Source organism: Edaphovirga cremea (assembly GCF_003332275.1).
GTDB lineage: Bacteria > Pseudomonadota > Gammaproteobacteria > Enterobacterales > Enterobacteriaceae > Edaphovirga > Edaphovirga cremea.
Map to the genome: position 1 here is coordinate 230,687 of NZ_QOVA01000001.1, position 57,671 is coordinate 288,357.

The 57,671-nt window shown below is 50.6% G+C and carries 50 protein-coding genes and 1 pseudogene (2 of these 51 running past the window's edge); 42 read left to right on the top strand and 9 right to left on the bottom strand.

Translation table 11 applies throughout. The features are described from left to right. From DRI82_RS01050 to DRI82_RS01130, 16 genes and pseudogenes are all read left to right on the top strand, one after another. On the top strand, positions 1–329 hold the end of the coding sequence (locus DRI82_RS01050; RefSeq protein ID WP_114191650.1) for a hypothetical protein. 601 nt of this gene lie to the left of the window's left edge; 329 of the gene's 930 nt are visible here — the last part of the coding sequence; the start codon falls outside the window, past its left edge; it ends in the stop codon at positions 327–329. A gap of 57 nt (positions 330–386) precedes the next feature. Further along, positions 387–650: a PAAR domain-containing protein gene (locus DRI82_RS01055; protein ID WP_114191651.1), complete on the top strand. Its 264-nt coding sequence runs from the start codon at positions 387–389 to the stop codon at positions 648–650. Positions 651–652: 2 nt separating this feature from the next. Further along, a complete protein-coding gene (locus DRI82_RS01060; RefSeq protein WP_114191652.1) occupies positions 653–1,843 on the top strand; it encodes a hypothetical protein in 1,191 nt (396 codons plus the stop codon). Positions 1,844–1,850: 7 nt separating this feature from the next. Continuing rightward, positions 1,851–5,198: an ImcF-related family protein gene (locus DRI82_RS01065; protein WP_114191653.1), complete on the top strand. Its 3,348-nt coding sequence runs from the start codon at positions 1,851–1,853 to the stop codon at positions 5,196–5,198. Next, positions 5,195–6,802 (top strand): type VI secretion system protein TssA, encoded by a 1,608-nt coding sequence (gene tssA, locus DRI82_RS01070; protein WP_114191654.1) that lies wholly within the window; start codon positions 5,195–5,197, stop codon positions 6,800–6,802. The genes DRI82_RS01065 and tssA overlap by 4 nt, the downstream gene beginning before the upstream one ends. Before the next feature lie 156 nt (positions 6,803–6,958). Beyond that, positions 6,959–8,728 carry a type VI secretion system baseplate subunit TssF gene (gene tssF, locus DRI82_RS01075; protein ID WP_114191655.1) on the top strand — a complete coding sequence of 590 codons (1,770 nt, stop codon included), beginning with the start codon at positions 6,959–6,961 and terminating at the stop codon, positions 8,726–8,728. Next, positions 8,692–9,774: a type VI secretion system baseplate subunit TssG gene (tssG, locus tag DRI82_RS01080; protein ID WP_114191656.1), complete on the top strand. Its 1,083-nt coding sequence runs from the start codon at positions 8,692–8,694 to the stop codon at positions 9,772–9,774. Before tssF ends, tssG begins: the two co-directional genes overlap by 37 nt. A 170-nt stretch (positions 9,775–9,944) precedes the next feature. Beyond that, on the top strand, positions 9,945–10,469 hold the full coding sequence (gene tssJ, locus DRI82_RS01085) for a type VI secretion system lipoprotein TssJ (protein WP_114191657.1): 525 nt from the start codon (positions 9,945–9,947) through the stop codon (positions 10,467–10,469). Between the two features lie 4 nt (positions 10,470–10,473). Beyond that, a complete protein-coding gene (locus DRI82_RS01090; RefSeq protein ID WP_114191658.1) occupies positions 10,474–12,936 on the top strand; it encodes a type VI secretion system Vgr family protein in 2,463 nt (820 codons plus the stop codon). Positions 12,937–12,940: 4 nt separating this feature from the next. Beyond that, positions 12,941–13,930, top strand: coding sequence for a DUF6402 family protein (locus DRI82_RS01095; protein ID WP_114191659.1), 990 nt, complete (start codon positions 12,941–12,943; stop codon positions 13,928–13,930). Then, positions 13,923–14,321 (top strand): hypothetical protein, encoded by a 399-nt coding sequence (locus DRI82_RS23720; RefSeq protein WP_157967987.1) that lies wholly within the window; start codon positions 13,923–13,925, stop codon positions 14,319–14,321. The genes DRI82_RS01095 and DRI82_RS23720 overlap by 8 nt, the downstream gene beginning before the upstream one ends. Positions 14,322–14,425: 104 nt before the next feature. After that, positions 14,426–14,548: pseudogene (locus tag DRI82_RS24640) on the top strand (DUF2345 domain-containing protein); the annotation flags it as partial. A 963-nt stretch (positions 14,549–15,511) separates the two neighbouring features. After that, complete coding sequence (gene tssE / locus DRI82_RS01115; RefSeq protein WP_114191662.1) at positions 15,512–15,961, top strand: type VI secretion system baseplate subunit TssE; 450 nt, start codon at positions 15,512–15,514, stop codon at positions 15,959–15,961. A gap of 34 nt (positions 15,962–15,995) precedes the next feature. Beyond that, on the top strand, positions 15,996–17,357 hold the full coding sequence (locus tag DRI82_RS01120; RefSeq protein ID WP_114191663.1) for a VasL domain-containing protein: 1,362 nt from the start codon (positions 15,996–15,998) through the stop codon (positions 17,355–17,357). A 203-nt stretch (positions 17,358–17,560) separates the two neighbouring features. Beyond that, on the top strand, positions 17,561–18,268 hold the full coding sequence (locus DRI82_RS01125) for an RraA family protein (protein ID WP_114191664.1): 708 nt from the start codon (positions 17,561–17,563) through the stop codon (positions 18,266–18,268). A 350-nt stretch (positions 18,269–18,618) separates the two neighbouring features. Beyond that, a complete protein-coding gene (locus tag DRI82_RS01130; RefSeq protein WP_114191665.1) occupies positions 18,619–19,740 on the top strand; it encodes a ribosomal protein uL16 3-hydroxylase in 1,122 nt (373 codons plus the stop codon). Between the two features lie 124 nt (positions 19,741–19,864). On the opposite strand, the gene DRI82_RS01135 is transcribed toward DRI82_RS01130, so the two are convergent. Genes DRI82_RS01135 through DRI82_RS01165 form a run of 7 tightly spaced genes read right to left on the bottom strand, consistent with a single transcriptional unit; the run spans position 19,865 to position 25,412 of the window. Next, positions 19,865–20,860: an amidohydrolase family protein gene (locus DRI82_RS01135; RefSeq protein ID WP_114191666.1), complete on the bottom strand. Its 996-nt coding sequence runs from the start codon at positions 20,858–20,860 to the stop codon at positions 19,865–19,867. Further along, on the bottom strand, positions 20,860–21,429 hold the full coding sequence (locus DRI82_RS01140; protein WP_114191667.1) for a 3-hydroxyanthranilate 3,4-dioxygenase: 570 nt from the start codon (positions 21,427–21,429) through the stop codon (positions 20,860–20,862). Before DRI82_RS01140 ends, DRI82_RS01135 begins: the two co-directional genes overlap by 1 nt. 39 nt (positions 21,430–21,468) lie before the next feature. Next, positions 21,469–21,888 carry a RidA family protein gene (locus DRI82_RS01145; protein ID WP_114191668.1) on the bottom strand — a complete coding sequence of 140 codons (420 nt, stop codon included), beginning with the start codon at positions 21,886–21,888 and terminating at the stop codon, positions 21,469–21,471. Then, a complete protein-coding gene (locus tag DRI82_RS01150) occupies positions 21,885–22,667 on the bottom strand; it encodes a 2-keto-4-pentenoate hydratase (RefSeq protein ID WP_114191669.1) in 783 nt (260 codons plus the stop codon). The genes DRI82_RS01145 and DRI82_RS01150 overlap by 4 nt, the downstream gene beginning before the upstream one ends. Next, a complete protein-coding gene (dmpG, locus tag DRI82_RS01155; RefSeq protein WP_211317625.1) occupies positions 22,664–23,701 on the bottom strand; it encodes a 4-hydroxy-2-oxovalerate aldolase in 1,038 nt (345 codons plus the stop codon). The genes DRI82_RS01150 and dmpG overlap by 4 nt, the downstream gene beginning before the upstream one ends. Beyond that, positions 23,698–24,645 (bottom strand): acetaldehyde dehydrogenase (acetylating), encoded by a 948-nt coding sequence (locus DRI82_RS01160; RefSeq protein WP_114191671.1) that lies wholly within the window; start codon positions 24,643–24,645, stop codon positions 23,698–23,700. The genes dmpG and DRI82_RS01160 overlap by 4 nt, the downstream gene beginning before the upstream one ends. Beyond that, the gene (locus tag DRI82_RS01165) at positions 24,642–25,412 is read right to left on the bottom strand and encodes a 2-keto-4-pentenoate hydratase (RefSeq protein WP_114191997.1); all 771 of its coding nucleotides are present in this window, start codon (positions 25,410–25,412) and stop codon (positions 24,642–24,644) included. The genes DRI82_RS01160 and DRI82_RS01165 overlap by 4 nt, the downstream gene beginning before the upstream one ends. Before the next feature lie 331 nt (positions 25,413–25,743). On the opposite strand from DRI82_RS01165, the gene DRI82_RS01170 reads away from it, so the two are divergent. From DRI82_RS01170 to DRI82_RS01180, 3 genes are all read left to right on the top strand, one after another. Then, positions 25,744–26,733: a LysR substrate-binding domain-containing protein gene (locus DRI82_RS01170; protein WP_114191672.1), complete on the top strand. Its 990-nt coding sequence runs from the start codon at positions 25,744–25,746 to the stop codon at positions 26,731–26,733. A gap of 150 nt (positions 26,734–26,883) precedes the next feature. Next, positions 26,884–28,356, top strand: coding sequence for a 2-hydroxymuconic semialdehyde dehydrogenase (locus DRI82_RS01175; RefSeq protein ID WP_114191673.1), 1,473 nt, complete (start codon positions 26,884–26,886; stop codon positions 28,354–28,356). A gap of 80 nt (positions 28,357–28,436) precedes the next feature. After that, a complete protein-coding gene (locus DRI82_RS01180) occupies positions 28,437–29,798 on the top strand; it encodes an MFS transporter (RefSeq protein ID WP_114191674.1) in 1,362 nt (453 codons plus the stop codon). Positions 29,799–29,903: 105 nt separating this feature from the next. Here the strand turns inward: DRI82_RS01180 and uspF are convergent, their stop codons facing one another. Then, a complete protein-coding gene (uspF, locus tag DRI82_RS01185; RefSeq protein WP_114191675.1) occupies positions 29,904–30,335 on the bottom strand; it encodes a universal stress protein UspF in 432 nt (143 codons plus the stop codon). A gap of 1,925 nt (positions 30,336–32,260) precedes the next feature. On the opposite strand from uspF, the gene DRI82_RS01195 reads away from it, so the two are divergent. The 23 genes from DRI82_RS01195 (at position 32,261) to DRI82_RS01305 (ending at position 55,855) form a co-directional block, all read left to right on the top strand. Then, positions 32,261–32,779, top strand: a complete 519-nt coding sequence (locus DRI82_RS01195) for a fimbrial protein (RefSeq protein WP_114191677.1) — start codon at positions 32,261–32,263, stop codon at positions 32,777–32,779. Between the two features lie 110 nt (positions 32,780–32,889). Beyond that, a complete protein-coding gene (locus DRI82_RS01200; RefSeq protein ID WP_114191678.1) occupies positions 32,890–33,588 on the top strand; it encodes a fimbrial biogenesis chaperone in 699 nt (232 codons plus the stop codon). Between the two features lie 45 nt (positions 33,589–33,633). Beyond that, positions 33,634–36,183 (top strand): fimbria/pilus outer membrane usher protein, encoded by a 2,550-nt coding sequence (locus DRI82_RS01205; RefSeq protein WP_114191679.1) that lies wholly within the window; start codon positions 33,634–33,636, stop codon positions 36,181–36,183. A 10-nt stretch (positions 36,184–36,193) separates the two neighbouring features. Beyond that, a complete protein-coding gene (locus DRI82_RS01210) occupies positions 36,194–37,231 on the top strand; it encodes a fimbrial protein (protein WP_157967989.1) in 1,038 nt (345 codons plus the stop codon). Positions 37,232–37,280: 49 nt separating this feature from the next. Then, the gene (locus tag DRI82_RS01215; protein WP_157967990.1) at positions 37,281–37,802 is read left to right on the top strand and encodes a fimbrial protein; all 522 of its coding nucleotides are present in this window, start codon (positions 37,281–37,283) and stop codon (positions 37,800–37,802) included. Between the two features lie 198 nt (positions 37,803–38,000). After that, positions 38,001–38,612: a helix-turn-helix transcriptional regulator gene (locus DRI82_RS01220; RefSeq protein WP_114191682.1), complete on the top strand. Its 612-nt coding sequence runs from the start codon at positions 38,001–38,003 to the stop codon at positions 38,610–38,612. A gap of 76 nt (positions 38,613–38,688) precedes the next feature. Then, positions 38,689–39,060 carry a holo-ACP synthase gene (gene acpS, locus DRI82_RS01225; RefSeq protein WP_114191683.1) on the top strand — a complete coding sequence of 124 codons (372 nt, stop codon included), beginning with the start codon at positions 38,689–38,691 and terminating at the stop codon, positions 39,058–39,060. 113 nt (positions 39,061–39,173) lie between these two features. Beyond that, positions 39,174–39,929: an SDR family oxidoreductase gene (locus DRI82_RS01230; protein WP_114191684.1), complete on the top strand. Its 756-nt coding sequence runs from the start codon at positions 39,174–39,176 to the stop codon at positions 39,927–39,929. An 18-nt stretch (positions 39,930–39,947) separates the two neighbouring features. Further along, on the top strand, positions 39,948–40,541 hold the full coding sequence (locus DRI82_RS01235; RefSeq protein WP_114191685.1) for an ApeI family dehydratase: 594 nt from the start codon (positions 39,948–39,950) through the stop codon (positions 40,539–40,541). 12 nt (positions 40,542–40,553) lie between these two features. Further along, complete coding sequence (locus DRI82_RS01240; RefSeq protein ID WP_114191686.1) at positions 40,554–40,877, top strand: acyl carrier protein; 324 nt, start codon at positions 40,554–40,556, stop codon at positions 40,875–40,877. 23 nt (positions 40,878–40,900) lie between these two features. Continuing rightward, entirely contained in the window at positions 40,901–42,148 is a 1,248-nt protein-coding gene (locus tag DRI82_RS01245) for an aminomethyltransferase family protein (protein ID WP_114191687.1), read from the top strand. Between the two features lie 129 nt (positions 42,149–42,277). Next, complete coding sequence (locus tag DRI82_RS01250; RefSeq protein ID WP_114191688.1) at positions 42,278–44,836, top strand: beta-ketoacyl-[acyl-carrier-protein] synthase family protein; 2,559 nt, start codon at positions 42,278–42,280, stop codon at positions 44,834–44,836. 149 nt (positions 44,837–44,985) lie between these two features. Then, complete coding sequence (locus DRI82_RS01255) at positions 44,986–46,134, top strand: beta-ketoacyl synthase N-terminal-like domain-containing protein (protein ID WP_170138655.1); 1,149 nt, start codon at positions 44,986–44,988, stop codon at positions 46,132–46,134. After that, positions 46,121–47,203, top strand: a complete 1,083-nt coding sequence (locus DRI82_RS01260) for a hypothetical protein (protein ID WP_114191690.1) — start codon at positions 46,121–46,123, stop codon at positions 47,201–47,203. The genes DRI82_RS01255 and DRI82_RS01260 overlap by 14 nt, the downstream gene beginning before the upstream one ends. A gap of 11 nt (positions 47,204–47,214) precedes the next feature. Beyond that, a complete protein-coding gene (locus DRI82_RS01265) occupies positions 47,215–47,997 on the top strand; it encodes a hypothetical protein (RefSeq protein WP_114191691.1) in 783 nt (260 codons plus the stop codon). Then, on the top strand, positions 47,994–48,704 hold the full coding sequence (locus DRI82_RS01270; RefSeq protein WP_114191692.1) for an ABC transporter ATP-binding protein: 711 nt from the start codon (positions 47,994–47,996) through the stop codon (positions 48,702–48,704). The genes DRI82_RS01265 and DRI82_RS01270 overlap by 4 nt, the downstream gene beginning before the upstream one ends. After that, positions 48,685–49,416: a hypothetical protein gene (locus DRI82_RS01275; RefSeq protein WP_114191693.1), complete on the top strand. Its 732-nt coding sequence runs from the start codon at positions 48,685–48,687 to the stop codon at positions 49,414–49,416. The genes DRI82_RS01270 and DRI82_RS01275 overlap by 20 nt, the downstream gene beginning before the upstream one ends. Beyond that, positions 49,413–50,738, top strand: a complete 1,326-nt coding sequence (locus DRI82_RS01280) for an ABC transporter permease (protein WP_114191694.1) — start codon at positions 49,413–49,415, stop codon at positions 50,736–50,738. The genes DRI82_RS01275 and DRI82_RS01280 overlap by 4 nt, the downstream gene beginning before the upstream one ends. A gap of 24 nt (positions 50,739–50,762) precedes the next feature. Continuing rightward, the gene (locus tag DRI82_RS01285; RefSeq protein WP_114191695.1) at positions 50,763–51,521 is read left to right on the top strand and encodes an SDR family oxidoreductase; all 759 of its coding nucleotides are present in this window, start codon (positions 50,763–50,765) and stop codon (positions 51,519–51,521) included. 72 nt (positions 51,522–51,593) lie between these two features. Next, positions 51,594–52,430, top strand: coding sequence for an outer membrane lipoprotein-sorting protein (locus tag DRI82_RS01290; RefSeq protein WP_245956745.1), 837 nt, complete (start codon positions 51,594–51,596; stop codon positions 52,428–52,430). Between the two features lie 8 nt (positions 52,431–52,438). Then, positions 52,439–53,863, top strand: a complete 1,425-nt coding sequence (locus DRI82_RS01295) for a death domain-containing protein (protein ID WP_157967991.1) — start codon at positions 52,439–52,441, stop codon at positions 53,861–53,863. Then, positions 53,838–54,812, top strand: a complete 975-nt coding sequence (locus tag DRI82_RS01300; protein ID WP_157967992.1) for an ACP S-malonyltransferase — start codon at positions 53,838–53,840, stop codon at positions 54,810–54,812. The genes DRI82_RS01295 and DRI82_RS01300 overlap by 26 nt, the downstream gene beginning before the upstream one ends. A gap of 92 nt (positions 54,813–54,904) precedes the next feature. Next, on the top strand, positions 54,905–55,855 hold the full coding sequence (locus DRI82_RS01305; RefSeq protein ID WP_157967993.1) for a hypothetical protein: 951 nt from the start codon (positions 54,905–54,907) through the stop codon (positions 55,853–55,855). 47 nt (positions 55,856–55,902) lie between these two features. Here DRI82_RS01305 and DRI82_RS01310 read toward each other — a convergent pair whose 3' ends face one another. Continuing rightward, on the bottom strand, positions 55,903–57,671 hold the final stretch of the coding sequence (locus DRI82_RS01310; protein WP_170138656.1) for an FKBP-type peptidyl-prolyl cis-trans isomerase N-terminal domain-containing protein. 1,918 nt of this gene lie beyond the right edge of the window; only the last 1,769 of its 3,687 coding nucleotides appear in the window; its start codon lies off the right edge, out of view; the stop codon is at positions 55,903–55,905.

The following is a 57,671-nucleotide window of genomic DNA, read 5'->3' on the forward strand; positions in this document are numbered from 1 at the left end:
ATCCATGGGTTATATATAACGCTCAAGACCCTCAGCAGGCTGAAATAATGTCTGAAAAAAATGCCAATGGGAAAATTGAACTAAATAAAGCAACCCCCCAAACTTCAGAGGTCAATGAGTGCTTATTATACCCTGCGATAAGCATTAAGCAGCCTAAAGCTTTTTTTTATGACTCATCCTTTAATGTAACAAAATCATATCTTATTAAAAATGACAAGATTAATTTATTATCCGTGAGTGCTGATGGGAAATGGTGCAAAGCAAGATATATTAACAATAAAAACATACCTATTGATAACAACATGCTGTGTTCTGATTTAACTATTTAGTCTCTGGTTCTGAAGTTGATAATTTAACAAAACAGCGCGCTTTACCCAGGAGAATATATGTTAGCAATAATTCGTATTGGCGACAAAACCACACATGGTGGCACCGTTCAATCGGGCTCATCCAAGATGATTTTTGGCGGCATTGGTGTGGCTCGTAAAGGGGATAAGGTTTCATGTCCTGTTCAGGGGCACGGGCCAACCACCATTGTGGAGGGTAATCCGGATTATCTGGACAACGGTATTCCTGTTGCTTTTCACGGTCATAAATGTGGTTGTGGCTGCACTCTTATTACCTCTTTACCGGACGCACTGGTCGGTTAATCATGCCTGTTAATCTCGATGCAATCCCGGATAAAGCACCCGATATTCAACGTCCCTTCACCTTTCGTTGGGTCATGGCGGGGGTAATTATTTTTCTTATCGGAGTTGGTATTACCCTCTGGTTCTGGCAAGGGGAGCGAACGGGTTTTAAATTCTGGTTTGCAGCAATTTGCCTTCCAGTGCTGAGTTGGGGAAGTCTTTTCGCCTTGCGCCGTGTTGGATACAAACTGGAACGCGTCGGTACCCATTCATGGAATAAAGAACGGGAAGCATTAATTGCATCAGAAACAGCAAGGGGACAACGTTTTGCCTGGCTGGTGGATGAGTACCTGATTAATGCACTTGAAACAGGTGAACCTGGTGACAAGGAAACTCAGCAGGCCACACTGGATAAATCTTCAATGATTAATCATTGCCTGGCGAGAGATGGTGTCAGCACGATAAGGCATACAGCCTTACCGGACTTGGGAACCTCAAAAGGGATATTTGAAAGTTATGTGGGGGATATCAGCGGTCATGCCATAAGCATGCTTGCCCAACTGCCTGTCACTATGCCGTGTTATATAGCATTTGACCTCAGCGATAACCTTTCTGAATTAGCGGATGCTTTATTTTCAAAGATTGACTTGCCCCTGCGAAGAATACGTAATCTGGCTGGGATCAGTATTCTCGATTACTGGCTGGATCAGCATCATGATATTCCAACGGCAATACTTATTATCAGTGCTCAGATTTATGACGTTCCGCCACAGGACAGTGGTGAAGCCATCACCATGATGCTGATGAGTAACCGCCGCCTCCCTGCTGTTACTCCTTCACCGGGTATTCGTATTCATCGCCCACAAATTAACAAGCTGGATACGCTTAGTCATGCACTGAGCAGAGCAATGCTCTGGGGAAAACTCGACATGACAGCGCCATTAAGGGGATGGATAACAGGTGGGAAGCTATCAAGTGAGGAGATATGGAGCAATGCCTGTACTGCTTTAGCACCGAAATTGACAGCACAAAGAAACGTCAACCTAGACACCGTGATCGGTTATGCCGGTGCAGCGGCCCCTTGGCAATCATTGATTCTGGCAGCAAGGCAATCTCAGACCGATGCTGAGCCACAGATGATCGTCGTGGAAACCTCCTCTTCCTGTCACCAGTTATGCGCCGTGACCTCAGAAAAAACATCAGGGATTGTGTAAATCAGTCATGAAAATCTCATACATTATTGGTTCTGTCGCGCTGTTCCTTATTTGCGTGGTTCTTATTTTATCGGGTCTTTTCTGGTTCTGGCCGGAGGCAACCGCCAGGGTTACAGGTTTTGGCCCTTATGACGGTAAGGGGATCGCGCTGTACTGTGCATTACTTATTATCGTAGCGGGGGGAATTGCCTGGGCCATCGAACGCGTGTTTGAGCGTGCAGGTAAAACAGGGGTGCATGTCAAATGGCGCTCTAATCAACTGGCGGAAAATGAAGTGTTATCAATCACGAGTCATACAGATGAAGAAACATCGCAATTTGTCCCTGAATTAATCGCTGAACATCTCAATCTTCGCTATGGCCGTCATTGGAAACGCAAAATCCGTATTTTGCTTGTACAGGGCAACGATGACGATATTGAAAAGGCAGTGCCGGGCCTTACTCGTGACTTATGGCAGGAGAGTGAGGGTTGCGTCCTCATCCACGGCGGAGATGCTCAGTCACAACCGGAAAAAGCATTCTTCACTACGTTAAAACAGATAAGACCACGTTGCCCGCTGGACGGCATTGTTCAAGTCATGAATACCTCAGCGTTACCGACTGATATCGAGCGCGACGCCTTTTTACGCTGCCGCCAGAAAGCCGATCAACTACTGGGTTGGCAGGTTCCTGTCTGGCTGTGGTTGACCGACAAAGAGTCCGGCGCTCAGGAAGGGGCTGAGGAAGTTGCGATCGGCACCATGTTCGGCCCGGGCGCGACGCCAGATGACGCCAACGCAACGCTGAATGCGCTGGTACCACGTTTACGTCAGGTCGGCATGTCTCAAGTACTGCGCAACCCTCAGCATGACTGGCTACTGCAACTCTCTTCCCGTTTGCAGGGCGAACTGAAAGCGAACCTGAACGTTTTGTTTAATGGGCTGATGCAGGGTTCTGCCGCCTATCGCCTGCGGGGGGCAATGTTCAGCCCTGAGCTGTCTGTCGCGGGGTCGGTACCCAATACCCGTCTCGATACCCCAACATGGAAAGCGCTCATCGACGACTGTGATGCGGTACGGCCTAAAAAACTCACTGTCGACGGGCTGAAAGTGCTCCGTTTATCGCTGCTGGCTCTCGTTACCCTCTGGGGGGCTGGCACAGCGTTATCACTCGGCGTCAACCGGGCGCAGATTTATCAGGCGCAGGATACCGCCCGTCTTGCCGCTGATACCCAACAGCCACTGGCTGAGCGTCTGCGTAATCAACTGGTGCTCCAGCAGGCCATTGCTCGTCTGCAAAACCGTGAAGCGACCGGAGCCCCGTGGTACACCCGCTTTGGCCTCAATCAGGACCACGATACCCTGGCCGCGCTTTGGCCGTTGTATGCCCGTAACAATGCCCTGCTGATGCGTGATGCCACCGCAGATCACCTGAAACAACAGCTGAATGCCTTTGTGCAACTGCCACCGGCCAGTGACGCCCGTGCGCAGGACACGCAACGCACCTACGATGTGCTGAAAAGCTACCTGATGATGGCCCGACCGGATAAAGCGGAGGCCGGGTGGTTGGCGAAAAATGTGCTGACCTCCTGGCCGAAACGCCAGGGCGTTCCAGATGGCGCCTGGCAGGAGCTGGCCCCCAAATTATTGGGGTTCTATGCGCAGAACCTCCCGGCACATCCGGAGTGGAAAATAAAGCCCGACGCCGGACTTATCAGCAATGTGCGTCAAATCCTGCTCAAGCAGATTGGACAGCGTAACGCTGAGTCCGGGCTGTATCAGGACATGCTTAAGCGCGTTGCCAGCAACTGGCCCGATCTGACGCTCGCAGACATGACCGGCGACACCGATGCCTCCACAGTCTTCAGTACAGAAGAGGTAGTACCTGGGATGTTCACCCGACAGGCCTGGGAAGAGCAGGTTCAGGACGCCATTGACGAGGTGGTCAAAACCCGTCGCGATGAAATCGACTGGGTGCTGACGGACAAAACTCATCAACCGGGGAGCGATATCGCCCCCGAAGCCCGTCTGACCGAACGCTATTTCACCGATTTTGGCAATGCCTGGCTGAATATGGTCAACAGTATTCAATGGCAGGAAGCCAGCTCACTTTCGGAGGCGATTGCCCAGCTCAACCTGGTGGCTGACGTGCGTCAGTCACCGCTGGTTGCGTTGATGAACACGCTGGCCTGGCAGGGGAAAACCGGTCAGAAGGGTGAAGCGCTGGCAGATTCGATTGTGGATTCGGCGAAGAAACTGATGGGTCAGAAGAAGAACGCAAAACAGTTCATTGAACAGGCTCAGGGACCCAAAGGCCCGCTTGAGGGCGTATTTGGTCCGCTGCTGGGACTGATGGAAGGAAAGGAGGGGACGGGCAGTAATGGCAACCTGAGCTTCCAGTCCTGGCTTGCCCGCGTCACGCAGGTACGTCTCAAGCTTCAGCAGGTCACCAGTGCGCCAGACCCGCAGGCGATGTCTCAGATGCTGGCTCAGACCGTTTTCCAGGGCAAAGCCATCGATCTGACGGATACCCGTGATTACGGCAGTCTGATGGCCGCAAGCCTCGGGCAGGAATGGAGCGGTTTTGGCCAGTCGTTGTTTGTGCAGCCGCTCGATCTGGCCTGGCGACAGGTACTTGCCCCGGCCGCGGGAAGCCTGAATGTTCGCTGGCAGACAACGATAGTGGATCAGTGGAACAAAGCCTTCGCCGGTCGCTATCCGTTTAACGCCACCGGCAGCGATGCGTCCCTGCCATTGCTGACCCAGTTTCTGCGTAGCGACTCAGGGCGAATCACCACCTTCCTGAAAACCAACCTCGGCGGCATCCTCCATCAGGAAGGCAATCTCTGGGTGGTGGATCCTGCGGCCAGCCAGGGAATGGAGGTCAATCCGGCATTCCTGAGTGCGATTAACCAACTCGCGGAAATCTCGGACATTATCTTTGCCCAGGGCGATGCCGGTGTGCATTTCGAACTGATGGCAAGACCCTCCCGTGATGTCGCCCGCATGCAACTGTCCCTTGACGAGCAGAGCCTTGACTACTTCAACCAAATGGAGAGCTGGCAGAGCTTCGTCTGGCCAGGGAACACGTATTATCCAGGCGTTCAGCTCAGCTGGCGCAGCGTGAATTCAGGCATGCGGCTGTATGCAAATAATCAGGGTAACTGGGGGTTCATCCGTTTGCTGGATAAGGCACAGATCACCCCGCTTGATGGAAGCCGTACCCAGTTGGTGTGGAAAACACCGGATGGTAATCCGCTGAAATTCGTCATGCGAAGTGAGCTGGGAGATGGCCCGCTTGCGCTACTGAAACTCCAGGGGTTTCGCCTGCCGGAGTCAATTTTCAGCGTTGATGCTGAAATGGAGGACATGCAATGAGTTCACCGCAAGCCCTGTTAACAGCATGCACCACGGATAAGGAAGAACAGCAGCGCCTTCTCTCCCAGGCAGCCAGAGCCCTGTCGCTCTGGGATAACTGGTTACACCCATGCAGTCAGGAACTGCATACTGGGGAAGACCCGGCCTATGACGATGATTTCCAACTGATGCGCGAAGAGATCAATAAGATCTCGGGCACCGATGCGGAAATATTGTGCGCGCTGGCGGAAAAGTTACTTTGCCGTACCGCCAAAGATATCCGCGTGGTGACCTGGTACATCCAGGCCCGTCTGCATCGTGACGGTGAGAAGGGGCTGGCGGAAGGCTTAACGTTGCTGGTGGCGATGCTCACCCGTTACGGTCAGCAAAACCACCCCCAACGCCCCAATGCGCGTAAAGGGGCACTGGAATGGCTGAACAGCGGTAAAATGCTCGATACCCTCACGCTCTGGCCCGAGGTGGACCGGGACGATACGGGTTTGACTGTGGGTGCTGTCAACCTGCTGGCGACTGCCGTCAGTGAATGGCCTGACAGCGAAAGGCCGTCATTTGCCGGTCTCTGTTCCGCATTGGAAAATCGCCTGGCGCGTTCCGGTGGCATGGGGTCACTCATCCCCCAGAACAGCAGTACCCAGGAGCCGGGGCGCGGATCCGAAACAGCGAACTTGCCACAGTTGTCTGCCGTAAAGTCCGGGCGCGATTTGCTTGACCAGACAAAGTTCCTTTCCCGCTGGCTGGGTGAACAACCGCAGGGCTGGCTGGCTTCTCACCGACTGATGAAAACGGTGCGCTGGGATACGGTTGATCAGATCCCACCGCTGGACAGCAGCGGGCGAACCCGTCTGGTGCCACCAAAACCGGAGTACCGGGCTCAGTTAAAGCGCCTGTACCTACAGAAAAACTGGGCTGAACTGGTTGAGCAGGCCAGCCAGATGTACTGCGAAGGTGTGAACCACTTTTGGCTCGATCTTCAGTGGTATCTCTGGCAGGGACTCAGTCACGGCGGTCAACCCTGGGAAGCCTGGTCAGATTCTGTCATTCACGATCTGCGTTTCTTGCTGAAACGCCTGCCCGGGCTTGAGCAACTCACCTGGAATGACGGCACCCCGTTCGCCGATGAAGTCACGCAGGGCTGGATAAACGAAAAAGTCAGTGAAGACAGGCTTATGTTCCACGATGAAGCCGCCATGGTGACAAACAGTCAGGTGGACGATGTGCTCTCGCTGGAAGCAGAGGCGATGGAAAAGGGCGACAGTGAAGGGCCTGAAGCCGCGCTCTCCTGGCTTCAGACCCGTCCAGGTTCAGATACGCCGCGTCAACGCTGGCTGGTACGACTGCTGATGGCCCGGGTGGCCGAGCAGTACGGACGCAACGAAATGGCGCTGCATCTTCTGGGCGAACTGACGGCCAGTGCAACGCAACTGACGCTGGGAGACTGGGAGCCCGCGCTGTTGTTTGAAGTGCAGGCTCGTCGCCTGAAACTACTGCGCATGAAAGCTGGTCGCAGCGAGTCCGATAAGGCTCGTCTGATGCCCGAGATGGACGCCCTGCTGGCAGGTCTCATCGCCATAGATCCTTCCCGTGCCATGGTGCTCTGTGGCTGAATTTATATCCATACCCGTCATACTTGAAGCTGCCTCTGTGTTGGCTGCGCTCGCTTCCCCGAATCACTTACTCCAGTAAGCTCAACGGGATGCACTCCCTTGCCGCCTTGATGCAACTCCAATTATTCAGGGTATACAACTCCAGGATATCCCTGCATGGATGATTTAACCCTGCGCTACTACGAGGCTGAAATGCGCTACCTGCGCGAGGCCGGTAAAGAATTTTCCCGCGCCCACCCGGATCGGGCGGCAATGCTCAACCTGGATAAACCAGGCGCACGTGATCCGTACGTAGAGCGTCTGTTTGAAGGTTTTGCCTTCCTGATGGGACGCCTGCGTGAAAAACTCGATGATGACCTGCCAGAACTGACGGAAGGGCTGGTTAGCCTGCTGTGGCCGCATTACATGCGTACCATTCCGTCGCTGGCGATAGTGCAGTTTTCCCCCGACTGGCGTAGCCTTCGACAGGCGGAATTATTGCCGGAGGGCTTCTCGGTGCTGTCCCGCCAGGTAGGGCCGCATAAAACTGCCTGCCAGTACCGGACCACCCGAAATGTGCCGCTTCAGCCGCTGCATCTGGCGGATGCCCGCCTGCATACCGAAACCGATGGCCGCTCCGCTATCCGTCTGCGTTTTGAATGTACAGAAAAAGTGGACTGGATCGAAGCCGGGATCGATAAAGTCGGCATTTATCTCAATGCCGAAAACCCGGTCAGTTCTGCGCTGCATCTGGCGATGACGCGCCGCGTACATGCCATGTATACCCGCCATGCTGGTACACATACCGAACGCCGGAAATTTGAGGGCTGGTGCCACCCTATGGGCTTTGATGACGGTGATGGGCTGTGGCCGAAAGGTGACTCCGCCTTCAGCGGTTATCAACTGCTGCTGGAATACTTCAGCTTCCGGCCGAAGTTTATGTTTGTTGAACTGCACGGGCTGGAGACCATCGGGCTCAATCCGACCAGCAACTGGTTTGAAATCGACATTGTCCTGACTGAGGCCTGGCCATCCGATCTGCCCTTTGAAACTGAAAACTTCCGTCTGCACTGTGCGCCAGTTATTAACCTCTTTACGCTTGAGGCCGACCCGCTGACGCTCAACCCGCTGGACAATGAATATTTGCTGCGACCATTACGCCTCCAGGACGGCCATACCGAGATTTACAGCGTGGACAGCATCCATGGCGCGGTGAAACACGGCAAACATCCTTATGTACCCTTTACCAGCTTCCGCCACCGTGGCGGCATGATGCGTCACGATGCCCCTGAGCGTTATTACCATACCCGGGTGAAGCGCGGTGCTTCCGGCCTGTATGACACCTGGTTGATCCTCGGCGGGCGCTCTTTCGAACTGGATCAGTTGGCGGAGAAACCCGAATCGCTCTCGATGCGTATCACCGGTACCAACGGCCAGCTTCCGCGTAAGGCACTGGAAAGCACCCTGCTGGATCGAGTCGTGAAAGCGGGCAAAGTGCCGGTCAGAGTGCTGAACGTGTCAGCACCGACCCTGCCACTGTATCCACCCGCGAACGACCGTTTTCACTGGCGGGTAATGAGTCATCTTGGCTCTAACTTCCTCAGCATGATGGACAACCCGGAAGTGCTGCGGGGAACCCTGGCGCTGTATGACTGGACCGATGATGAGATGAACCGCCGACGCCTTGACGCGATTGTCGCGGTGAAGCACCGACTTATCCGCCGATTTGAGCAGGGATTTATGCTGCGGGGTGTGGATATCGAGGTCACGCTAAATATGGATAACTTCGCAGGCGAGGGCGATGTGAATCTGTTCGGTGAGATGTTGCATCGCTTCTTCGGGCTGTATGCGGATATTCACCTCTTTAACCAGCTCACACTGGTATTGCAACCGACAGGGAAACGACTGAGATGGCGCGAGAACCACAGTCAGCACGTACCGGGCTGACGCTGGCCCTCAACAAGGACATCTGGCGGGCCAACTTTTACCGCTTTTGTCAATTACTGGAACAGGAAATCCCGGGTTTGCCAAAACTGGGCGCAACCAGCCATCCGGGAACTGATCCAGTACGATTCAGACCGTGGCCGGGGATGGGGTTTCCAGTCAGTACGCTGAAAACCGTTGAGACGGATAAAGACCATCCCGACCTTCCTCCTACCGTGCGGACCACCTTTCTGGGCATGTACGGCGTTGATTCGCCGCTCCCGGGCATGTATCTGGACGACATTGCACAGTGCCGGGAAGGGCATGAGGCGGTCACCTCCTTTCTGGATATCTTTAGCCACCGTATTACCACCCAGTATTACCGTATCTGGCGTAAATATGCCTATCCGGCTACCTTTGAGGCCGGAGGGTGTGACGCCACATCACAGTGTCTGCTGGGGCTGGTGGGTCTGGGCATTCCGGGCACGACAGAACAGGTGGCAACACCGGTATCGCGCTTTCTGGCACTGCTCGGCACCATGCGTTTACCCACCCGAAACGCCGAAGGGATCCGCGCTCTGGTCAGTCTGCTGGCTCCGGATACCCGGGCCATCATCACCGAACCCGACCCGGTCAACGCGCATATAGAAAACCGCAGCGGGCTGGGGGCCGGGAACCGCATCCGGCTGTCGCAACGGGCGACACTGGGTAAAACCGGGAAAGAGGCATGCAGTCGGGTACTGGTTACGCTGACCACAGAAAACCCCGAAGAGGCCGCTGGCTGGTTACCTGGCGGTCATCTGCATACCGACCTGCTGGTGCTGATGCGTGTCTATCTGGGGTATCGCAGCGATGCGCGGCTGAGGCTTACCGTGCCGGTGCGACTGCTGCCTGAGCCTCGCCTGGGCAAAGGCCGACGTATCCAGCTCGGACGCACCGCCCTGCTCGGGCTGAAAGAGGGCAAACTCAGCAATAAACGGGAAACGTTGACCGTCAGTCTGGGCTGCTACGAAGGGCTGCAATTCTCGTCATTAGCTCCAGCCGAAGACGGCCATTACCGCTTTGAATAATCACTCATCCATTTTGAATAATCACTCACAATCCCCAAAATAATTCGGATTGCAGGAAGGCGGCAAGCGAACACGTCCCCGGGAGCATAGCAAACTATGTGACCGGGGCGCGTGAGTACAGCCAACGCATCTGCAATCTGAAGTATGAAGGGGATTTAAGGAACTCCTGAATGGCAACATTAACCCGGTGGCGGGCGCTGATGCTCATTGCCTGCTGCCTGCTTGCAGGCTGCGGTCTGACCCAGACCGTCACGGACGGTGCGGTAAGCATGACGACATCCATCTTCTATAAAAAGATCAAAACGCTGCATCTGGATTTTTCTCCCCGCACGGCTATCAACGCTGACGGCGAACAGACCCCGCTGGCGACCATGGTCCGCGTGTACCAGCTTAAAGACCGCAAGAGTGTGGATTCAGCCGATTACCAGACGCTGCTACGCACCGCCGACGCGGTACTGAAAGATGACCTGCTGGCATCGAAATCCCTACTGGTGATGCCCAAAGGCAGCGTGACGCTCAATATCCCGATGGATGAAAATGCACAATTCGTGGCTGTGGTGGGGCTGTTTAACCGTCCGGACCTGAAGGACAACCGCTGGCGTCTGGTGCTGAGCCGCGACGATCTCGACCCGGACAAACCGCGCACCATTGAACTGGGCGACGGCTGGCTGAGCCTTGTGCCGGAAAAGGAGTAAGGTGATGGATAACGGGTTACAACTTTTCGACGGACAGATCCGCTACGTACTGGATATTAATGACAGCCCGGTCCGGCCTGATGTTTTGCGCTTTCGCGGGCGTGAAGCCTTAAGCGAGCCGTTTAGCTGGGACATCGAATTCACCACACCGCAGTCAAACATTGCCCCTGAGCAGGTGCTGATGAAGTATGCCAGCCTGCGGATGCGCAACGGCAAGATGGTTCACGGTATTCTCACCCGGCTGGAGTGGCTCTCCACGTCTGCTGATCAGTCACATTACCGCGTCACGCTGAGTTCCCGCCTGGCGCTGTTGTCGCACAGCCGGCAGTGCGCTGTGTACCAGAACCAGTCGGTAACGGAAGTTGTGGAGCAGGTACTGCGGTCACACGAGCTGGAAGGCGCTGATTTCGAATTTCGTCTGGAGCGTACCTACCCGCAGCGTGAACTGATCACCCAGTGGCGTGAAACGGATTTGCAATTTATTCAGCGATTGCTCTCTGAGGTGGGGATTTACTGGCGCACAGAGATGGACAGCGCCCGGGAACTGGACGTGGTGATATTTGCTGACAGCCAGCTTAACTATCAGTTTGATATACGCTTGCCTTACAGCGAGCCGTCCGGTCTGTACGATGGCGCGGCAGAATCGGTCTGGGGCGTGCGCACCTGGCACAACGTTGTGACGGGCAGTACCGCAACGCGGGACTATAACTACCGCACCGCCACCACCCCGCTGGATGCAATGGTCAGCCTGCGCAGCGATGCCGTGACCACCGGCGAATATTACCGCTATGCCACCCCTTATCGGGAAGCCGGTGATGACACCGACCCGGAGCCGGAAACGGAAAGCGGGGCGTTTTACGCGCGTATCCACCACGAGCGCGAACTGAATAAATCTGCCCGCATTCATCTTTTCAGTAACGCGTCACACCTCACGCCGGGTCAGGTGTTGGAGCCTCAAGGGAATGTCATTTCGGCGCTGAAAGAGGGCGTCATTATTACGCTTGCCACCTTCCGGGCCTCGCGTGATTCCCGTCTGCATGTGTCCGTGTGGGGCATGCCGTACAGCGAACGCTATAGCTTCCGTCCGGTGGAAATTGCGCGCCCGGAAATCCACGGCACACTCCCGGCCAGAATCGAAAGCCGGAAGAGAAACGACATTTACGCCTGGCTGGATGAAACGGGCCGCTACCGGGTGAAGCTGGACTTTGACCGGGAAGGGGCAGAGCAGGGTTATGCGTACCTATGGCTGCGCCAGGCCAAACCTTACTCTGGTGAAACCTACGGCTGGCATACGCCGCTTATCGACGGCACGGAGGTGGCGATTGCCTACAGCAACGGCGATATCGACCTGCCGTATATCGCCCATACGCTGCATGACTCAGCACACCCTGATCACGTAAACCGCGACAACCGCAGCCGCAATATCCTCAGAACCCCTGCAAACAACAAATTGCGGATGGAGGACAAACGCGGGGAGGAGCATATCAAGCTCGCCACGGAATACGGTAAAACCCAACTGAACATCGGTCACCTGGTGGATACACAGGGTAAACCCCGTGGCACTGGTGCAGAGTTGCGCACCGATGAACGGGGCACGATACGCGCCGGGAAAGGGTTGTTTATCAGTGCTGACGGGCAGGCAAAAGCGCAGGGTGATGTTCTGGATATGGACGCCGCCCTGAAAGAAATCAGCCAACTGCAACATCAGCTTCAGCAGCTTGAAGTGGCCGCAGAGCAGGCCCAGGCACTGAAGGCGGATATCGACAGCCAGATACAGATGTTTGAGCAACGGCTGAAACCGCTTAATGAGGTTGTACTTTTCTCAGCACCACAGGGAATGGCGTTCACCAGCGGCGAGCATTTGCAAATGGCGGCAACGAAGAATGTTGCCATCAATGCCGGGGACGATATCAGCACCGGCGTGATGGGCAATATGACAGCCCTTGCCGGGGAGAAGCTGGGGCTATTTGCCCGAACGGGGCAACTGAGTCTGAAAGCCGGTGAAGGGCCGATAGACATGCAGGCGCAGAACGGTAATTTGCGGCTGTTTGCGGAGAAGAAACTGACACTTACTTCGGAAGGCGATATCTCCTTTGCCGGTAAGAAACGTATCACCCTGATTGGCGGTGGCAGTTATCTGAAGCTGGAGCCGGGGAAGGTGGAATATGGCACGACCGGGACGTATATGCGGAAGGTGAAGCGGACGATGGCGGCGGGAAGTAACTCGCAGCCACCGGATCTCCCATTTTTGCCTGGGCCTAACGATATTTTCCGACGGAGTTTTATCCTGGTTGATGACAGAACCCTTCAACCAATATCAGGAATTGAGTATGTATTAACATTGCTTACGGGATCTGTTTCCAAAGGCTGTTCATGCGATAATGGTCTCACCAGTTTTGTTAGTCACTCGGAGGAGACAGAAGTCGAATTAAGTATTTTAAAGCAAGAGTCATTATTTATAGGGTAACCTTATGGCTGATGTGAAAATAAAGTCAATGCTAACCGATAAGAGTGAAAGCCAACAAAAAGTTCCGATTAAGATTTTCAAAATAACAGACATTCCTGGTGTGATGGAAAAAAAAGGTTGGATTGAGTCAGCTCGCTTTATGCGGAAATGGTTCTATGATCCATTTTACGAGATGAGTAAAAAAGAAAAATCAAATAAAGTTGATATGCATGAAATAGATAAGCAACACATACTCGACGATCTATCCTTTGAGTGGCTTTACACAGCATCCAATAGGGTTGGCCCCGTTATCGATGAAGTAGTGCGGAACATATCCCATGTGCGTGAATATAATTGTTACCTTGGAAGGGTTGAGGGTCTAACCAAGCAATTGTCGAATGGGTTAATTGCTTTGATCAGTAGATTGGAGCAATTGGGTCTTATTGATTTAAAGAACAAAGTTATCAAGAGCAATGTCTTGGATTTTAGCAAATTATCTGCGATTGAACTTGATAAAACAAGTCAGTTCAATTATTTTCCAATAGGAAGTATGTTGTGGGAAAAGGCGGCTGATGAATTGGATGATGTGTATGGAGCATTGGGTTCATTTATAATTAAGATTGCATTTTTAAATATGATAATAACAAAAGATAAGATAGGTTTTTTCAAAATGGAGATAAGTGAGATCGGGTTGTATGTCAGAGATACTTATGAGTTCATGAATGATGGTGATGATCAACCGCTTGGTTACTGGGGGTGGGATAATGTGTTTAAACCAGGTATCATAAGTGAATTATTTGAAAAAAATAAGATAAGTCAAGATGGCAAAGATTATTATAGAGTTACGAGTGGATCATTTATACAGTATAGAGAGAAATGCAAGGGAGAAGGTCGCAATACAACTGGGGATTTTTTTGTATATTCTACAGTGAAAAAAATACCTGTGGATATAGTCATTCATTTGAGTGGGGTAGATTTAGACGAGTATGCGGCAAGGAGTAACAGGAATGTATAATTCAATAAAATTAATAATGAATTTTTTCTTGCTAGTGTGTGTTTTAGTATCGCTCACTCTTTTTGCAATAAAGATTCTGGCCTATAAAAATGCAAAGCCAAGCGAAAAAGTATGGAATGTTTATAAGTCTTGTTATTTTGTTTCGTACATCCCTAACTACAAACCTTATGGAGGAATTGGACGAGTTTTGCGTCTGTTCTCCAATCAATCTTTTTTTGTTGTTTATAATAAATCCGGTGAAGAATTGAGAAGTTCCGCTTGGTATTTCTGGGAGTATCAGTTCTCTGATTTAGTTGCACCTGGATGGTCTGGCATTGATTTTTTATATCCATCCGACCATGCTCTTTCTGGATGGACTTTCCGTGAATGCGGAGCTTCACAACAATCATGAAAAGAAAATTAGCTTCGCTCTGATGAGGGATCTGCGCGGTGAGGAGCATATCAAGTTCGCCACAGATACAGTAACGAGGCATAGGGCGAGATGCTGGATATGGTGCGGCGCTGAAGAAAATCGACCAGCTTAACCAGTAGCTTGAAATGGCGGCAGAGCAGACCCGTGTGCTGAAGGCGGATATCGACAGCCAGATACAAATGTTTGAGCAACGGTTGAAACCGCTCACTCGTACTTAATTATAACTAAAGATGGAAAAGGGAAAATGACACCAAAAAAAGATGATAAAGAACACAACATCGAACGTAAGTTACTATATGTAAATAATGAAAAATATGCCGCAGATGCATACAGAGTGCTTTCATAGGATGACGATGCTCAAATTCTCTTGTAGACGTTTCCCTCTGTCATTCCCTCCAAAAGGGGAGGGTGACTGGAAAAACAATCTTCAGGGTGGAAATGGTTCATATCCGGCTGTTAATGTGGTGGAGAAGGAGAATGATATACCAGCCATCTCTTTAGGAGTACCAATATCAAATGAGGAGTTTAGTAGGTATGCTATTTGGAACAGATAAATCCACCTCAATAACAAATAAACTTATTATTGGTTTTTTCTGTGGTGTATTATACCGAACGCTATCTCTGTTCCTGGAAATGTTTGTAATGATCTTCCGCACTCCACATAAAGTGTATTACACTACAAATATTTTCATTTTCTATTCTTTTATTCTAATGTGGGTTGCATTTTTTTAACCCCATTCCTTAGAATGAAGACCGGAGTTATGATGTCGATTTTTCTTGTGTGCTATCTTTGGTATGAATTTTGGAACAATAAATTACCTTTACGCTCGGTGCTATTTTTATTTTCTGCACTATCTACTTATGTTTTTCTATTTGCAAGTTCTTATACTGGTGGAAATTATTATGTTAATAAATTTATTTCAGGGTTTCTGGGCGGAATACCTTTGATTGTTGTTACTTATTATCCGTTTTACTTATATATGGAAACCTATCATTTTCGTATCTTGTCGATATCGATTGCTAGCTTTGTTTCGTTCGTTATATTATTAGTATGGATTTCAAAAAAATATCAATAAGTTATATCCACTCGATGTCGCTGTCAGATTTACATAGGTTAATTATGTATTAACCCTTACAAATTAGAATCCCCCATTAAATATATTTACTATATGAACAGAAAACCCCCCTCACTGTATGAAATTCTCACTGGAAACTTCACGGGTGACTTACCCCTTGAAGCCGTTAATGAAGAAGAACAGGTAATTTTATCTGTACTGGATAATATCCAGCGAGTCCTGAATTCACGCGCCGGTACACTATCTCATTTGCCTGATTACGGAATACCCGACATGACTAAAATTCTGCAAGGCATGCCTGGGACCGCTCATGAATTGAGAGACATCCTTGCCGGTGTATTGTTGCGTTACGAACCGCGTTTGCAGTCGCTGGATGTCACTCTTCTTGAACAGGATGTTCCTGGCGAGTTGCGTTATGCCATCGATGCCGAACTGAAAGGGGTTGGCCTGATCCGCTACGGCACAGAATTTATGCCAGAGGGTAAAGTGATGCTCAGGTATTTGAAACAGCAAAATTACCTGGAAAAGAGCCAGTTTATTTAATCCCCAAACAATCCACATTCAAAACGGATATCACATGTCCCCTGCATACGAACGCCACCTGAAAACGGGGAGCGATCCCCGCACAATACCATATTACTCGGCACTACGTGATGAACTCGGCAAGCTTTCCCATCCGGCTCGGCCAGACGTCAACTGGCGTTATGTCGAGAAATTAGCCCTGAATATTTTTGACAGCAACGGCGTCGACCTACAGACGGCTGCATGGTACACACTTGCCAGAACGCAGTTGGCGGGTATTTATGGGTTCAATGAAGGTCTGGCTATTCTGGATGCGCTTATCCGTTACCAGTGGTCAGCAATGTGGCCTACATCGGCACACGCTAGAATTGAGATAATCAGCAGTCTGAGCAAACGTCTTCAGCAGGTATTCCGGACGCTGACGCTCCAGCGAGCGGATCTTGTGGCCCTGTACCAAAGTGAAAGATTACTGACAACTACAGGGGAAGCCCTACAACGCCTGGAGCTTCACAACGCCGCCGGTACCGACACTCTTCGTCAAATGCTGCAAAACAGCATGGTCAGACTTGAAAATAGTGATGCACCTGCGACCAATGCTGAGAATCAATCTTCTGCTGTCAGCTTGCCCGTCCATGTCGTGAATCCAGCACCTGAAGAAGGCGGCTCACGTTGGGTATATGTCGTGCATTCTCAACCCACCGTTGATGTCGACATTAAAACGGAATCCCCGAAGCGTATCACTCCGGCCAGGGCTTTTCTCAGCGGCTTGTTGACCGCAACTGTATTCGGCATGCTCGGCTTTAAGGTTGTCCCTGAATTGCTAAGTCATCCCGAAGAAAAAGCACTGATGTCTTCAGTCTCAGTGCTACCAACCACTTTACCTGTTCCGGTTACTGTCCAGCTTCATCAGCGTGACCCCGCGTGGCTTCAGCAAAACGATATATATGGTAGGGAACTGAATGAACGTCTGGAAGAACTCAGCAAGCTCCCACCGTACTGGCCGCTACAGTATGGCAGCCAACTAGTTGAGCAAACCAGGCATCTCTATCCCGGTTCAGAACTGGCGAATAACGCCTTGAATAGCTGGCGGTCGATGATGCTCGCAAATTCATTGCCTGAAGCAAGCAAGGGTGGATGGCATCAGGGAGTCACTGAATTACAGAAACTCCAGGAAAGGCTAAACCAACTGGATGAGAAAAAGGGCAAGTACCTGACAGTCAGCGAGCTCAAAACTGCTGTTTTCACAATATCAAAATCGCTCAATGACAGCGTCCCGGCTGAAGAATTGATACGACAATTGCAAAGTCACCCATCCGATCAGCCCTTGCCTCAGGCCCTCCTTAACCAGACAGACCTTCAGCTCCGGCAACTGGTGAACAGCTACATGATGATCAGAACAAACTACGGCAAAAAATAGAATATCCGACCAATGCATCTTCTCTATCCCACCAGTCGAAGACCCACTGCCAAATTGCAAAGCTTTGTGGATGCATTGGTTAAGGAATTCGGCCCATCCATCATTTACAAAAGCAATATGTCGTAAAATGACGATCTGGCGTAATCTCTTCCTCCAGGAACGACGAAATTTCAGCCATTCGGCTTTATCTGAGGAGAAATAATATGGAAGCAGTTCACCTCCAGCGTACCTACCTTGATCTTACGACGCCACATGTGGCTGATGCGTGTATACGCCTCGGCATTCCGGTTCGTTGTGCTCCCGTGAATACTCGTCCAGTCTGGGCTGGTACTCATCTGGTTGGTCGAGTCAATCCTGTGAAACACTACGGCAGTGTTGATGTATTTCTGGAAGCGATTGATCGTGCAGAACAGGGAGATGTTTTAGTGGTCGATAACGGGGGCAGACTTGATGAAGCATGCATTGGTGATCTAATCACACTTGAAACCCGTCTTGCAGGCTTATCCGGCATCGTGATTTGGGGTCTGCATCGGGATACGAGTGAACTTCGCAGCATTCGTTTACCGCTGTTCAGTCTTGGCGCTTTTTCCACCGGGCCACAACGCCTTGACCCCGTTGACTCTTGCGCACTCTTGAGCGCGAAGATTGGTCAGCATATTGTCACCGCAGAAGATTTCGTGTTGGGAGACGACGATGGGGTATTATTTATCCCTCTGGATCAGGCTGGTTCCGTCGCAGAGATGGCAACCAGTATCCGTGATACCGAACGCTATCAAGCAGCACGCATGAAACTTGGCACCACGTTTAGAAAGCAGGTTCATTTTGATGAGTATCTGGTAGCCCAAAAATCAGATAAAAATCTCACCTTCAGACAGCATTTGCGCTCAATCAGAGGTGCAATTGAAGAGTGAGCCTTTAACGATGACATCCCCTTGAATTAAGAAAACGAAATATGCTGGATAGAGTCCTGACATACCTTAAGTGCCGTTGACACTGTCAGCGCCGGTTTCTTTTAATCCATAGTTGCAGGCAAGGGCTCGGATCTCTGCCGTAACTGTCGAAATTGACTCTGGCGCTGCACGTTTTTGCTCTGCTTCCTCGCTTCACCCTCAAAATCCAATATTGCCCGATCGGTGACTTCTTCCGCCGCAAGGTATTCATTTTTGCTGGGCTAAATACACAGTCTTGACCCACGACAAGGCGGCTCGGGCATTCACCTCTTTATAATCAGGCCCGTTTGTCTTCTCACTGGTGTGAAAGTATGGCTTATCAACTTAATCTCAATTGGCCCGAGTTTTTAGAAAAATATTGGCAAAAACAACCTGTTGTATTAAAGAATGCCTTCCCGAATTTCGTTGATCCCATTACGCCGGACGAACTGGCTGGCCTGGCAATGGAACCGGAAGTAGACAGCCGCCTGGTCAGCCATGCAAATGGTCAGTGGCAGGCGAGCCATGGGCCGTTTGAGCATTTTGATAATCTGGGTGAAACAGGTTGGTCGCTGCTGGCCCAGGCTGTCAACCACTGGCATGCCCCGTCTGCCGAACTGGTGCGTCCGTTTCGCGCGTTGCCGGACTGGCGTTTAGATGACCTGATGATCTCCTTTTCCGTTCCGGGCGGCGGGGTAGGGCCACATATCGATCAGTACGATGTCTTTATCATCCAGGGGATGGGCAGCCGCCGTTGGCGCGTTGGTGACAAATTGCCTCTGAGGCAGTTTTGCCCGCATCCGGCATTGCTGCACGTTGAGCCTTTCACGCCGATTATTGATGAAGATCTCGAACCGGGCGATATTTTGTATATTCCGCCGGGCTTCCCGCACGATGGTTTCACCCATGAAACTGCGCTCAACTACTCGGTTGGTTTCCGTGGACCCAACGGCAGGGACTTAATCAGCAGCTTCGCTGACTATGCGTTGGAAAACGATCTCGGCGGCGAACACTACAGCGATCCTGATTTAACGTGCCGGGAACATCCGGGCCGGGTTGAAGATTACGAGCTCGACCGCTTGCGCGGGATGATGATCGATATGATTAATCAGCCGGAAGGTTTTACACAGTGGTTTGGTCGCTTCGCGACAACGCCGCGTCACGAACTGGATATCGCCCCGGCGCAACCGCCCTACGAACCAGATGAGATTGTCGACGCCCTGATGGACGGTGAAGTCTTGACGCGCCTGAGCGGGCTGCGGGTTTTGCACGTCGGCGACAGCTTTTTCATCAACAGCGAATGTCTGGAAACGGTGGCTCCTGAAGCAGTCGACGCTCTGTGCCGTTACACTATTATCGGCAAAAAAGAGCTGGGTGAGGCGCTGCACAATCCGGCTTTCGTTGTTGAGTTAACCGGGCTGATTAATCAGGGCTACTGGTTCTTCGACGAATAATAGATGGGTTCTTGACGTTAAAAATCAGTTTATATGGCTGAGAAGTTATCGCACAAAAAAACCGGGCCCAGCTTAAAACTGGGCCCGGTTTGTTACTGCCATCATGTTAAGTGAAAGAGTTCGCTCAGACTTGCGGCAGGGCGAAAAACGAATGGGCATTCGTGCCCAGAATCTGACGTTTGCTTTCCTCCGGCAGGGCAGAGTGGCTGACCAGATTGCCGACCTCCTGCTCACCCAGTGGGAAGGGCGCGTCCGAACCCAGCATCACCCGTTCTGCACCCATGGTATCGACCAGTAGCTGCAACGCCAAGGGATCAAATACCGCAGAGTCGACGTAGAAACGATCCAGATAGCTTGAAGGCTTCTGTGGGCAGTCTTCCCGCACGATATCGCGCTGTTCCCAGGCGTTATCGACCCGGCCCATCAGATAGGCGAAACTGCCGCCGCCGTGGGCAAAGCACAGCTTCAGGTTGCGCGGCAGTCGCTCGAAAGCACCGGACAGAATCAGCGAAAGAATTGCCAACTGGGTCTCGGCAGGCATCGCTACCAGCCAGGGCAACATCCACTTCTTCATCCGCTCCGTACCGCCCATCATATCCCAAGGATGCACCAGCACCGGAATATCCTCGTTGGCACAGTGGGTCAGAAAAGCAATCAAAGACTCATGATCCAGATCCTTCGCACCTACGTGATTGCCTATCTGCACGCCTACATGGCCGCACTCTTTAGCCCTGCTGGCTTCACGGCAGGCGGCATCGCTATCCTGCAGTGGCACCTGCGCAAGCACCTTCAGCCGTTGTGGATTGATGGATGCCATTTCCAGCGCCCGATCGTTCATCAGTTGCGCCCAGGGCAGGGCGCGCTCGATGGCGATGTCATAGGCAAACATCACTGGCGTGGCGCACATGATCTGAACATCGATCTGCTGCTCATCCAGATATTCCATGCGGCGTTCGGCATCCCACAGCGCGTCGTATACTGGCCGGAACGGCTTATCATCAAGCATGATCTGCCCTTCACGTCCGTGGGTCGCCAACCAGGGAGCACGCCTGGCATCCAACCTTGCGGCTTCCTCCTGGCTGATGCGGGGGAAAAAATGCGAGTGGATATCTATTTTCATTAGTTTTTTGTCGCCTTCAGTGTGCGATGCCAGGCTTGCCAGTCGCGGCCCGGATGAATATCACCGCACTTACTGCAGCGGCGTTCTTCGTCAGAGGTGGCATAAAATTGCTCATATACCGGAGGGAGATCCTTCACGATGCTTTGCAGCGCCATTTCGTAGCGCTTGATGAGTGTGCCGCAAGAAGCACACGACCACTGCAACGCATCATCTTCACCCTTTGGCCGCACCCGCTCAATCACCAGGCAGAGGCTACCCTCTTCAGGCCGTTGTGGAGAATGGATGACATGCGGTGCCATCAGGAAAATATCCCCTTCTTGCAGATCGATACGATCATAACGCCCACGATCCCAAATGTTCAGATAGGCGTTACCCTTAAGTTGATAGAAAAACTCTTCTACCGGATCGTCATGAAAGTCGGTGCGCTGATTGGGCCCGCCAACCACGGTGACCATAAAGTCGCTGTCCTGCCAGATCTGCTGATTATTCACCGGTGGCTTAAGAAGACTTGCGTTATTGTCCAGCCATTTCTTGAAGTTGAGCGGATATCCATATTTAAAGTCAGACATTGTTATTCTCCAATTTATAGGGCAGAGGAAACGAACAGCTTATTTACGTGGTTTATAGGCAATGGCCTTTATTTCAATTAACAAATGTGGATGCGGTAGTTGATGTACCGCTACTGTGGTTCGGGTGGGGCCGTCGTAGTCAAAATACTCGGCGTACACCGCGTTATAACCGGCAAAATCGTTCATATTGACGAGAAATGCACTGATCTCAACAACATCACTCAGATCGGCATCGACGCTGCGCAGGATATCGCGAATATTGTCGAGCACTGCGCGGGTCTGCACGTCAATGTCCAGGCGGGTTGCGCCCATGGCATCCACTTGCGCACCGGCAATGCTGTTGTCTGGCAGTCGCGAACTGGTGCCGGAGACAAACAGAAAATCACCGGCACGTTTTACGTGCGGAAAGCGTCCGCGTGGGGTCGCTTTCCCTTCTACGACCAGGGCCTGTCCGCTCATCGCGCACCTCCGGTATGGAAAGTCGTCCGACCAAAACCGGAGATATCGACGCTGACGTGCAGCCCCGGGCGCAACGCCTCGGCTGCGGTGGCTGCACCAGCCAGAATCACCGAGCCAGCGGGCAGTACGCGTTCCTGCTGATGCAGCAGGCTGGCTATCTGTACCAATGCCCGCAGCGGATGCCCGAGGATCGCAGCACTGCTGCCAACCTGTACCGGGCGACCATTGAAGTTCATCACGACACCCAGATTATCGATGGCCTGTTGAGGGCTGCGCAGCGCACCAATGACGAATTTGGCTGATGAGCAGTTGTCAGCAACCACGTCCTCAAGGGTGAAGCGGAAATCACGGTAGCGGGAGTCAATAATCTCCAGCGCTGGCGCGATCCCCTCGAGCACCAGACCCGCTTCGGCCAGAGATAGCGGGCCGTTGATCTCTTTACGGGTGATAAAGCACAGTTCAGGTTCAACGCGTGGATGGATCAACCCGCTGAGATCCAGTGAACCGCCTTCTTCAATCTGCATCGCATCGGTCAGTTCCCCCCAAATCAGGTGGTCAACGCCCATCTGCTGCATTTTGGCACGGCTGGTAAAGCCCAGCTTCAGGCCGACACGCCGTTCGCCGCGCTGCTCGCGCAACCGGATCCCTTCAGCCTGCACGCGGTAGGCGGTGGCAAGATCCAGCGCAACCTGCCCGGTCAGTTGTGTAGCCGCTTCATGACGCAGGGTGGCTTCATCCAGTTGGGTTGCCAGTGCGGTCAGATCAATTACATTGCTCATGCGGTTTTCTCCTGTTGCCCGTTTCGCTGCGTCAGCAGATCCAGAGCGACATCAACAATCATATCTTCCTGACCCCCAACCATGCGGCGACGGCCAACCTCCAGTAAAATATCGGCGGCTTTCAACTGATACTGTGCTGCGGCTTTCTCGGCGTGGCGCAGAAAACTGGAATAAACCCCGGCGTAGCCCAGCGACAAACTTTCGCGATCGACGCGTACCGGACGATCCTGTAGCGGGCGCACCAGGTCATCTGCCGCATCCATCAGTTGGAGCAGGTCACAACCGTGGTTCCAGCCCAGGCGTTCTGCGGTGGCAATAAATACCTCAAGCGGTGCGTTGCCTGCGCCAGCCCCCATACCCGCCAGAGATGCATCGATCCGCTGACAGCCTTCTTCCACTGCGACGATTGAGTTGGCAACGCCGAGCGCCAGATTATGGTGAGCGTGCATGCCAATTTCCGTGTTCTCATCAAGCACCTCGCGCAGGGCGCGGAAGCGATCGCGGATATCCTGCATCAGCATGGCGCCACCGGAGTCGACCACATAGATACACGTGGCACCATAGGACTCCATCAGCTTGGCCTGCTGTGCCAGTTTCACCGGCTCGGCCATGTGGGACATCATCAGGAAACCGACGGTATCCATCCCCAGTTCGCGGGCATAGGTGATGTGCTGGCGTGAAATATCTGCTTCGGTACAGTGGGTTGCGATACGTACCACCCGAGCGCCAGCATCATAGGCATTGCGTAAATCATGTACTGTGCCGATACCCGGCAGCAGCAGCGTGGCTATTCTGGCATTGCTGACCGACTCCGCAGCGGCGGCGATCCACTCTACGTCGCTGTGTGCGCCGAAGCCGTAATTAAAGCTGGAACCAGACAGCCCGTCACCGTGCGCGACTTCGATAGAATCCACCCCGGCGCGGTCCAGCGCGGTGGCGATCTGTCGCACCTGTGGCAGAGAATAGCGATGGCGGACGGCGTGGGAACCATCACGCAGGGTCACGTCGGAGATATACAGTTTTTTCATCTTTATGCTCCCTGACCTTGCAGCAAACGGGTAGCGATGTGTTCACCACAGGCCAATGCCGCTGACGTCATAATGTCGAGATTACCGGCGTAGGCCGGGAGATAGTGAGCAGCACCTTCGACCTCAAGGAAAATTGAGACTTTCAGGCCGCCTTCCGATCCCAGATCCGGATAGAGATGGGCATCGGCCGGGGAAATAGCTTCAAACTGCACATCTTGCTTCAGCCGATAACCGGGCACGTATTCCTGCACTTTCGCCACCATGGCAGCAACCGCCTCAGCAATAGCCTGTCGATCGCTGGGAGGCGTCAGGCAAAATACCGTATCGCGCATCATCAACGGCGGCTCGGCCGGGTTGAGAATAATGATTGCCTTGCCGCGTCTTGCACCGCCCACCGTTTGCAGCGCCTGTGACGTGGTCTCGGTAAATTCATCAATATTGGCGCGGGTGCCTGGCCCTGCCGAGCGGCTGGAAATCGAGGCGACAATCTCCGCGTAGAAAACGTCGGTGACACGGGCGACGGCAGCCACCATCGGGATAGTGGCCTGCCCGCCACAGGTAACCATATTCAGGTTCGGTGCATCGCCTTGAGTTTCAAGATTGACGACCGGCACCACGTAGGGGCCGATAGCCGCCGGGGTCAGATCGATAACCCGCACCCCGTGCTGTTGCAGTAGCTGATTATGGTGAGCGTGCGCACCCGCGGAGGTGGCGTCGAAGACCACTTTGATCTCGCTGAAGCCGGGCAGGGCGAGCAAACCGTCAATGCCCTCATGCGTCGTCGCCACGCCAAGCCGATTGGCACGGGCGAGACCGTCAGAGGCGGGATCAATACCGACCATGGCCGCTATTTTCAGGCGTTGGCCGTGGCGCAAAATCTTGATCATCAGGTCGGTACCGATGTTGCCTGAACCGATAATCGCGGCTGAAATCTGTGTTGCGTTGCTCATTGGGATCCTCCAGCAGCCTGTGCGAAACGGGCGCTGACGTGACCCATTCCTTCAATACGGGCGGTAAATACATCGCCTGCGCTGGCGGTGACCATCGGTCCCAGTGCGCCAGTGAGAATAATATCGCCAGCGCGCAGTGCATCACCGCGCTGCGCCAGCGTATCCGCCAGCCACAGCGCGGCGTGCAGCGGATTGCCGAGGCAGGCCGCACCCGCACCGACCGACACCGGCTCACCTGCACGTTCCACCACCATGCCGCAACCGAGCAGATCAACATCTTTCAACTGCACCGGGCGGTTACCCAAAACGAACAGACCGCAGGAGGCGTTATCGGCAATGGTGTCTGCCAGCGAAATATCCCAGCCCGCGATGCGGCTATCGACGATTTCGATAGCAGGCAGCAGATAGGCTGTAGCGCGGATCAGATCGGCAAGGGTATGTTTCTCATGCGGGAGATCGTGCTCAAGCACCAGGACGATCTCGGCTTCAACTTTTGGCTGTATCAGACGGCCTGCGGCTATTTCTTCACCGTCGCAGAGCGCCATGTCGGCGAACAGACGACCAAAATCCGGCTGGCTTACGCCCAATTGACGCTGTACCGCTGGCGAAGTCAGGCCGATTTTGCTGCCGACCATGCGGCGACCCGCCGCGTGCTGACTGTCGTGGTTCAAACGCTGTACGGCATAGGCGGCATCAATATCGTTCATACCAATCAGATCGCGGACCGGCTTGCAGGGCAGGCCGCTGCTGGCAGCCTTTCTGAGCATTCTGGCGGCTTCGAGGTATTCAGGCTTCAGAGGATTTGTCACATGGCTCTCCTGTTTGTGTGCCCCGGTTCACTGTGGGTGACCGTGGAATGCATTCCCTGCTTACTGGTTATTACGTGGCGCAGGTGGTGTTGGTAATGATCCGGAAAACGCGGCGGGATCCGTTCATTTTTCCCCCGGTCTGCAATACCAGTAATGTTGGGTATATCGTGAGTCTAGCGAGGCTGGTAATAAGCGAAAATGAATAAAGGGGCTTTTGCTATTCCTTAAAGTTATGCCATAGTCCACGAGCGATCCGCGTTGTCCTGCTTGCCAATAGGAGTAAACGACAATGAGTGAACGATCCCCTTTTACCGTCAGCGACATGATCCTGAACCGGCTCAAGCTGCGCCCCCTGCTGATTTTTGATCGGGTATTGCGCAATCAGTCAATTGCCCACGCTGCCCGCGAGATGAATCTGACCCAGCCTGCGGTGACCAAAGCGATTCGCGAACTGGAGCAGCAACTCGATACGGTGCTGTTCGATCGCAATAACCGCGGTGTGACCCCGACCGATTGCGGTGTGTTGTTGGGGGAGCGGGTTAAATCGGTGATTGCCGAACTGCGCTATCTGACCGATGAACTGAACACCTTCAAAGGGGGCGTCATTGGTCATGTGGTGGTCGGAACGCAGATTTCCGCCAGCGCCCGCCTGCTGCCGCGGGCTATCCTGCTGCTGAAGGAACGGGCACCTAAAATCCTGGTCACAGTGCGGGAAGGGCCACAGGATTACCTGTTTCCCGCGCTGGCCAGCGGCGAGCTGGATCTGGTGGTGGGCCGTTTGCCGGAGCCAGATGCCCCCGTGACCGGCAAAATGGCGTTGAGCCATAGGGCGCTGTACCGCAATAGCCTCTGCGTGGTATCCGGCGGTCACCATCCCCTGGTCGACAGGGAGGATATCAACCTCCAGCACCTGGCTGAGTGGCCGTGGATCCTGCCGCCGCTCGACTCCCCGGCGCGGCGGGTGGCCGATCAGTTTTTTAAAGAGACAGGACTGCCGACACCGGAAAATATCGTGGAATCACTGTCGCTTCTGACCAACGTTAATCTGCTGGTGGACTCCTCATTCCTTGGGATGATGCCTACCGCTGCGGCACGGCGCTTTATTGCAGCGGGCCTGCTGACGCGGCTGCCACTCGGCGATGTAGGGCCGCCCGCCGAGGTGGGTTTTTCCATCCGGCAGGATAAGCCATTGACACCGGCGGGCAGGCAGATGATTGAATGCCTCAAACTGGCTGTTCAGGAAGACGAGGAACTGCCTGGCTATAACCAAACAGAATAGCAAAGCCCCCTTTATTCATTTTCAACTTATTTCAACGGCTCCTTACACTGCCTGACGATACCTGGCCGGAGGACCCCTCAACGGCGTTGCATTACAGACGCAAGTGGACGGTTTCTTCGCGCTGATTTGTGACTCAGGAGGAGTAGTGCCGTGGCAACTTATCAATCCATACCGGATTTACCCTTATATATCGACGGTCAGTTTATCGATGGGATCCGCCAGTTCGACAACATCAGCCCGGTTGACGGGCAGCTCATTTCGCGAGTTGCCGAAGCGGGCGAGGATCAGGTTGCGGCAGCAGTAAAAGCCGCTCAGGCTGCGCTCTCTGGGCCTTGGGGACAAATGACCGTGCCCGAGCGCACTGCGCTGCTGCATCGGGTGGCCGATGGCATTGAAGCCCGTTTTGAAGAATTTGTCGCAGCAGAGGTGGCGGACACCGGGCGGCCAGAAAAGCTGGCGCGCACGCTGGATGTCCCACGCGCCATCGCGAATTTTCGTACTTTTGCCGATATGGCGGCGACGTCGGTCAGTGAATGCTGTGAAACACCCCAGGCCGACGGTGGGCTACTGTTTAACTATACGGTACGCAAGCCGCTTGGCGTCGTTGCGGTGATATCCCCGTGGAACCTGCCGCTCTTGCTGCTGACCTGGAAACTGGGGCCTGCGCTGGCGATGGGTAACACCGTGGTATGCAAACCCTCGGAAGAGACCCCTTCTTCGGCAACGCTGCTGGCGCGGGTGATGCATGCGGCCGGTCTGCCTGCCGGGGTATTTAACCTGATTCACGGTTTTGGTCCTGGTTCAGCGGGTGAGTTCCTGACCCGGCAGCCGGAGATATCCGCCGTTTCATTTACCGGGGAATCACGTACCGGCAGCGCCATCATGAAAGCGGTGGCAGATGGTGTGAAGGAGGTCTCCTTCGAACTGGGCGGTAAAAATGCGGCGGTAGTGTTTGCTGACGCTGACTTTGACGCCGCCGTGGCCGGTGTTGCGCGCTCCTCATTTTTCAACACAGGGCAGGTGTGTTTGTGCTCTGAGCGGGTGTACGTCGAACGGCCAATCTTCGATCGGTTCGTGGCGGCGCTGAAGGTACAAGCCGAAGCGCTGAAGATTGGGTATCCCAATGAGGAAGGCGTGGATCTTGGACCGCTGGTGTCGCAGAAACACCGGGATAAAGTGCTGTCCTACTTCGCACTGGCGCGCGCTGAGGGCGCTGAAGTGATCACCGGCGGGGAGGTACCGAAATTCGGCGATGAGCGCGATCGGGGCTCCTGGATCCGTCCTACTATTTGGACCGGGTTAAGTGATGACGCGCGCTGCGTGCGTGAGGAAATCTTCGGGCCAGTATGTCACATCGCTCCTTTCGATAGCGAAGAGGAGGTGCTGGCGCGGATTAACGACAGTCAGTACGGCTTGGCCTGCGCGCTCTGGACCAGTCAGGTGGGACGCGCACACCGTCTGGCGCGCCGCATCCACACCGGTATTGTTTGGGTGAACAGTTGGTATGCCCGTGACTTGCGTACTCCGTTTGGCGGCAGCAAGCTGTCAGGCATGGGGCGTGAAGGCGGCCGCCACTCTTTGGATTTCTACTCTGAAATCAGCAACATCTGCATAAAAATATAATTGACCATCGGCCGCTGCCTGAACGGCTGGCGGCCTGCTGCGTCTTACCGTACCCGATTCACTGACAGGAGCTATATCTCATGTCTCATCCTTCAACGCTGGATATTGAAGCCTTTATCGATCGCGCGGGATTCTCCCCATTCCAATGGCTGCTGTTGTTGCTGTGCTTTTTAGTGATTTTCATGGACGGTTATGACATGGCAGCCATTGCTTATGTGGCTCCTTCACTGCTCGATGAGTGGGGACTGCAAAAACAAGAGCTTGGCCCTGCCATGAGCGCTGCGCTGTTTGGTCTGGCCTTTGGGTCGCTGCTGTCCGGACCGCTGGCGGACCGTATTGGTCGTAAACCGGCGGTGATATTTTCGGTACTGCTGTTTGGGGTATTCAGTCTGGCGACTGCCTACTCTCACACGATCGGATCATTGACCGTACTGCGCTTTATCACCGGATTGGGATTGGGGGCAGCGATGCCCAATGCCATCACGCTGCTGTCTGAATACTGCCCACGCCGACGGCGTACCATGATCGTCAGCGCCATGCTCTGCGGTTTCCCATTGGGTGCTGCCGCCGGTGGTCTACTGGCTGGCTATCTTATCCCGATATATGGCTGGCGCTCGGTGCTGGTGGTTGGTGGTGTGGTGCCGATCCTGTTGTGTGTACTGCTGCCCTGGGTGCTCCCGGAATCGGTACGCTATATGGTGCTTAAGGGTTATCCCAACGCCAGCATCCGCGCCATTTTGCAAAGGGTGAAAAAGGAGGGGATGGCGCAGGTGGAGCATTTCGTGATTTCGGAGAAAATTACCGATGGTCACTCCGCCATCCGCTCGATTCTGACTGCGCCGCACCGCAATATTACCGTCCTGCTCTGGCTAAGTTGCTTCATGAGTATGCTGGTGTTTTACATGATAGTCAGTTGGATGCCGCTGCTATTGAAAGAGGCGGGACTGTCGGTACAGCAATTCTCCCATATCAGCGCGCTGTTCCCGCTGGGCGGTGGCGTAGGTTCGATACTGATCGGTTGGGTGATGGATCGCCGTGAGCCGAACAAAGTACTGGCCTTTGCCTATCTGATCGCGGGATTGCTGGCTTACGGTGTTGGCATGGCGGTGGGCAACGTCAGTGATACGCTGATGCTGGCCTCGTTGGTGTTCTTCATGGGTTTTGCCTCTGGCGGTGGGCAGTCCGCGCTGGCGTCACTGGCGGCCTCTTATTATCCCACCAGTTGTCGCGCCACCGGCGTGGGCAGTATGTATGGTGTAGGGCGTTTTGGTGCCATCTCTGGCGTACTTGCTGGCGCTGAATTGCTACGCTACCAATTTCCTGCCAGCACCATCTTCAGCCTGCTGCTGATCCCTGCCTGGCTGGTTTGTCTGGCGTTGATGCTGAAATACTACAGTGGGCGGCGGTACCCTCCGCTGACCAGTCTGTCGGATAAACCCTGAGACCACATCGCCCACCGCTGAGGTGGGCGATTAATCAGGCCAGAATAAATTTCTTGTTGGCAAGGACATGACACATGGCCCACTCTGCGTGAGTGGGTTGAAAGATTATCTCACGACTAAAACAGGGCATCTTGCATAACTGACGATAGCCGAAGCGTTTGAGCCGAGCACATAGGTTTTAACACTTGGACGGTGTGAACCGATGACGATTAAATCGGCGTCTATGGAGTCTGCCAGTTTTAAAATCTGGTCTTTGGGAGCGCCGGTAACAATATGCGTTTTCGTTCTGTTTACAGGAATTTTAAATTCAGTGATGACCCGAGAGAGCGCGTCATTCGCCGCATCTTTGGCTTCCTGTTTGTCGGGAACTGCCGCAATAGCCAGGCCGAACGCAGCATAATAAGGCGAAGATGGCATGACAGTAACAAAATGGATGTGGGAATCTTCAAGCCTGGCAAGCGTCTCCACGTACGGAATAACCAGCCTCGTCAATTCGATCTCGGAAATATCTACTGGAACCAGAATTGTTTTGTACATATATTCCTCCCTCTTTTTCGATCACCTATCCCTCAGTTTAGAATAGCTACTTTTAATCAAGGTGAGGGGTGACCCTTATCGACATTACGATAATCAATTTGCGGCAACTGCCGATTATGTGACTAAAGGGTCCCTTCTTGTCGCTTCCATGAACGGCGCTGCCCTTCTATGCACAACAGGGATCGCGACTGCATTGAATCAGATCAATGGCCGAATGATGGCCCAAATGCTTTCCCTGTTGATAAAAGCCAGAATTACGGCAGCTGCAGCAATGATGAATAACCATCTTCCAAGCATAGCGATACCTCTCTTATTGGATTGGCATCCAAAGGGATGCGAACCGTCATTTCAGAAGTAAGCTACCAAAAGACAGGGTGATTTACACCTGGATTGTAACCAGGAACTGAAGCGGCTTCATGCCGGAGAGGGGGGCACCGCAGGTATTGCTTCCAACAATAAAGTGAGGTCAATTGCGAATATTGATCTAGACCCGAAAATCAGTTTACCGATAATTAAGATAAATCCAGTATCCCGGTTTTTTTCGGGTAAAGCGGTAAAATCCCCCACTTTGCGGGTGCAACAACCCCAAACGATAACTAAAATGCAGCTAACAGGCATATAGCGGTATTTTAATTTCCAGAAGTTCCATTACTTCCCAATTACCCTATTTTTTTCCTATTCATCCGATTTTGGCTTCATATAATCGAACATAAGCCTTAAATCGTGCCTCATTGGAGGCCGGGTTTTTGCAGGGTAATACATTTATCTCGGAATTACCCTAGTACTTTCCCGTTGCTTCCCTGCCTCTATTTTTTATGGGACAAGAACGCAACGCCAGTCTGAAATCATCAATTAGCCAGACGTATCGCGAGTCGCAAAACGATGACTTTGAGTCCATTCTCACGTTGGGCTGCCCTTCAAGCCGCACACGGCAACTCTCTTGCTGGATTTACAGGCACGGATTCAACGCCATCATCTGAAATCAGAAGTTCTTGCACTATGTCGAACCTTCGTCACGGGTGATTCACTCATAGGTACAAATCAGCGACTCATCGCGACTAATTATGATGAGAATGTTCTTATGGTGGATTTATAAATCAAAACTCGTTCACGGATGATTTGGTTTGCGATGGTTTTGCTAAAAGGGATTCGCTCTGTGTTAAGAAAGGTATTATCCAGGTGAGATTCATCTTAGTAATTTTTTGATATTATTAGAAAAATGTTACTGCTGTGTTGCAGGCCGTGCAAATTAATGAAAATGGATGCTCTAAGAGTAAGATTATAGTAATAAGGTTAATCCTAGCAATTTTTGAATTTTTAGACAAATCGGCCAGTTTTAAATGCCTGAAATTTCTCTTTCATTGAAATTAAAAACTGAGTTTTAAAATATAAAAAGATCAATAAATCGAAAAATAAACCTCATTCAGTTAGTTACGCTATTTCTGATTTGGTGATGGTTTTAGCCTAACGTTAACTTGATATGTCTCTGCCCGTTAGTCTAAAATGCCAACAAGTACACGGGATAAGGAAATATTGGAATTGATCTGGTGTGAAGAAATAGATGTAGAGGAAAATCGTGAACCCTGTTTTGGTGGGTATTTTGATTTTTATCTAAACACTCTTTTCTTGAGTTAGCGCTGGTTCGAGATTATATATTTTTAATAGAAAACCCTCTCTAGATCAATTTTTACTATAAAAGAAAATTAAATTCACACCATACATTTAAAACTCGATGGTGCGCATATTTTTGATTTGTGAATTAAATGTTTTGAAGGAATTGTCTGATTCAGTTTTCAGCGTAAATCAACTGGCTTTAGATTTAGTCCGGGTGATTTATGGTGAATATTATCATGATGATATTTTTGCCAAAACTTAATGAAAACAGGCTTTATCAAATAATCAAAACCATTGTCAAGGAATAAACAATGAAAAAGATCCTCGCTATTAGTGTATTCGCTGCATCAGTTATGGCTCCTCAGGCGTTTGCAACTCCAATTACATTTACTGGTGATATTGTTGATACACCTTGCGTAATTTCTACCGGGGATGCTGGCGGCGTTGATGTCATCATGGGTGAAGTAAAAGCGAGTACTTTTACTGCTGCAGGCGATAAATCTATCGTTCGACCTTTCCAGATTACTCTGGAAGAGTGCGATCTGACTACCGGCAAAACCAAAGTATCAACGACCTTCAGAGGCATGGCTGATGGCACCAATCAGTCCCTGTTGAGCGTAGCTAATGTCAGTGGTTCAGCCGAAAACGTAGGTCTGGAAATTTCTGACGCAACGGGCACTCCTATCCCTGTGAATGCGGCAGGTAATGAAACCACTCTGACCACTGGCCAGAACATCCTGAACTTTGGTGCTCGCTATGTTGCTACCGCAGCTAACGTAACCACTGGTCACGCTAACGCTACTGCTGATTTCACCTTTACTTATCAATAAGCTGAATCAGCTAATTTAGCTGAGACAGAGTTTGCTATGTAAATATAGGGGGGCATTCCCCCCTATTTCTATTAACTCCTTACGCCATCATTAACGTATTGGGTATTATTATGCATTATGGTCGAGTGTTTGTTCTATTGTTCGGATTAGTCACCAGCCTGTCAGCGTTCGCCGATAGTGGTATTGCCATGAGCTCGACGCGTGTTATTTACAATGCAGATAAGAAAGAAGCAGCAATGACGGTGCAAAACCGTGGCAAGACGAGTGCGTATTTAGTTCAATCATGGATTGATGATGCTAACGAGAAAAAAAATCCTGCCTTTGTTGTCACGCCACCGCTGTTTCGTATCGAGCCTGGTAAAGAAAATATGCTGCGTATCGTTCGCGTTGGCGGCACTCTTCCCGAAGATCGCGAGTCGATATTTTGGTTGAATGTGAAAGCCATACCGCCCGCTGCACAAGCGGATGCCAATACATTGCAGTTGGCAATCAAGACACGCATGAAATTATTCTATCGGCCAGCGGGTCTGAAAGGTAATCCGGCAGACGCGTATAAGCAACTGGTCTGGAGTTCCAGTGGTGGAAAAGTACAGGTAAGTAATAGCTCCCCTTATAACGTTGTATTGGCTCAAGTTAATATTTCGGGTAAAGAAGTTAAAAATGATTCGGTAGATTTCGTACCGGCAAAAGGGACATTGAACATCACTTTGCCTGCGAATACGAATGCTGGCCCAGGAAGTAAAGTTGCTTTTAAAATTATTAGCGATTTTGGTGGTAACTCAGGACCTTATAATGCATCGGTCCAATAAAAATAAGAGTGGATAATAATAGGTTACACTATTAGGGATGATAGTATGATTGACCCCAATAAGCTGTATGATCATAGACGAGTTTTTATTCCATCACTGTTATCGATTAGTCTGTTTGCTGCGTATCCAGCATTGGCTGTGGATGAACCCTTTAATCCTCAATTTCTTGAGGATATCGGCGGGGGCAGTTCGGTAGCCGACCTGGCCGTATTTGCTGCTGATTCCAAGGCTCAACCACCCGGAACGTACCGCGTTAGCATTTACGTGAATGGTCAATCAATCAGTACTGAAGATGTCCGTTTCGTCCAATCCAAAGACCCTCAGTCAGAATCTTTGCAGGCGTGTTTAACGCTTGAGCAACTGAAGAGTTTTGGTGTACAGATTGGTGCGTTTCCACAACTGACATCCACGCAGTATAAACCTGAAGACTGCATCCCTTTTACCAACATTATTACGCAATCGAGTGCGGATTTTGATTTTAGCCGGCAACTTCTGAATTTAAGTTTTCCTCAGGCGGCCATGGTAACCCAGGCCCGTGGTTATGTTGATCCAAGTCGGTGGGAAGAGGGGATCCCAGCGATGTTGCTTGATTATAACTTCAGCGGAAACCAGCAATTTGCCAGAAAGAATGATGACTCTCGCGGCAGGAACAGCAGTTCCAACTTCTTGAATTTACGCAGCGGTGCCAACCTTGGTGCATGGCGCCTGCGCAATTATTCGACATGGCAAAAAACCAGCTATGGCGGAGACAGCTGGCAGACGATCAGCAGTTATGTTCAACGTAATATTATTGCCCTGAAATCACAACTTACGATGGGTGACAGTTTTACCCCTGGAGAACTGTTCGACGGCGTTCAATTTCGTGGTATTCAGTTGAGTTCGGATGACACCATGTATCCCGACAGTCAGCGCGGATTTGCGCCTATTATTCGGGGGATTGCGCAGACTAACGCCCAGGTAACAATCCGGCAAAATGGCTACGTTATTTATCAGACGTATGTTGCCCCCGGTCCATTTGTTATATCCGATCTTTTCCCAACGTCATCCAGTGGTGATTTGGATGTGACTGTCACAGAAGCCGATGGTCGGACCCAACGCTATATCCAGCCATTCTCCGCATTGCCGATTATGCAGCGTGAAGGCCGCGTGAAATATAGCCTTGTCGCCGGTGAATATCAGGGCGGTGGCCTGAGTATCAAACCTAAATTTGCCCAGGGAACGCTGATGTGGGGCGGCCCGAGAAACTTCACCGTCTATGGTGGGATCCTGGCAGCAGAACATTACACTTCACTGCTTGCCGGGGTAGGGAAAAACCTTGAGCACCTGGGTGCTATCTCCGTTGACGCTGCATTTGCCACAACCGATCAACCGGGCAAAGCGGCCAGCGATGGGCAGTCCTATCGCTTTCTCTATGGTAAAACGTTTGCTGAATCAGGCACCGACATCAGATTGTTGGGATATCGTTACTCAACCAGTGGGTTCTATACCTTCGATGAGGCGACCAGAATTCAGGATGAAGACAACCAGGATAACCTGAATTACCATAAACGCAGTCAAATACAAGGCACGATTACCCAACGTATCGGCGATAGCGGATCACTATTTTTGACCGCCAGTCGTCAGGAGTATTGGGGTAATGTGGGTCGGCAAGATCTCTATCAAGGTGGTTATAGTGGTTCATGGGATGGCATAAGTTACAGTGCGTCCTATAGTTACAGCACATCACCGGATCAAGAGCGTGCAGACAAAATCGTTGCATTTAACGTTTCTATACCCTTGGATCGTTTCTTGAATCGCGCATGGGCGACGTATTACCTGACGACCAATCGCGGGCGGACTGCTCAACAGGCGGGAATTTCCGGCACGTTACTTGAAGATAATAATCTTAACTATAACGTACAGCAAAGTTATGCCAATCAGGGTGTTGGGGCGAGCGGTAATGCGTCATTGGCTTATCGTGGAACTTACGGCAGCAGCAGCCTGGGTTATAACTACAATAGCAATAATCAACAAGTTAACTATGGCCTGAGTGGCGGTGTTGTTGCACATGAAAACGGTGTGACACTCTCTCAATCGTTGAGCGACACCATTGCCTTGGTTGAAGCACCGGGGGCGGGCAATGCCAATGTCCTCAATAACACCGGGGTGACAACCGACTGGCGCGGCTATGCTGTTATACCTTCTGTCACGCCTTATCGCCTGACTCGCATTTCCGTCGATTCAACAACGCTTGGTGATAACGTTGAATTGCTTGAATCCGGAGCCGATATTGTGCCAACACGTGGCGCGGTTGTCAGGGCATCGCTGAGTACGCGGGTGGGTTACCGTGTATTAATGACCATGTTGCAGGCCAATGGTAAGCCGGTACCTTTTGGTGCCATCGTTTCATTGGCCAATGATAAATCCAAAGATCCATTAACTGCAATTGTCGGTGACCAGGGGCAAACCTATTTAACCGGTTTACCAGTCGCAGGTAAATTAAACCTGCAGTGGGGAAATGATGCAGAACAAGTATGCGTTATTAACTTCAAACTTCCTGTGTCTGATAAAACAACGCCATCATTAATACAGATGCCACCAACGCGTTGCCAATAGGTATATGACCATGAAAAAAAGAAATATCGTTTTGTTCAGTCTGCTGGCTATGGGTTTAGGGATAAGTGACTTCGCGTTGGCTGGCGTTTGTACTCGAAACGGCGCGCCGATGTCATATACTTTTGATTATACCCGGACGTTAACCAATAACAGCGAAAATAGGACCGGTATCCTGATATCTCCGGCATACACTTGGAGTCTGCCTGACGGGTATCAGATGATTTGCTCCTGCTCGGGTCGTTTTAGAGATGTTTATTATACGGCAAAAACAGACTTGAGACCTGGGCACTATGATGGCAGGCAATTTTATACGGTAAATGATTATTTAGAGGCCGCGGTCAGTATCTATGTAAAGGGATATCGTAACAGTTATTATGATGTCCCTTTTACTGATTTAAATAATATATATAGTCATGATCCCTCTGGTACAAATTTATCTTGTAACACGGCAACACCTGATTTCTATACGGGTTCACAGGGAAGTGTTACCCTCTATTTTAAGCGGGCATTCGTAGGTGTTGTAGAACTTGGCACTACCAGATTGGTCACGTTGTACGGTTCAACAACGACTCCAGTACCAACGGGATCAGCGGTCAGTTATGTCACCATGAAAGGAACGGTAACCGTGCCACAATCCTGTAGCATAACTGAAGGGCAAAGTATTACCATCGATTTTGGCGATATGAATGCCAATGATTTTGCCGCCAAAGGGTCAAAACCAGACGGGGTGGCGATCGTCAATAAAAAGCTGAATTTGAACTGCACCCAGATTGATCAAGGTGTGGAATTGAACATGCGTTTTGTCGCAGAAGTAGACCCTGCCAGTACAAATGCCATTAAGACCTCTAATAGCAATATCGGCATTATTATTGAAGATGAAAACAGGAATATTATTACACCGAACACGGGTGAGATCCCTATTACCTATGATTATAATGCCAGTACTGGTAGCGTCGTAATCAATACTTATCCTATTAGCAGTACGGGGATTAAACCGACTGCCGGGGTATTTACAGGTATGGCCACCATTCGCGTAGAGTTTCGGTAAGCGACCCTATATGCAGATTTTTCTCACGCAAGGGAACAGGGTAGATAAAATGCGCAAAGCCTCTACTATCAAAAATGTATTTTATGTGGCAACACTGTTGATTTTTATCATAACGCATAAAGCCACAGCAGTGGACCCAACCCTCAATTTTAGGGGGACAGTAAAGCAAGGTTCCTGCATTGCGACTGTCAACGATGTTGATATGGGCAGCATCGCCAAAAATGAATTCACTGCAGTCGGGGTGAGCAAGGGGGAAAAAGAATTCTCCATAGAATTAAAAAATTGTACGGGTGTTGACATCGCAGTAGTGACAATGAGCGGTAATGTAGATCAGAATAACAACAGTTTATTTGCATTGACGCAGACGGGTAACTACGCGACGGGTGTTGCACTGCGGATTAGAACCAAAGATGACCAATTACAAGTGCCCTCTGGAACCCAGAGCAATTGGGCCGTAGCATCTGCCAGCAGCTATTCCCTAAAGTATAAGGCGGACTATGTTCAGACACTGGCATCGGTCACTACGGGGAAAGCGAATGTAGTAGCTCAATTTAATATTTCCTATAGGTGATTGTTTTAAATATGGGTAAGGAACAGAGTATTTCTTTCCTATTGGTTTGATATTTTTTCTGCGATGACATTGGGGATCTTTAGAAATGTAAGATTTATTGCCCAGCACTGTCTTTGGTGTGCGAGATTTAAGAAAATTTCCGTTTCTGAAATCTGCGCATTTTCACGGAATAGGGTGCTATAGATTAAGGATGATATTATGGAAAAGGTAATTTTATTAGAATCATGTGGTTATACCCGAATGGGTATTAGCGAAGTGTTTCGAGGGAATCCCAGGCTCGATTTTATATCATTGGACCGCGACAGGTTTCCTGATATCTCGTCAATACTGTCTATTCCTAAATTAATGAACTTTGATACGCTCATACTTGGTATGTCAGATGTGCCATCTGTAAGCTTTTTAGACACGAAGTTTATCTATAACTATTACCGAAAGTTTAAATCAGGGAAGAAATTCCTTGCTTTATCAAGCCGTGATAACCAACGTCTTCTTGCTGAGGTCTACAATTTGAAAATCGATGTGGTTGATAAAAATTCACAAGTCGACGCATTGGTTCAAGAAGTCGACGACATTCTTGGTGATCCTTGTCGCGGGCGGATTGAATATGCAAATTCCCAGATATTGACACAGAATGAACAACAAACCCTGGTGTGCTATTTGGACGGTAAGTCTATGGTGCAATGGGCCAAAGAGTGTGGGAAAAGTCCTAAAACCATCAGTACGCAGAAATGCAGGGCGATGCGTAAATTAGGCGTAAATACATTACAGGATCTTTTAACATTGGATAAGACGTTATGTCACTCCAAATAATTTTTCCTGAAACCAAGTCGATTAGAAAATCGATAGCTGCAATTTGTTTTATTTAGGCGCTGAAGGGAAGAGAGTAATGCAGATCGGTATTGATATTATTGAAGTTGAAAGAGTCAGAACTGCGCTCACACGAAGTGGGGAACGGTTAACTGAACGCGTACTTACTCCTGCGGAACAAGAATATGTAGGGGATGTGCTGGATAATAGCATGCGGTTTGCAGGAATATGGGCAGCGAAAGAAGCTGCCGTCAAGGCATTGGGAACGGGTTTTCGCCAGGGAATTACTTTTCATGATATTCAGATCGATCATGATTCCCTTGGCATGCCTTACTATTGTTTTTCTGGTGAATTTCAGAAATTGATTAAACTACGAAACCTGGATAAATCGAGCCTGAGTATTTCACACACTCAGTCTCATGCGGTGGCCGTTGCAGTTTTAATAGGTTAATCCCGTCAAATAACGTGCACAGGCGTGAGTGTGTCACATTTGTAGCCCGAATTATTTGGGGTAAAGATGACCGATTATTAAGCGCCTATTGGGATAGGCTATAAAGGAAATATATGTCTACTTATTCAGACTTGACAGGGAAAAACGTCGTCGTTACAGGAGCCAATGGAGACATTGGTTTAGCCGCTTGTGAACAGTTCCTGGATTCCTCGTGCAGGGTTTTTGCTATTTGCCATCATGATGATGCGGGATTAATACAGCTGAAAGCCAAACATCCGCAAGGTGAGTTGTTGGACATTAAACGTTGCGATATCAGCGATCGTTTTGCCGTCGAACAGCTTATTGTGACTCTGGAAGAAGAGGCGGAGTGCGTGCATGTGCTGATAAACAATGCAGGAATTTGTCGGGATAATCTCTTTTCTGCAATGAGTTATGACGAGTTTGATCGGGTCATGCAGGTCAATCTCTATGGCACATTCAATATGTGCAAATCGATGCTGAGATTATTACGCCGGGCGAAAGGTTCTGCCATTGTAAACGTCTCGTCGATTTCGGGTATCACATCCAGTTTTGGTCAGGTGAATTACAGTGCTGCGAAGGCGGGTGTGAATGGTTTCACCCGTACCCTGGCGGCGGAATATGGTTCCAAAGGCATCAGGGTGAATGCGGTTGCCCCCGGAATGATTGAATCAAAAATGGTTAAAAAAGTTCCGCGACAGATCGTCAGGACTGTTATCTCTGCTACGCCACTGAGGCGACTCGGATTACCGGCAGAAATAGCCAGTGTTATTACTTTTTTAAGTTCAGAGGCGTCTGCTTTTGTCGTTGGTCAGACGTTAGTCGCCGACGGCGGATTGGTCATGCGCTAATTACGAAAGGATTCGGTAATGTCAAAGTTGGATAGAAGTTTAGTTTCTGCTGGATTGTTGTTGAAAATTGGAGCATGGCGCGCCCCCATCATTATGGTGGACAGAATAGCGGATTTTACCTCCGGCATTAAGCCAACTATTACTGTCGTTAAGCATGTGACATTCAACGAACCTTATATTCCGGGACATTTCCCCGATAATCCGGTTATGCCAGGTGTCATGATTGCCGAGATTTTTGGGCAGGCAAGTGAATACCTGAGCCTTATCCAAGACTTCACGCGGGTCTACGAGGAAAAAACCGGGAAAAGCATCGAAAAATTCGATGATATTTCTCGAGCATTAAAAACTGAAGACGGCGTTGAGCTGATTATCACCGAGCGGAAACGGATCATTGGCTATCTGGCTTCCCAGGATGTGAAATTCAAGCATGTGGTCTATCCGGGCGATACGCTTTATGTGCAAAGCCGCCTGGTCTTTGTTGATGCTTATGGTTTTCATCATTATGACGTCGAAGCTCGGGTAGGGCGCCATATTGCAAGTAGTGGTCGAATTATAAATTACCGGGCAGATCGCAGCAAAGCAGATGAGCAGAGCATATTTATCAGCGAATAAGGGTGGCAATACATGGATGCGCAGAATTTAAGAAATGAAATAGAACTACGGAAAGTAGTCCTTAATAAATTGAAGGCTGGTCTGATCGAGCGTCTCAATCTTTATCAGACAGTTGAACAGATTGATGATGACACGCCACTTTTTGGCAGTGGACTGAAATTGGACTCGGTCGATGCGACTGAAGTTATAGTCCTGCTGGATGAAACCTTCGGTATCCGTGTATCTGAAGGTGATGATCCTTCTTATATGCGCAGCATAAACACCCTCGCCTCATTTGTAATAATGCGACAGGCTGAATCCGCTGATGCGGCAACGAATGAAGAAACAACGGCATAGACCGCTGAAATCAGGAGGAATCAATGAGCAAACTTGCTGCAATTCATCAAAGGAATCAGGCGATCATGGGGGAACGTAATGGAAAAGCGATTCCCCTTACCTACGGTGATTTAAAAGAAGAACATAAAGCGGTACGACACAATATTCTGATGACTGATTACTCTCATTTCGGTATTGCCAGTGTCAGTGGTGAAAGCGCCTACGAATTATTGAATCTGGTTGTTGCCGGTGATGTTTCGGCAATCCGTGATGAACAGGCAATGTATAGCGTCATTCTTGATGACGAGGGTCATATCGTTACCGATCTGTATATTCTGTGCGATGACGAACGCTTTATTCTTATCTCTGAGTGGGTTAACGGCGAGGCAATGTGCACGCTGCTGCGTAATGCCCTGGAGGGTAAAGAAGAAGAGCTGGCCGAGATACAGGATATTTTATCGCTGGATGATGAACTGGGGATTCTCCATTTTGAAGGTCCTTACTGTTGGGAATTGCTGGCTGAACTCTATGGCATGGATGTTGTGGGCTTGCCTTTCCAGGAACATATGCATATTGATGACAGCCTGCTGCTGCGTTCCGGCAAACACGGTGAGTTTTCATATAAATTGATTGCCCCTCGGGATGAACTGGCTGATGCCTGGTTACAGGCTCAGGATGCCGGGGAAAAATATGATTTGCGCCTCGGCGGCCTTGATTATCAGCGCCTGGTTCGTCTGGAAAATCCCTGCTGGGAACCTGCATTACTGCCGCAGGGCAACCATTGTCCGATTGAGCTGCAAATGCAATGGGCTATTCGGTATGACAAAGAAGACTTTGTTGGAATAAACGCATTGCGCGAACGTCTGGAACACGGTGTTTCGCAGCGTGCCGTCGGTCTGTTAATTCTCGGTCAGCCAGCAATTAAACCACAACCCTGCGATGGCGTTTTCTTTAATGACGAAAAAGTGGGTTGGGTAATTAACGGTGGCTATTCAGAAGAATCCGATGCGTGGTTTGGCCGACTGATGTTGAACAGTGAGTACGCCTACGCAGATATTCCTTATTTCCATATACAAACGGCATCGGGATCGGTGCCCATGAATACGGCAGCCACTCCTTTTATACGTAATTTCAGTTTTCTGGTTAACCCGACTGAACATAGCTATATCGATTCGACGCGGCCAAAACATCTGCTGGAACAGCTTGAATGGAAAAAACAGAAAGAGCAGGAAGAAAAAGAGCGTAAAGCCGCTGAGGAGAGCGCTGAAGCGCAGGCATCGCCTACAGAATAATACTGTTTACAACGTCGGCGTTCAGTGTGAATTAATTCACTGAGCGTCGAGTCCATCGTTATTACTATTCCAACCCCGCACGATTTTAGGGTGGGACGTATTACTATTTTCAATGTCAGGGAAGCCAGCATGACCGTTAAGCGTAAAAGGATCGTCGTGACAGGGATGGGACACTTATCCTCCATCGCCAATAATGTTTCAGATTTCAAACAGGCGCTGCTGAATAAAACGCAGGGAATTAAGCCGAGCGAAAAATATCTTTCGTATTTTGAAGATGCGAATGCTTCTGAAGTCGTTGAAACGCCGATTTATCCTGGGCTAACGTCAGAACAGGTCTCCTCGATGGATAACGCGGCGTTGTGGGCCTATAAAGTCGGCTACGAAGCGCTGCATCAGGCCAAACTGCTCGACTCCAGTCTGCTTGATGGAGCGGGATTGATCATTGGTGTTTCCTCGGCAGGTACTGAAGCGTATATGCCGATCATTGAACACCAGTTTGAGAAGTTTTCGCTGAAGAAGGCGATGATATCAGGCAGCTTCTCTTCGGCCAGCGCCATCGTCTCAGGATTGCTGGGGTTAAAAGGGGGTTTCGAGTTGGTGGCTACGGCCTGTACGGCAAGTACCAACGCGATGGGCATCGGCTACGATTTAATCCAGAACGACAAAAATCCGTTGGTAATGGTTATCGGAACTGAACCCCTTTATCTGCCGACTTTTGCGGGTTTCTACGCATTGCATGCCATGAAGCGTTCACCTTCCAGCCCATTTTCCGGCACGCCCGGTATGTCAATTGGTGAAGGTGCCGGGGCGTTGATACTGGAAGAGTATGAACATGCTTTGGCACGCGGGGCGACGATCTATGGCGAGATGGTATCGTATGCCACGTCTTGCGACGCGTACCACGAAACGGCCCCCGATCCCCGCGGGGACGGTGCTGTACGCGTCATGCGCAATGCACTGAGTAATGCCGCTCTGCAACCGGAAGATATTGATTACATCAATGCTCATGGGACCGGGACTGAAACCAACGATCGCTGCGAAACGCTGGCGATGAAGAAAGTGTTTCCCACGATTATGTCGATTCCGGTCAGTTCGACCAAAGCCTACATCGGTCATAACATTGGGTCGGCGGGTATTCTGGAAATGATTGCCTGTTTCCTCACCCTGGCCGATGGGCAGATTCTGCCCACGCTGAATTTCACCACCCAACGGCCAAATTGCGATCTCAATTATGTGCCGAATGAGTTTCAGCAGGGTGACGTCCGGTTGTTTATGAAGAACAACTACGCGTTTGGCGGTAATAACTGCTGCATTATTGCCAGCCCCCGGCCAGAGCAAAGTCCGCCGACCTATTATGAACCTCGCAGGGTCGCCATTACCGGAATAGGTGCCGTCTCCTCCCTGGGTCACGAACTCTCTACCATTCTCGATAATATCTGGGCCAATCAACGTGGTGGCAGTCTGTTCCCTATGTTGCAGGATGAGAGCCTTAAAGATGATTTCCGTTCTTTGTTGGCCGATGTCGGCGTAAATCCGGAGTTCAAAGACTATGTCTGCGGAAACTATACCCCGGAAGAGACGGAGGAGATCCTTAATCAGTCAACGTGGTTACATCAGATCACCGACCTGGATCCGAGAAAATACCTGCGCCATTTTGATGCGCGCAAAGCCGATGCCGTAAGCACTTTTGCCCTGCTGGCGCTCACTCAGGCGATGAAAATGGCCGATCGTAAAATCAAGCGCGATGGTCAGCAGCTCGGCTTGATTCTGGGGATGTCAAAGGGCCCGCAGACAACCGTGGATCGTTATCTGCAAAGCCTGTTCCCCGATCCGACCAAAGTCAGAACCTCTGAATTCCCGGGATCGCTGATGAACGCGATTTCTACGTTCTGCTCTATTTCCGAAGGTATCAAAGGCTATAACACCACCCTTGCGACCGGCAATAATGCGGCGCTGGGCGCATTGAGCTATGGATACGAGTTGATACGTCAGGCGTTACAACCCCAGGTTTTGGTGGGCGGAGCCGATGAGAATCTGAACAAGTTTGTCGTTTATCTGCAAGCATTGAACAACGATTTGCAGTTGACCCAGGATCCGGCTTCATTCCAGGTTTATGGTCATGCGGGTTCTGGCTATGTCATGGGCGAAGGCGCGGGCATGCTGTTCCTGGAAGATTACCAGGCGGCGGAGCAGCGTGGGATCCCCATTCTGGCTGAGGTTATCGGCTACGGGAAATCCAGCGACGGTTGTTACTTTGATAAAAACAACATTGTTGAACGTACTGGCGCGATGTCGCGTGCTATCCGGCAAGCGATGGATGAGGCGGGAATCAAGCCCGGGCAGGTCGATTTGATTTGCGGTACCAGTGACGGCACCCAGGATGATACCCAGATCGAACTCGGCGCTATCCGGGCGGTTTTTGCTGAACGCAGTCGCTCAACGCCGTTGGTTAACTATAACGCTCACTTCGGTTTTGTTGAGTCATGTATCGGTATTCTTAATATTGCTGTGGTGTTGGAAATGATGAAACGTGGCGAGGTATTGCCTATTCCCAACACCCGCCAGTTCTGCACCGACGATATGGATTTTGTTACCGAGCCGCGTAAGCAAGCCGTCAATACCGCGCTGATTTTAGGAGCCTCGGAAGGAGGTAACTATTACGCTTTCTTGCTGAGGAAAGCCGCGTGAGGAGTCTGCAATCCTCGCGAGCAGTGTTAAGCGGATATGGTTTTAGCAGCGCTTTTGCGGCGACTCCCTCTGCGCTTATACGCGCAGTTGAGCAAGGGAAAGGGGTAAAGGGGCAGCCTTATTTTGCACGGAATGAGGAAGCCCTCTCATTGAAGCTGAACAATAATCCGCATTATGTGCCGTTGCCTGTTCAGCCCAAAAAGCATCGTACCTGGGATGTCGATTTTGTTCAGGGCCAGCTTGATGGGGTTATTTCCCAGGCGTTATCCGCAGCGGGTCTGGCGGAAAGCGCACTGGGGGGGTTACGCGTGCGGGTTTATATCAGTGGCAGCGGTATGCGCGGCAATCTGATCGATTTTCTCGGTTACCTGCAAAGTATCAACCCACAGGATCTGCTGTTTACTCCCTCGATCAAATGTCTGAGCAGCGACAGCTATGCACAGGATCGACTGACAGATCGGTTGGCTCGGCGTTATCAACTGCGTTGGCCGCCCGTACAACTTTACAGTGCCAGTTGTTCGGCTATGTCAGCCTTGCATCTGGCACAGGAAGCCATTGCTCAGAATATTGCGGATGTGGTGCTGGTGGTGGGGTGGGTGGATTTCACGCTGCAGGATATCCTGGTTCTTGAAGGACAAAAAATGCTGAGCAGCGACAGCAACCAACCCTTCTCAGCCGTAAGCGCTGGCGTATTACCCGCGAATGGCGTGGCGGCGATTGTGCTGGAAAGTGAGGAACACGCTCGCCGTCGTGGCGTAGAGCCTGAGGTTTCTTTGTCCGCATCGGCAAGTTACCAGAGTAGCGGCGCCAGAGGCAGTAACTCGTTCTCAGCCGATTTTCGTTCGATCGCAACAACACTGGAAGCCGCATTGGCCAAGGCCGAGCTGGATCCCAGTGATATCGCCTGCGTATTTCCCCATGGCAATGGTATTTACGCCAGTGATAAAGCGGAGTCGATGGCGATAGAGAAAATCTGGGGCGCGAAGGGAGTTCCCGTCGTCAGTTATAAATCGCAATTGGGTTATCTTTCCACGCTCAGCGGGCTGGTCGATATCATCATTGCAGCAGACGCATTGAAACAGCAACGCCTTCTCTCCTTCGTTTCAAAATTGCCGATTGATGCATCGTCATCACTGAATCTGCATACCAATGCAACGCCTTTACTCATACGCCGTGAGCATGTGGTGAAGTCGTCATTGGGATTGGAAGGCTCCGTCGTGGCTTGTGTGCTATCACGCATCAGCAAGCGCTCATTTTACACGGCAGAGGGAGGGAGGGGAGAAGATGCTGTTGCCTGAATCACCCACTGCTCCGGATGAGGCCGTTAATGTCATCGGTTTTAGTTTGCTTGAAGCCAATAACGGTTTACAGCAGTTCCAGCCAAGCTGGTTTAACGTCTGGGAGGCATCGCTCTTTAAAAAGGCCCAGCGGAAATCGGGATATACGCAATGGTTGTTCAACCGATTTGGTTTTGACCAGGATCCTGGCGTTCACGCGGGTGATCGGCTGAGAAACGCTGACTACCGGGATTGTCTGCGCGCAATGACAATGGCGTGTAAGCAGGCGATGGACTCCGTCGATCGTAAAAATGCGCTGCTGATCCGCCGTGAAAGAACCGCATTGATTTACTTCGATTCCTGGGGCGAAACCTCTTTGTTTGAAGGCGTGACCAGTTGGCGCGATTCGTTGAGTCTGGACATGCTGCCCCGGTCGATTGCGCGGGATTATGCCGTGAAAGATTTTTCCTGCAAATTGCGCGGGGAACACAATGGTTTTCTGATGGGATTACGGGTGGCGATTGATCGCTTGAACAGTGGCGGCATTGATACTGTTTTACTTTGCGGTCAATTTCGCAGCTTTCCGGTTTTGGTGCTTTCCCAGGCGGCGCTGGCGACTTCCCAGCAACGCGATCGGACACCAACAGACCAGCGTCGGAGCCATATCAGCGTGGAGCGCGCAGGGTGCGTCATTTTGCGTAAAGCCCCGCAACAGGGCATTGCGTTGCATCTGGCCGACTACGTTTTACTTGCGGATAAACCTGATACCGCGGTCGATCAATTGGCATCGCGCTGGCAAGCCACCCTGACAGACAACTGTGCGGGGATCTTAGGGGGAACGCACACCTCGAAAAAGTTGCAATCCATTGAAAAACAAGCCCTCTCTCGGCTGGTATCACCTCCTCCTTTTTTGTCGCTCAGTACTGATTTTGGTGACAGTGGTTGTCTGAACCCCATGCTGGCATTGCAACATTTACGCGTCAGCCATCGGCCTGAAGATTACCTCGATCGGCAAATCCTGGTGAATGCGATGGACGGGCAGGGAGCTGCGTGGTTGATGGAATGCTGGCCGCATGAGGTTAAGCCATGAGGATCTTCACGATGTTGATATGTATGTCATTGGCCGCAATGGCTCACGCCTCGCTGGCTCAGGTTTCGATGGTCAAAAACCCGCTACCCGAGACACAGAACTACGAGGCGGCTTATCAAATTATTGCGCCTCTCGGTGAAAGTGTTGTCGGCCATTATCGGGTCGTCGTAAAGCGCGAAACCGCCACTTTCCAGCAGACCGATCCTGGCTACCTGCAGCAGGCTGAGATTGAATTCAGTTATCCGACGATGTTTGGCAAATACCATTACCTCTATAGAGATGAGGTGATATATGGGCCAATGGGAGAAGTATCGTTCACGATTCATGAACAGGAAAACGGCAAGCAACGCACCCGGATTGGGCGTCCGCTAGGCGCGTCCGGCGGGATGATTATTGAAAGCACCGGTGACGGCGATAGCGAGACGCCTTCCATGCAGAGCTTTCCCGCCAATCTTTATGATCTGACATTATTTTCCCTGCGTTTCCCCAAACCCTGTAGCGCAGAGCGCGTGGGTCAGGTGATTCATTCACGCATGCTCAACGCCAATACTGGCCAGATTGCGCAGATGGATAGCGAATATGTCAGTTTCGGCAAAGCCCAGCCACCGACCTTTTCGGCACCGGTAGCTAACATTTGTTTGATCGTGACCAAAAGCGATCGGCGCGAAATGAATAAACGCTCCTGGGTAACACAGGACGGCTATTTGCTCTTCGAAGACTCACCCGCTTACCGACTCAAACTCTCGCCCTTCGAGTCTGCTCTTCCACCACAACATCAGGGTGCCCGCCTATGAATATTATACCGGCGCAGCGCTTACCCATCGTCTCTTTGCAACAGGCTGGGAAAAGCTATGGCAAAGGCGATAGCGCAGTGCATGCATTAAAAGATGTCAGTACTGAAATCTGGCACGGGGAATTTATTGCCCTGTGCGGTCCTTCGGGCAGTGGCAAAAGTACATTGCTCAACCTTATTGCGGGAATTGATCATCCTACATCGGGTCATGTGTATTTGTTGGGGCAGGATCTGAACGCACTCAGCGATCGCCAGACCGCGGCATTGCGTGCGGAATCCATCGGCTTTGTATTTCAGTTTTTTAATTTATTGCCGGTACTCAGCGTATTCGACAATGTCTATTACCCACTGATGCTCAACGGCTATAGCCGTAAATTGGCGCAGGATCGGGTGATGGATATTATCAACAAGGTGGGGTTAGGCAAACATTACCGGCGTCAGCCTGGTGAATTATCCGGTGGACAGCAACAGCGCGTGGCGATTGCCAGAGCGTTGGTAAAACATCCGGCACTGGTTGTAGCCGATGAACCGACCGGCAATCTTGATACGCAGACTGGCCGCGAGATCGTTGAGTTATTACTGTCAATGAATCAACAACTGAAAACCACTTTTGTTATCTCTACTCACTCTTTGCAATTGCGTGACATGGCAAAACGCGTGATCGAAATTGAAGACGGGGGGCTGAAGAATGATTTCATTATTGCGTAATATTAATCCGATCGCGCTTTTGGTTCTCAGCCTGACGACATCCGCAACGGTAATGGCTACGGAACCGGTGCAAAATAGTGATTATCGCCCACAGAGTCAGCGAATGCTGGCCGAACTGATTCGTGAAAACAGTGCTGATCCACGCGCAAAAGCAATTCTGGGTGTTATTTCACGGCCATCAATGGGTGAATTAACTCAGGCCGTCAACGAGCTGGAGAGCTATATCGCGGCATCTGCGCAGGATAATACCGCCAAAATGTATTATGGCTATGGTCTGTTGTTCATGGCATCAGAGTTCCTCAATAACAAAAACTATTTTAAAGCGGCAGAATTTTCAAAGCGCGGCTTTTTCTTTATTGATGAAGCCACTGAAAGCGATTTGGATAATTGGCGCATGCGTTACCTGCGTGCGCGAATGGATACCTTTGTTCCCAAAGTGAATGGCCGTTGCGTGATTGCATTGAAAGATATTCGCTATCTGCAAGAACAGGCATCGATTCCTGAAGACTTGAAGCCGTTTATTACTTTCATGTTGGCGCGTGCATCGGCGACGTGCGATCACCCGGATCAAGAACAGGCCGCCTATCAGGCACTCGAAAGTGCTGGCAGTCAGGGACAATCCCTGCTGGCAATTAAAAAAGAAGAGAAACCGTTTACCCGGCCAGAAGAGATTAGTGGCGTAATTCAATCACTGATTGGAGTCCATCCATGACGACGATAATGTTTTATATCTCTAACGCCATTATCCTTTATGCGCTGCTATTGGTGATAGTTACCTGCATTCGGCGGCCAACGGATGTGCGTTATACCTTTCTGAATCTGTTTCGCCAGCGTCGACGCTCTGGTGTCACCTTACTGGCGATTACGCTGGGCGGGGTGGCGGTGTTTATTTTTGGTGGTTTTGTTGATTATTCGTTCTGGGCTCTGCGGGAACAGACCATTCGCACCAATATTGGTCATGTGCAGTTATATAAAGAGGGTTATTTAGCCAGTGGTTCAACCAATACGCTGAACTACACTATTCCCAATTATAACGAAATAAAAAATATCCTGATGCAAGACCCGGAGATAGCACCGAAAATTAAAGCCATCACCGGGCAAATTGAATTCTCCGGCATTATTTCTCAATATGAGAAAGGCGTATCGACCTTCTTTTCGGGGGTGGGTATCGAGCCAGAAACCTCATTAATGCTCGGTTCACTGGATCAGGTGATCTCCGGCAGCGATCTCTCGCGCATCGAGCAGCAGAACATCACGATTGGTTCGGGAATTTCTTCAGCACTGTCGGCAGGTTATGACGACTGGGTCGATCTGCTGGTGGTAAATCCGGAGGGAGGGCAGAATGCCATGTCGTCCCAGGTGCGCGGTGTATTCCAGTCAGGTATCAAAGCCTACGACGATACGACAATCAAACTGCCGTTAAAAACAGCGCAGCATTTACTGCAAACCGACGGGATCAGTAAAATTATTATCCTGTTGCAGGACACCGATCAGACGGAGTCCGTGATCGCCCGGATTAATGCGCTGATTAAAACACATCATCTGAATCTGGAATCCCGTTCGTGGAATGAATTGGCAATTTATTACCATCAGGTGGTTAATCTATTTGAAGGGATTTTCTTTTTCATAAAAGCCATCGTTAGCATCATTGTGGTATTCATGATTGGTAATACTTTGATGATGAACGTGGTTGAACGCACCCGTGAAATAGCTACCTTACGGGCATTGGGACTCACGAAATCTTATATCAGTCGCTTATTTGTCTTGGAGGGCGTGGTGATCGGCATGGTGGGCTCAGTGCTCAGCGTGGTGTTTGGAATTATGATTGCCGGAATAATTAATATTAACGGTATTCCTATGCCGCCTTCACCAGGTTATACCCAGGGTTATCTGGCATTTGTATTGTGGGATCAGGATTACAATTTATTCTGGTTCTCGTGCGCATTGCCATTAGTGACATCGGTCATTGCTTCAATTATTCCGTCCCGGCGGGCGGCGAATTTAGTCATTGCTGAAGCATTCCGGTTTGTTTAATTACGGTTATCAAGGATCAGAATAATGAAAAAGGGACAGCGGGTGTTGATTACTGGTGCGGGGCGGGGTATCGGTCTGGCGCTGGCGCATAAATTTGCACAGGAAGGATACGATCTGATCCTGAATTATCGTAAGGAGCAGGGAAAAAGCCGCGCCAATCTGCAACGTTTTGTCGAAAGCGAGCTGGCGGAACAGGTCGAGGTAACGCTGGTACAGGCCGACATCGCCGAACCACGCGATATTCAGGACATGATCAAGCAACTGAAAAATAAAGGGATCATGGAAATTGATCATCTGATTTTGAATGCGGCAACCGCGCCATTCAAACATTTTTCAGAGATGACCCGCAATGACTGGAAATTGCTTCTCAACGTCAATTTGATTGGCAATGTGGCCTGCGTCAATGAAGTGGTCCCCATGATGACCCGCGGTGGCACCATTTGCGCGATCTCCAGCCTGGGTAGCCAACGGGTGTTACCGAAGTATCCGTTGGGCATCATGAAATCAGCGCTGGAGAATCTTGTCCGTTACCTTGAGGTTGAGCTCTACGATCGCAATGTGCGGGTCAATGCGATCTGCGCCGGTGTAGTGAATACCGATATGGCACCGTTCCTGAAAGAGTTGTGGCCTGAGATGTTCCAGCGCTATGAAACCAACCCGCGTCGCTGGTTGGTTGAACCGGAAGAGGTCGCTGAAATAGCGTCATTCCTCATCAGTGAACGCTCTAGCGCTATTCGCGGCGCAACGCTGATGGCCGATCTCGGTATGACATTGGAACCTTAGCTGCTCTGTCGGGCGCGGTTCGTAGCAGTTATCAGGGAAAAAAGTAATCAGGGTTGTTATCAGGAAGATGCCATGGAATTTAAACAAGCAGGGTGTGCAATATTATTGAGCGTGGTCGTTTTTCCTGTGCTGGCGGAAACGCCGGCAAGTCCAATGCTCTCGCTGGATCGCGATCAGCTCAACGCGTTGACCCAGGAAGATGAAAATGCCCGGCGCATTATCCGTAACGCCGATCGGGTACGTGCACCGGCCGAGCCGTTTCGTTATACCCTGACATTGCTGGAACATAAGGATGGACAGGACTTGACCGAACGCCAGCAGGAATTGGATGTCTCAATGCGCTTTTACAAACCTTCCGAAACCAAGGAAAAGGGCGATGCGCGGGCGCTGGTGCGTTTCGTCTCCCCGGTGCGCGACAAAGGAAAATCCCTGCTCTCAGACCTGGATAAAATGTGGTATTACTCCCCCGATCTGCGTCGTCCTATTCCGATATCACGACAACAAAGGCTGATGGGACAGGTATCAAATGGTGACGTGGTTGCTGCCGACTTTGATTATTCCTATATTTCCACCCTGATCGGTGAAGAGGCTTGTGGCAGCAAGCAGTGTTATAAATTAACGCTCAAGCGTCGTTGGTCCTATGTGACCTATCCACTGATTAATTACTGGGTCGAAAAAGAGACCTATTATCCTTATCGCGCAGATTTTCTTTCCGTCGATGGCGTATTAATCAAACGTTCTTATTATAAAGATTACCGCGAAGTATTGGGTGCCGTGCGCCCCCATCAAATAATCGTAGAGGACGCGCTACGCAAAGACAATTACACCACCATGACCTATTCCAATATGGTGCTTGAGTCCTTGCCGGAATCTTACTTCCAGAAAGAGTACCTGATGAGACTCAAATAAGGGTGCCTATGGAAAGGACATTTCTCAGGATGAAGAAAGAGATCGCTCAGGGAGTCAAGTTTGCTTCGTGGCTGTTGATAGGCATGCCCTTTTCATCGCTGGCGGTCGAGTGCCAGGTGATGCGTGGATTTGCGGGCATTGAGGGCGCTGGTGCATGGAGTGACAATACTTCCTGGAACCTTAATGCCCATGGCTTTCGTAACAACCAATCGATTGTTGGGTATTTGTCTGGGTTGAGCCGTTGTGATGTGAATCAGCGACTCAGCGCGCAGCTACAGGCCGGTTTCGAGGCGGCGTCACAGTCGCATGTGCCTGGCATTTATCAAGGGAAGAAGAATCAGGGATCGCCAATTATCAATCAGGCGTATGCCACGGTGACGCCGCAAGACAGCTTACTGCTCGACTTTGGCAAAATCCGTAAAGCCAGCGGCTATTTATTTACCGTTTCCCCGTTGGATCTGCTGCGTAATACCAGTGGCAATATGCGCAGTGTCAAGGTGAACGCACAGGGAAATCATTGGCGTAATTTCTATGATGAAGGTTCGCTGGGGGCGGGGGCGACATGGTATCGGGACAACGGGACGTTTGAGATCGCTGCACTGCCTAAACTAATACGTCAGCGGCCAAAAAATACCTCGGCGGCCGATTGGGACATGCTTGAACGGACGAACGGCACCGACCGGTATTATGCTGCGTATACCGCAACCGGGCTGGATAAGTTTAATCCGACCGTTGCGCTGTTGGCTGGTGATACACAAGTGCTGGCATTGGGTGCCAGCGGTCCGGTGAGCGATAAACTGATCTTGAATATCGAAGGTGCGCTGGCTCGTGGGCAACGCTGGCGTCGTCTGGACAGTGCGTCGGGACGTGCCATTCAGAACCTGCAAACCGTCCCCGATCCTTTCCAGCAAAAGAGCAGCAATATTAATGCCGACTTTGGTGTAGGGCTGCGCTATACCAATGACAGCCTCACGGAATATGGCCTGGAATATTACGGTCAAAGCCAGGGATATAGCCGTAGCGAGTGGAAAAACTATTTTAATACTGTCCAGTTTGTTAATGGCAATTACAGTCAATTCATCCCCCCCGCTTATTTAAGCCCTGGTGTGGCTGATGGATACCGGCAGTATGCGCAGATGATCGCTGCCGAAAGTGATAATGTTGGCCGCGCGGGTTATTTGCAGGGCAAACACTACCTGAGTGCCTATATGAGCACGAATAAAAATGAAGTGATGAAAGTTGATGCCACATTATCAGGACTGGTGAATCTGGTGGATCAAAGCAGCATGGTGACATTGCATTTAAATACGCATTTAACTGAGCGCGTCGAAAGTTATGTGGGCATCACGTCCAGTTTTGGTTCAGAACGTACTGAATTTGGTCTCTTTGGTGAAAAAGGAACGGCATATGCAGGAATTCGAGTGGTCTGGTAAATCGCCGAATAAGGGAAAGGTTATCATTTTCCCTGGGCAGGGAACGCAGGCGTTGGGGATGGGGAAAGAGGTCTGTGATATTTCCGCCATAACTCGCAAGGTGTGGGATTGCGCCAGCGATGTTTCAGGTATTGATGTGCGCAAGTTATGCCAGCGCGGGCCAATGACCCGCCTGGATCAAACGCGTTACCAGCAGTTGGCAGTAACAACAGTGAATGTGGCGATGTTCAACGTATTTGCAGAATCTGACTCGTTGGAAAATACCGCTTTTGCCGGACACAGCGCCGGTGAATATTCTGCGCTCTATGCGGCCGGTGTGTTTGATTTGGAAACGGTATTCAAAGCCATCATCGCCCGGGCGACGATCATGCAAGCCTTGGCCGAACAGCGGAAAGGGGCGATGTATGTGATCAAGGATATCAGTCATGACGAACTTCAGTTGGTGATTGCTCAATCTGGCATGAGTGACGTTGTGAAAATAGCCAATGATAATTCGCCGCGCCAGCAAGTCATCTCTGGTGATGTCACGGCAGTCAAAGAACTGTCGCACAAATTGGCACAATCAGGATATGGATTGGTCAAGCTTGCGGTTAACGGCGCCTGGCACAGCCATTTGATGCAAGAGGGAGTAGAGCAGTTGTCGCAGGCGTTGGCCGGGTTGGCATTCCATGTACCGCGCTATCCGGTATATATGAATTTGACTGCGTCAGTGGAGAATAATATTTCCGCCATCAGGCGGTATTTAGCGCTGCATTTGACTCATCATGTTCGGTGGCGGGAAAGTATGGAAGCCTGCTATTGCCATGGGTATCGTGATTTTATTGAGATGGGAAGTAAAAAAATATTCGGCAATATGTTAATGGCACAATTTCCTGTTGAGCAGAAAGTATCGGCCACGTGTTTCTCTGAACTGCGCCGCCAGCAATTAATGGATTTGTGTTCAAGTTAGGGACAGTTATGCAACCAAATTTCAAGACATTCAGACGTCAATATCTGTTGATGACATTTCTTGGGTTATTGATACCCAGTGCGTTACTGTCAATGTCGCTGGTGCGTAATGTCATCAATATTACCCTCCCTGAGCTGATAATGGGGTTGGGGATGATTGCTGTTGCCATCACTTTCAGCGCAGTCAGGGATTCCCGCGGTTACTGGTTTTATGCTATCCAGGCTGTAAAGATTTTTGAACCCGAGTCAGAGCGTCAAAGGCTCATTACGGCAAACATCCCTGCCTGGAGGCAACTGCTCGCCCGAAGTCCAGTGTTTGCCGCTTTACTGGCATTTATTTTTGTCGTGGCAATCTCTGCTGTGGGTTACTCTTGGTCTTATCCGCATATTGACGCGTTAATCTATCTATGCTGCTTTTTTATTCTGCCCTTTTTTTCTTTGCTGCTGCTGGGGTCAATTGTGATTTGCCATACACGAGAGGCCATACTTAATTCATCCCTTACGACTGGCTCTGTAAAGAATATCTATTATTATCTTGGTTATGATGTGCTTATCAGTTTACTCGTTAACTTTGCACTGGTTTTCCCAATTGCCCGTAAACCCGCGTTTAGCCTGGCGGATGGGTACAATAGCATGCTATTTCAGATAGCCTTCTGTGTGCTTTTATTGGCCGTATTATTGTTTATGCTGTTTTTTGCTCGGGTAAGTCGACGCTATATTATGGTTGGGGAGTTAATTGCTGAAGATATCGATCTTTCGTTTGCCCGTCGACCGTTACCCTCATTATTGGCGGTTTTTTTAAAGCAGCACCGTCGTTATGTCATCTATTTTTTTTCGGTGATCCTCTGGGGCATTTTACTCTGTAACAGTGCCGCATTGCTTGTTGACTCTCAGGACTTTATTCCACTATACCTTCTGGCTTTGATACCCATTGTATTGATCTATCTGGTTGAGCGTTATCAGGTGTTATATGTGGCTTTTATTCAGGCCAAAGATATTCATCAACGCCTGAAAAATAATAAGATATTGCTTTCTTTGAGATAACCACTTGTGAATACAAGTGGTTATCTATTGCAGGCTAATGCTGGAAATCAGGGGGCAAGTCTTTTGAGGTCATAAATCAATGTTGATTTAGGTGGAATCAACGGTGGAGAACCGGCATCCCCATAGACCAATTGCGTAGGAATGACGATCTTCACAGACCCCCCTTCACCGATCATGTTGACTCCTTCCTGGAGCAGGGGAGGCAATTGATCGTAGTAAATAGTGATGGATTTTTCTTCTAACTTGTTGGTATCACTAACAACAACCCCTGTAGAGAGTGACTCTCTAAGTTGTATGCGTAACGGTTCGCTCCCAGTGGCTTTCTTGTTATTACCTGCATTAACGATCTGATAACTAAAGCCGGAAGGACTTTTCTTCACGCCTTTTTTCTTACTGAATTCCTGTAGATAGCTACTACTGCTCTTCTCTGACTTGCTCGCCAGTTCATTCATTTTTTTATCAACGTCCTGATTAAATGTAGACAGCGCAGCCGCGAGCTCTTTGCTGCTCATGCTTGACTGTTTATTAATCTCATCGTTGAATCCGCTGACCAGGAATCTATTATCAAGAACCAGACCCATTTGCTGTTGTTGATTGTTGATTTCCCCTAACTGCCTGGCGTACATAATACCGTTGGCATATGCCTGTTTTTCCGCATCTGTTACAGGTTTTGCTGGTGAGCCTTTGTTGGCGGAAGCGGTTTGTGCAACGGTTTGTTCTTGCTGTTTTTTGCTTTCAGCTAATTGAAGTTGCAGGGTTTCCACTTGTGAAAGCAGTTTTTGGCTTTCGGTATCCTGCGTTTTCATTAGCGCTTTTTGTTCTTCATTCGTTTTTTCTGCCGCAGCCAGTTGTTGCTGTAACGTATCAATTTTAACGTTGAGCTGCTGGCCGTTGGTATCCAAACTTTGTGTCAGTGCATCTATGCGTTCTTGCTTTCCAGCTTCACTTTTTTGAGCTGCATGAAGCTGGTGTTGTAGCATGGTGATTTGAGTTGCTGTTTCTTTGCGACTGCTCTCGACCTGCGTTTGTAACTCAGTGGAATTCTTTTCAGCATCGCTGAGCTTCTGCTTGAGTTCGGTGATCTGCGCGGTCAGTGTCTGCTTTTCAGCGTCTTTGGCTTTGACGGCGCTATCGGTCTTGGCTTGCAGCTCGGCACTGGCTTTCTCGGCGGCAGCCAGTTGCAGTTTCAGCGCATCGAGCTGCTTCGCCATCTCTTTGCTGCCGCTGTCGGCATCTTTCATCAGCGCGGCGATTTGGGTTGCGGCCTCTTTGCTCTTGCCGTCGGCCTGCGCCTGCATGGCTTTGGCGTTCTTCTCTGCATCAGAGAGTTTTTGCTGCAAGTCAGTGATCTGCGCGGTCAGCGTCTGCTTTTCAGCGTCTTTGGCTTTGGCGGCGCTATCGGTCTTGGCTTGCAGCTCGGCACTGGCTTTCTCGGCGATAGCGAGTTGCAGTTTCAGCGCATCGAGCTGTTTTGCCATCTCTTTGCTGCCGCTGTCGGCGTCTTTCATCAGCGCGGCGATCTGGGTCGCAGCCTCTTTGCTCTTACCGTCAGCCTGCGCCTGTATGGTTTTGGCATTCTTCTCAGCCTCGCTGAGCTTCTGCTGGAGTTCGGTGATCTGCGCGGTCAGCGTCTGCTTTTCAGCGTCTTTGGCTTTGACGGCGCTATCGGTCTTGGCTTGCAGCTCGGCACTGGCTTTCTCGGCGGCCGCCAGTTGCAGTTTCAGCGCATCGAGCTGCTTCGCCATCTCTTTGCTGCCGCTGTCGGCATCTTTCATCAGCGCGGCGATCTGGGTTGCGGCCTCTTTGCTCTTGCCGT

What these genes read in the sequence shown, in the direction of transcription:
- DRI82_RS01055 (WP_114191651.1), top strand. Translation starts at nt 387, where the DNA reads ATGTTAGCAATAATTCGTATTGGCGACAAAACCACACATGGTGGCACC.
- DRI82_RS01060 (WP_114191652.1), top strand. Translation starts at nt 653, where the DNA reads ATGCCTGTTAATCTCGATGCAATCCCGGATAAAGCACCCGATATTCAA.
- DRI82_RS01065 (WP_114191653.1), top strand. Translation starts at nt 1,851, where the DNA reads ATGAAAATCTCATACATTATTGGTTCTGTCGCGCTGTTCCTTATTTGC.
- tssA (WP_114191654.1), top strand. Translation starts at nt 5,195, where the DNA reads ATGAGTTCACCGCAAGCCCTGTTAACAGCATGCACCACGGATAAGGAA.
- tssF (WP_114191655.1), top strand. Translation starts at nt 6,959, where the DNA reads ATGGATGATTTAACCCTGCGCTACTACGAGGCTGAAATGCGCTACCTG.
- tssG (WP_114191656.1), top strand. Translation starts at nt 8,692, where the DNA reads ATGGCGCGAGAACCACAGTCAGCACGTACCGGGCTGACGCTGGCCCTC.
- tssJ (WP_114191657.1), top strand. Translation starts at nt 9,945, where the DNA reads ATGGCAACATTAACCCGGTGGCGGGCGCTGATGCTCATTGCCTGCTGC.
- DRI82_RS01090 (WP_114191658.1), top strand. Translation starts at nt 10,474, where the DNA reads ATGGATAACGGGTTACAACTTTTCGACGGACAGATCCGCTACGTACTG.
- DRI82_RS01095 (WP_114191659.1), top strand. Translation starts at nt 12,941, where the DNA reads ATGGCTGATGTGAAAATAAAGTCAATGCTAACCGATAAGAGTGAAAGC.
- DRI82_RS23720 (WP_157967987.1), top strand. Translation starts at nt 13,923, where the DNA reads ATGTATAATTCAATAAAATTAATAATGAATTTTTTCTTGCTAGTGTGT.
- tssE (WP_114191662.1), top strand. Translation starts at nt 15,512, where the DNA reads ATGAACAGAAAACCCCCCTCACTGTATGAAATTCTCACTGGAAACTTC.
- DRI82_RS01120 (WP_114191663.1), top strand. Translation starts at nt 15,996, where the DNA reads ATGTCCCCTGCATACGAACGCCACCTGAAAACGGGGAGCGATCCCCGC.
- DRI82_RS01125 (WP_114191664.1), top strand. Translation starts at nt 17,561, where the DNA reads ATGGAAGCAGTTCACCTCCAGCGTACCTACCTTGATCTTACGACGCCA.
- DRI82_RS01130 (WP_114191665.1), top strand. Translation starts at nt 18,619, where the DNA reads ATGGCTTATCAACTTAATCTCAATTGGCCCGAGTTTTTAGAAAAATAT.
- DRI82_RS01135 (WP_114191666.1), bottom strand. Translation starts at nt 20,860, where the DNA reads ATGAAAATAGATATCCACTCGCATTTTTTCCCCCGCATCAGCCAGGAG.
- DRI82_RS01140 (WP_114191667.1), bottom strand. Translation starts at nt 21,429, where the DNA reads ATGTCTGACTTTAAATATGGATATCCGCTCAACTTCAAGAAATGGCTG.
- DRI82_RS01145 (WP_114191668.1), bottom strand. Translation starts at nt 21,888, where the DNA reads ATGAGCGGACAGGCCCTGGTCGTAGAAGGGAAAGCGACCCCACGCGGA.
- DRI82_RS01150 (WP_114191669.1), bottom strand. Translation starts at nt 22,667, where the DNA reads ATGAGCAATGTAATTGATCTGACCGCACTGGCAACCCAACTGGATGAA.
- DRI82_RS01160 (WP_114191671.1), bottom strand. Translation starts at nt 24,645, where the DNA reads ATGAGCAACGCAACACAGATTTCAGCCGCGATTATCGGTTCAGGCAAC.
- DRI82_RS01165 (WP_114191997.1), bottom strand. Translation starts at nt 25,412, where the DNA reads ATGCTCAGAAAGGCTGCCAGCAGCGGCCTGCCCTGCAAGCCGGTCCGC.
- DRI82_RS01170 (WP_114191672.1), top strand. Translation starts at nt 25,744, where the DNA reads ATGAGTGAACGATCCCCTTTTACCGTCAGCGACATGATCCTGAACCGG.
- DRI82_RS01180 (WP_114191674.1), top strand. Translation starts at nt 28,437, where the DNA reads ATGTCTCATCCTTCAACGCTGGATATTGAAGCCTTTATCGATCGCGCG.
- uspF (WP_114191675.1), bottom strand. Translation starts at nt 30,335, where the DNA reads ATGTACAAAACAATTCTGGTTCCAGTAGATATTTCCGAGATCGAATTG.
- DRI82_RS01195 (WP_114191677.1), top strand. Translation starts at nt 32,261, where the DNA reads ATGAAAAAGATCCTCGCTATTAGTGTATTCGCTGCATCAGTTATGGCT.
- DRI82_RS01200 (WP_114191678.1), top strand. Translation starts at nt 32,890, where the DNA reads ATGCATTATGGTCGAGTGTTTGTTCTATTGTTCGGATTAGTCACCAGC.
- DRI82_RS01205 (WP_114191679.1), top strand. Translation starts at nt 33,634, where the DNA reads ATGATTGACCCCAATAAGCTGTATGATCATAGACGAGTTTTTATTCCA.
- DRI82_RS01210 (WP_157967989.1), top strand. Translation starts at nt 36,194, where the DNA reads ATGAAAAAAAGAAATATCGTTTTGTTCAGTCTGCTGGCTATGGGTTTA.
- DRI82_RS01215 (WP_157967990.1), top strand. Translation starts at nt 37,281, where the DNA reads ATGCGCAAAGCCTCTACTATCAAAAATGTATTTTATGTGGCAACACTG.
- DRI82_RS01220 (WP_114191682.1), top strand. Translation starts at nt 38,001, where the DNA reads ATGGAAAAGGTAATTTTATTAGAATCATGTGGTTATACCCGAATGGGT.
- acpS (WP_114191683.1), top strand. Translation starts at nt 38,689, where the DNA reads ATGCAGATCGGTATTGATATTATTGAAGTTGAAAGAGTCAGAACTGCG.
- DRI82_RS01230 (WP_114191684.1), top strand. Translation starts at nt 39,174, where the DNA reads ATGTCTACTTATTCAGACTTGACAGGGAAAAACGTCGTCGTTACAGGA.
- DRI82_RS01235 (WP_114191685.1), top strand. Translation starts at nt 39,948, where the DNA reads ATGTCAAAGTTGGATAGAAGTTTAGTTTCTGCTGGATTGTTGTTGAAA.
- DRI82_RS01240 (WP_114191686.1), top strand. Translation starts at nt 40,554, where the DNA reads ATGGATGCGCAGAATTTAAGAAATGAAATAGAACTACGGAAAGTAGTC.
- DRI82_RS01245 (WP_114191687.1), top strand. Translation starts at nt 40,901, where the DNA reads ATGAGCAAACTTGCTGCAATTCATCAAAGGAATCAGGCGATCATGGGG.
- DRI82_RS01250 (WP_114191688.1), top strand. Translation starts at nt 42,278, where the DNA reads ATGACCGTTAAGCGTAAAAGGATCGTCGTGACAGGGATGGGACACTTA.
- DRI82_RS01260 (WP_114191690.1), top strand. Translation starts at nt 46,121, where the DNA reads ATGCTGTTGCCTGAATCACCCACTGCTCCGGATGAGGCCGTTAATGTC.
- DRI82_RS01265 (WP_114191691.1), top strand. Translation starts at nt 47,215, where the DNA reads ATGTTGATATGTATGTCATTGGCCGCAATGGCTCACGCCTCGCTGGCT.
- DRI82_RS01270 (WP_114191692.1), top strand. Translation starts at nt 47,994, where the DNA reads ATGAATATTATACCGGCGCAGCGCTTACCCATCGTCTCTTTGCAACAG.
- DRI82_RS01275 (WP_114191693.1), top strand. Translation starts at nt 48,685, where the DNA reads ATGATTTCATTATTGCGTAATATTAATCCGATCGCGCTTTTGGTTCTC.
- DRI82_RS01280 (WP_114191694.1), top strand. Translation starts at nt 49,413, where the DNA reads ATGACGACGATAATGTTTTATATCTCTAACGCCATTATCCTTTATGCG.
- DRI82_RS01285 (WP_114191695.1), top strand. Translation starts at nt 50,763, where the DNA reads ATGAAAAAGGGACAGCGGGTGTTGATTACTGGTGCGGGGCGGGGTATC.
- DRI82_RS01290 (WP_245956745.1), top strand. Translation starts at nt 51,594, where the DNA reads ATGGAATTTAAACAAGCAGGGTGTGCAATATTATTGAGCGTGGTCGTT.
- DRI82_RS01295 (WP_157967991.1), top strand. Translation starts at nt 52,439, where the DNA reads ATGGAAAGGACATTTCTCAGGATGAAGAAAGAGATCGCTCAGGGAGTC.
- DRI82_RS01300 (WP_157967992.1), top strand. Translation starts at nt 53,838, where the DNA reads ATGCAGGAATTCGAGTGGTCTGGTAAATCGCCGAATAAGGGAAAGGTT.
- DRI82_RS01305 (WP_157967993.1), top strand. Translation starts at nt 54,905, where the DNA reads ATGTCGCTGGTGCGTAATGTCATCAATATTACCCTCCCTGAGCTGATA.